Annotated in this window: 31 protein-coding genes and 2 pseudogenes; 17 read left to right on the top strand and 16 right to left on the bottom strand. The window is 73.7% G+C overall.

Going from position 1 to position 45,703, the window contains the following annotated elements; translation table 11 throughout:
- The 4 genes from ACFVVL_RS08320 to ACFVVL_RS08305 form a co-directional block, all read right to left on the bottom strand.
- The coding region (locus ACFVVL_RS08320; protein WP_387672420.1) for a choice-of-anchor A family protein at nt 1–2,026 on the bottom strand (2,026 nt) is incomplete at its 3' end.
- A gap of 123 nt (nt 2,027–2,149) precedes the next feature.
- Nucleotides 2,150–2,401: a hypothetical protein gene (locus ACFVVL_RS08315; RefSeq protein WP_030302164.1), complete on the bottom strand. Its 252-nt coding sequence runs from the start codon at nt 2,399–2,401 to the stop codon at nt 2,150–2,152.
- Nucleotides 2,402–2,518: 117 nt separating this feature from the next.
- Nucleotides 2,519–2,989 (bottom strand): (2Fe-2S) ferredoxin domain-containing protein, encoded by a 471-nt coding sequence (locus tag ACFVVL_RS08310; RefSeq protein WP_387672417.1) that lies wholly within the window; start codon nt 2,987–2,989, stop codon nt 2,519–2,521.
- 6 nt (nt 2,990–2,995) lie between these two features.
- Nucleotides 2,996–4,963 carry a heavy metal translocating P-type ATPase gene (locus ACFVVL_RS08305; RefSeq protein WP_387672414.1) on the bottom strand — a complete coding sequence of 656 codons (1,968 nt, stop codon included), beginning with the start codon at nt 4,961–4,963 and terminating at the stop codon, nt 2,996–2,998.
- Between the two features lie 98 nt (nt 4,964–5,061).
- Here ACFVVL_RS08305 and ACFVVL_RS08300 point away from each other — a divergent pair, with 98 nt between their 5' ends.
- Both ACFVVL_RS08300 and ACFVVL_RS08295 read left to right on the top strand, forming a co-directional pair.
- Nucleotides 5,062–5,442, top strand: coding sequence for an ArsR/SmtB family transcription factor (locus ACFVVL_RS08300; RefSeq protein WP_380291175.1), 381 nt, complete (start codon nt 5,062–5,064; stop codon nt 5,440–5,442).
- A 49-nt stretch (nt 5,443–5,491) separates the two neighbouring features.
- Nucleotides 5,492–5,908 carry a DUF3592 domain-containing protein gene (locus ACFVVL_RS08295; protein WP_380291177.1) on the top strand — a complete coding sequence of 139 codons (417 nt, stop codon included), beginning with the start codon at nt 5,492–5,494 and terminating at the stop codon, nt 5,906–5,908.
- Between the two features lie 23 nt (nt 5,909–5,931).
- Here ACFVVL_RS08295 and ACFVVL_RS08290 read toward each other — a convergent pair whose 3' ends face one another.
- Entirely contained in the window at nt 5,932–7,587 is a 1,656-nt protein-coding gene (locus ACFVVL_RS08290) for an FAD-binding dehydrogenase (protein ID WP_387672411.1), read from the bottom strand.
- 252 nt (nt 7,588–7,839) lie between these two features.
- Here ACFVVL_RS08290 and ACFVVL_RS08285 point away from each other — a divergent pair, with 252 nt between their 5' ends.
- Nucleotides 7,840–8,760 (top strand): SGNH/GDSL hydrolase family protein, encoded by a 921-nt coding sequence (locus tag ACFVVL_RS08285; protein ID WP_387672408.1) that lies wholly within the window; start codon nt 7,840–7,842, stop codon nt 8,758–8,760.
- Nucleotides 8,761–8,832: 72 nt separating this feature from the next.
- Here the strand turns inward: ACFVVL_RS08285 and ACFVVL_RS08280 are convergent, their stop codons facing one another.
- Both ACFVVL_RS08280 and ACFVVL_RS08275 read right to left on the bottom strand, forming a co-directional pair.
- On the bottom strand, nt 8,833–11,262 hold the full coding sequence (locus ACFVVL_RS08280; RefSeq protein WP_387672405.1) for an endonuclease/exonuclease/phosphatase family protein: 2,430 nt from the start codon (nt 11,260–11,262) through the stop codon (nt 8,833–8,835).
- 209 nt (nt 11,263–11,471) lie between these two features.
- A complete protein-coding gene (locus ACFVVL_RS08275) occupies nt 11,472–12,461 on the bottom strand; it encodes a LuxR C-terminal-related transcriptional regulator (RefSeq protein ID WP_380291185.1) in 990 nt (329 codons plus the stop codon).
- A gap of 391 nt (nt 12,462–12,852) precedes the next feature.
- On the opposite strand from ACFVVL_RS08275, the gene ACFVVL_RS08270 reads away from it, so the two are divergent.
- The 3 genes from ACFVVL_RS08270 to ACFVVL_RS08260 all read left to right on the top strand — a co-directional run bounded on the left by ACFVVL_RS08270 (nt 12,853) and on the right by ACFVVL_RS08260 (nt 19,845).
- Complete coding sequence (locus tag ACFVVL_RS08270) at nt 12,853–13,092, top strand: hypothetical protein (protein ID WP_380291187.1); 240 nt, start codon at nt 12,853–12,855, stop codon at nt 13,090–13,092.
- 7 nt (nt 13,093–13,099) lie between these two features.
- The gene (locus ACFVVL_RS08265) at nt 13,100–13,372 is read left to right on the top strand and encodes a hypothetical protein (RefSeq protein ID WP_380291189.1); all 273 of its coding nucleotides are present in this window, start codon (nt 13,100–13,102) and stop codon (nt 13,370–13,372) included.
- A 239-nt stretch (nt 13,373–13,611) separates the two neighbouring features.
- Entirely contained in the window at nt 13,612–19,845 is a 6,234-nt protein-coding gene (locus tag ACFVVL_RS08260) for a DNRLRE domain-containing protein (RefSeq protein WP_387672400.1), read from the top strand.
- Nucleotides 19,846–19,956: 111 nt separating this feature from the next.
- On the opposite strand, the gene ACFVVL_RS08255 is transcribed toward ACFVVL_RS08260, so the two are convergent.
- A complete protein-coding gene (locus ACFVVL_RS08255; protein ID WP_380291193.1) occupies nt 19,957–21,057 on the bottom strand; it encodes a HoxN/HupN/NixA family nickel/cobalt transporter in 1,101 nt (366 codons plus the stop codon).
- Nucleotides 21,058–21,255: 198 nt separating this feature from the next.
- On the opposite strand from ACFVVL_RS08255, the gene ACFVVL_RS08250 reads away from it, so the two are divergent.
- The 3 genes from ACFVVL_RS08250 (at nt 21,256) to ACFVVL_RS08240 (ending at nt 24,814) form a co-directional block, all read left to right on the top strand.
- Nucleotides 21,256–22,197: a hydrolase gene (locus tag ACFVVL_RS08250; protein ID WP_387672396.1), complete on the top strand. Its 942-nt coding sequence runs from the start codon at nt 21,256–21,258 to the stop codon at nt 22,195–22,197.
- A 191-nt stretch (nt 22,198–22,388) separates the two neighbouring features.
- On the top strand, nt 22,389–24,290 hold the full coding sequence (locus tag ACFVVL_RS08245; RefSeq protein ID WP_387672393.1) for a CocE/NonD family hydrolase: 1,902 nt from the start codon (nt 22,389–22,391) through the stop codon (nt 24,288–24,290).
- Nucleotides 24,291–24,340: 50 nt separating this feature from the next.
- Nucleotides 24,341–24,814 carry a hypothetical protein gene (locus ACFVVL_RS08240; RefSeq protein ID WP_387672390.1) on the top strand — a complete coding sequence of 158 codons (474 nt, stop codon included), beginning with the start codon at nt 24,341–24,343 and terminating at the stop codon, nt 24,812–24,814.
- Nucleotides 24,815–24,935: 121 nt separating this feature from the next.
- Here the strand turns inward: ACFVVL_RS08240 and ACFVVL_RS08235 are convergent, their stop codons facing one another.
- The 4 genes and pseudogenes from ACFVVL_RS08235 to ACFVVL_RS08220 all read right to left on the bottom strand — a co-directional run.
- On the bottom strand, nt 24,936–26,171 hold the full coding sequence (locus ACFVVL_RS08235) for a hypothetical protein (RefSeq protein ID WP_387672387.1): 1,236 nt from the start codon (nt 26,169–26,171) through the stop codon (nt 24,936–24,938).
- The gene (locus tag ACFVVL_RS08230) at nt 26,161–26,709 is read right to left on the bottom strand and encodes a SigE family RNA polymerase sigma factor (protein WP_387672384.1); all 549 of its coding nucleotides are present in this window, start codon (nt 26,707–26,709) and stop codon (nt 26,161–26,163) included. The genes ACFVVL_RS08235 and ACFVVL_RS08230 overlap by 11 nt, the downstream gene beginning before the upstream one ends.
- Nucleotides 26,710–26,843: 134 nt before the next feature.
- Nucleotides 26,844–27,566 (bottom strand): annotated as a pseudogene (locus ACFVVL_RS08225) (putative Ig domain-containing protein); the annotation flags it as partial.
- A 210-nt stretch (nt 27,567–27,776) separates the two neighbouring features.
- Nucleotides 27,777–28,397, bottom strand: a pseudogene (locus ACFVVL_RS08220) (serine protease); the annotation flags it as partial.
- Nucleotides 28,398–28,617: 220 nt separating this feature from the next.
- Here ACFVVL_RS08220 and ACFVVL_RS08215 point away from each other — a divergent pair.
- On the top strand, nt 28,618–29,463 hold the full coding sequence (locus ACFVVL_RS08215) for a hypothetical protein (RefSeq protein ID WP_387672381.1): 846 nt from the start codon (nt 28,618–28,620) through the stop codon (nt 29,461–29,463).
- A 56-nt stretch (nt 29,464–29,519) separates the two neighbouring features.
- Here the strand turns inward: ACFVVL_RS08215 and ACFVVL_RS08210 are convergent, their stop codons facing one another.
- On the bottom strand, nt 29,520–30,329 hold the full coding sequence (locus ACFVVL_RS08210) for a hypothetical protein (RefSeq protein ID WP_387672378.1): 810 nt from the start codon (nt 30,327–30,329) through the stop codon (nt 29,520–29,522).
- Between the two features lie 212 nt (nt 30,330–30,541).
- Between ACFVVL_RS08210 and ACFVVL_RS08205 the strand changes: the two genes are divergently transcribed.
- The 4 genes from ACFVVL_RS08205 to ACFVVL_RS08190 are packed head-to-tail and all read left to right on the top strand — an operon-like array spanning nt 30,542 to nt 38,943.
- Nucleotides 30,542–32,011 (top strand): esterase/lipase family protein, encoded by a 1,470-nt coding sequence (locus tag ACFVVL_RS08205; protein WP_387672375.1) that lies wholly within the window; start codon nt 30,542–30,544, stop codon nt 32,009–32,011.
- Nucleotides 32,008–37,173, top strand: a complete 5,166-nt coding sequence (locus tag ACFVVL_RS08200) for a tetratricopeptide repeat protein (RefSeq protein ID WP_387672372.1) — start codon at nt 32,008–32,010, stop codon at nt 37,171–37,173. Before ACFVVL_RS08205 ends, ACFVVL_RS08200 begins: the two co-directional genes overlap by 4 nt.
- A complete protein-coding gene (locus tag ACFVVL_RS08195; RefSeq protein WP_387672369.1) occupies nt 37,170–37,967 on the top strand; it encodes a hypothetical protein in 798 nt (265 codons plus the stop codon). The genes ACFVVL_RS08200 and ACFVVL_RS08195 overlap by 4 nt, the downstream gene beginning before the upstream one ends.
- Before the next feature lie 31 nt (nt 37,968–37,998).
- Nucleotides 37,999–38,943, top strand: a complete 945-nt coding sequence (locus tag ACFVVL_RS08190) for a hypothetical protein (RefSeq protein ID WP_387672366.1) — start codon at nt 37,999–38,001, stop codon at nt 38,941–38,943.
- A gap of 48 nt (nt 38,944–38,991) precedes the next feature.
- On the opposite strand, the gene ACFVVL_RS08185 is transcribed toward ACFVVL_RS08190, so the two are convergent.
- The 3 genes from ACFVVL_RS08185 to ACFVVL_RS08175 all read right to left on the bottom strand — a co-directional run bounded on the left by ACFVVL_RS08185 (nt 38,992) and on the right by ACFVVL_RS08175 (nt 41,551).
- Nucleotides 38,992–39,561 carry a DUF4240 domain-containing protein gene (locus tag ACFVVL_RS08185; RefSeq protein WP_387672764.1) on the bottom strand — a complete coding sequence of 190 codons (570 nt, stop codon included), beginning with the start codon at nt 39,559–39,561 and terminating at the stop codon, nt 38,992–38,994.
- Between the two features lie 52 nt (nt 39,562–39,613).
- A complete protein-coding gene (locus tag ACFVVL_RS08180) occupies nt 39,614–40,678 on the bottom strand; it encodes a DUF4037 domain-containing protein (protein ID WP_387672365.1) in 1,065 nt (354 codons plus the stop codon).
- A gap of 99 nt (nt 40,679–40,777) precedes the next feature.
- On the bottom strand, nt 40,778–41,551 hold the full coding sequence (locus ACFVVL_RS08175) for a hypothetical protein (protein ID WP_387672362.1): 774 nt from the start codon (nt 41,549–41,551) through the stop codon (nt 40,778–40,780).
- A 19-nt stretch (nt 41,552–41,570) separates the two neighbouring features.
- Here ACFVVL_RS08175 and ACFVVL_RS08170 point away from each other — a divergent pair, with 19 nt between their 5' ends.
- The 3 genes from ACFVVL_RS08170 (at nt 41,571) to ACFVVL_RS08160 (ending at nt 45,623) form a co-directional block, all read left to right on the top strand.
- Nucleotides 41,571–41,786: a hypothetical protein gene (locus ACFVVL_RS08170; protein WP_387672359.1), complete on the top strand. Its 216-nt coding sequence runs from the start codon at nt 41,571–41,573 to the stop codon at nt 41,784–41,786.
- A 154-nt stretch (nt 41,787–41,940) separates the two neighbouring features.
- Complete coding sequence (locus ACFVVL_RS08165) at nt 41,941–43,065, top strand: alpha/beta hydrolase (protein WP_380297603.1); 1,125 nt, start codon at nt 41,941–41,943, stop codon at nt 43,063–43,065.
- 140 nt (nt 43,066–43,205) lie between these two features.
- Complete coding sequence (locus ACFVVL_RS08160) at nt 43,206–45,623, top strand: ArnT family glycosyltransferase (protein WP_387672356.1); 2,418 nt, start codon at nt 43,206–43,208, stop codon at nt 45,621–45,623.
- The last annotated feature ends 80 nt before the right edge of the window (nt 45,624–45,703 follow it).

The following is a 45,703-nucleotide window of genomic DNA, read 5'->3' as shown; positions in this document are numbered from 1 at the left end:
CCAACGGACCGAACACCGGATCCACCGGCAGCACGTACCCGGGAGGCGCAGCGAGCTCCTGCCAGTAATAGGTGCCGATCGGAACCGTCCGGATGCACAGGCCGTCCGCACCGGTGGTGCAGGCCGAACCCACCTGGGTGTCAGGGTTCGCGCCGCTGGTCTGGAGACCGGGAATCCCGTTGGTCTCCTCCCACAGCTCGAACACACCACCCGCGAGCGGCAGACCCGTCACCGAGTCCGTCTTCAGCACCCGCACCTCACCCGTCACCGGGGCCTGCGGGGCGTCCGGAGCGGTCACCTGCACGCCCTGGGCCGCGTTCGCCTCCGTCAGCTCCAGCGGACCGAAGACCGGGTCCGCCGGGAGGTCGTAGCCCAGCGGCGCGTCGGTCTCCCGCCAGTAGTACGCACCGACCGGAACCGTCCGGGTGCACAGACCGTCCGCACCGGTGGTGCAGGAGGTACCGACCTGGGTGTCCGGGTTCGCGCCGCTGGTCTGGAGACCGGGAATCCCGTTGGTCTCCTCCCACAGCTCGAACACACCACCGGCCAGCGGAGCACCCGTCACCGAGTCCGTCTTCAGGACGCGCACCTCGCCGGTCGTCGGCGGCTGTGCGACGTCCGGGGCCGTCACCTGCACGCCCTGGGCCGCGTTGGCCGCCGTCAGCACCAACGGACCGAACACCGGATCGGCCGGCAGCAGATAGCCCGGCGGAGCCGCGGTCTCCCGCCAGTAGTAGGTTCCGAGCGGAACCGTCCGGGTGCACAGGCCGTCCGCACCGGTGGTGCAGGTCGTGCCCTGCTGGGTGTCGGGGTCGACGCCGGTGGTCTGGAGACCGGGAATGCCGTTGGTCTCCTCCCACAGCTCGAACACACCGCCCGCCAGCGGCGCGCCCGTCACCGAGTCCGTCTTCAGCACCCGCACCTCGCCCGTCACCACGGCGGCGCACTCGGGCAGGTCGCCGTCGAAGGGGTAGGCGTGGAACTCCTGGCCACCGCCTCCGGTGGCCGAGCTGGTGTGGATGAGGTCGCCGGTGACGAAGACGCGGCCGTTGACGCCGGGCAGGGTGACCGTGGTCTGCGAGGTCCGCTCGCCGACCAGGATGCTGCCCTGGAACTGGCCGGTGCCCACCAGGTTGACCGAGGTGGCGTCGGGGAAGTTCCACAGCAGGCGCTCGCGGTAGGCGTTGAGCGGGTCGGTGTCGGCGATGTCGCCGCTGTAGGTGTTGATGGTCCGGGCGGCACCGGTCAGGTTGACCAGGATGGTGGCGCCCGCCGGGATGTTGGCGAAGGCGATGCCCTGCTGGCCGCCGCCCGGACCGGCGAGGTCGAAGTCGACGTTGAAGACCTGGAGCGGTGACACGCCGTCACCGGTGAACAAGGTCTCGAAGCCCGCGTTCACGGCGACGCCGGTCGGGGTGCGCGGCACCCCGTTGACCCGGGCGTAGCAGTCGGAGGCATCGGAGAGCTGGTCGCGCAGGGCGGCGTAGGGCTGGACGGCGTTGGGGTCGTGGACGAGGGTTCCGGTCACGTTGCCGGTGACGGTGCTGGCGTAGCGGACGACACCGCCCTCGGCCACCAGGGTCTGGCCGGGGGCGACGACGACGTCGTCTCCGGTGGTGAGGAAGTCCGCCCCGTCCGGCGGGGGGACCCGGGAGCCCGCGCCGACGATGCCGATGTTGTAGATGGAGCTGGCGCCGACGTCCTTGGACTGGTCGAAGTCGTGGAGGACGACGACCCGGCCCTCGGCCTCGGCGGCGCGGCCGCGGACCAGGAAGTCGGAGCCGACGAAGATGTTGATCCCGTTGTCCCGCCCGGCGATCGGGCCGTTGCTGATCGGGGGGAAGGGGTCGGGACAGCTGCCGGGGACACAGGGACCCAGGCCACCGGGGAGCGTCGCGGCCTCGGCGGACACGGCGCCCGGACCGAGCGCGAGGACGGGGACGAGGGCCGACACGATCGTGCACGGCAGTGCCAGGGCGGCGGCCTTCCGGCGGACGCGGGCGAACATGCGGTTGAAACGAGCCATAGTCGTAGCGTCCGGCAGCCCGCGCGCGCAGGGTCCGTGACGGGGCGCCGGGGTACGCTGAATGGTGCCCGGGCGCACCCGCTCAGACCAACCGTCAGCTTCCGGGGCCCGGCCGACGAGGGGTCAGGACGCCTCGTCCCAGGGGGAGGCCGCCCGGTTGCCGGTGCCGTCGCAGGTGCGGCAGATCTCGTCGCGGTAGGCGTGCTTGGCGCCGGTGGCGTCGACCCGGTAGCGGACGTAGACGCCGGTGCCGTCGCAGAGGAAACAGTTCCCCCCGCCGCCGCCGACCTCGGTGGTGCCGGTGCCCTGGCAGGTCCGGCAGCTGAGGCCGGCGGTGCGGCCGGTGCCCGCGCAGATGCGGCAGACCGTGGTCATCGTCTTCCTCCCGGGTCGGACATAGGGTCTGTCTCTTGGATCAGGCCGGGTCCGCGACGCCAGGGCGCGCCCCAGGTCATCGTAGGCGCTGTCCGGTCCTTCCCGAGAGGGCTCCGCTCAGCCCGGCAGGCCCGCGCCGACACGGCGGGAGACGGAGATCTGCTGGAGGTCGAGCATCCCCGGCGGGTCGGCGAGGCCGGGGCCGCCGGCGTGCACCCAGGCGGCGATCTCCTCGATCATGTCGTCGGCCAGCACCCAGCCCAGCCAGACCGGCCGGCCGCCGGCCGCGCGGCCCTCGCTGGAGGGGCCGACCACGACCACGTTGGAGTGGGCGCAGGTGTCCAGGCACTGCACGGCGCGGACCCGGCCCGCGTCGCCGACCGCCGTGCGCAGCCGCTCGTACTGGCCGGCGTGGTCGACGCCGGGGTGCTTCTCCCGGGTGCCGCAGCAGCAGCCCCGGCAGACGGTGACGGTCACCGGGGACACCGGGCCGCGCCCGGCGCCCTTGCCGGCGCCCTTGCCGGCGCCCTTCGCGCCGGCCGCGCCCTTGGCGCTCCCGCCCGTCCGTTCGCGCTCGCGACGGCTCATGCTCCCTCAGCCCTCCTCGTTCCCCAGGGCCCGCCGCCACGCCCGTTCGCGCAGCAGCCGCAGGCCGTTGAGGCCGACGATCACGGTGGAGCCCTCGTGCCCGGCGACGCCGAGCGGCAGGGGCAGCGTACCCGCCAGGTCCCAGACGACCAGGAGGGTGATGGCCGTTCCCGCGATCACCAGGTTCTGCACCACCAGCCGGCGGGCCCGCCGGGAGAGGGCGACCACGGCCGGGACGGCGGCGAGGTCGTCGCGGACGAGGACGGCGTCGGCGGTCTCCAGGGCGAGGTCCGAGCCGGCCCGGCCCATCGCCACGCCGGTGTGCGCGGCGGCCAGCGCCGGGGCGTCGTTGACGCCGTCGCCGACCATCAGCACCCGCCGGCCGGCGGCGGCGAGGTCGTGCACGGCGGCGGCCTTCTCGTGCGGCAGCAGCCCGCCGCGGACGTCGGTGAGGCCGACCTCGGCGGCCAGCCGGGCGGCGGCGCGCGGGTTGTCGCCGGTGAGCAGCACCGGCGGGCGGCCGGTGAGCGCGGTCAGGGCCCGGACGGCGCCGGGGGCCTGGGCGCGCGGGCGGTCGGCGAGGCCGAGCACGCCGGCCGGCTCGCCGTCGCGCAGCACCAGGACGGCGGTGCGGCCGGTGGCCTCCACGGCGGTGACGGCGGGGTGGTCGCGATGGGGGCCGGGGGCGCCGACGGCGACCACCGCCGCGCCGACCACGGCCCGCACGCCGACGCCCGGGGTGGCGGTGAAGTCGGTGGCGGGCAGGACCGGCAGGCCGCGCTCACGGGCGGCGGCGACCACGGCGCGGGCCAGCGGGTGCTCGCTGGGGTGCTCGGCGGCGGCCGCGAGCGTCAGCAGGTCGTCGGCGGTGGTGCCGTCGAGCGGGCGGACCTCGGTGACCCGGGGGGTGCCCTCGGTGAGGGTGCCGGTCTTGTCGAGGGCGACGGCGTCGGCCCGGCCGAGGCGCTCCATCACCACGGCCGACTTGACCAGGACGCCGTGCCGACCGGCGTTGGCGATCGCGGAGAGCAGCGGCGGCATGGTCGCGAGCACCACGGCGCAGGGCGAGGCGACGATCATGAAGGTCATGGCGCGCAGCAGGGCGTCGGTCAGGTCGGCGCCGAGGGCGAGCGGGACGGCGAACAGCAGCAGGGTCGCGGCCACCAGGACGGCGGCGTAGCGCTGTTCGATCTTCTCGACGAACAGCTGGGTGGGGGCCTTGGTCTCGGAGGCCTCCTCGACCATGGCGACGATCCGGGCGATCACGGTGTCGGCGGGGTCCCGCTCGACGCGCACGCGCAGCACGCCGGTGCCGTTGAGGGTGCCCGCGTACACCTGGTCGCCGGGGCGCTTGGCGACGGGCAGCGGTTCGCCGGTGATGGTGGCCTGGTCGACGTCGCCGGCGCCGTCCAGGACGCGGCCGTCGGCGCCGATCCGTTCGCCGGGGCGGACCAGCACGGTGTCACCGACGGCGAGCTCGGCGGTGGGGACGGTCTCCTCGGTCTCCCCGGTCTCCCCGGCGCCACCGACGCGCAGCCGGGTGGCGGTGGCGGGGGCGAGGTCGAGCAGGCCGCGGACGGAGTCGGCGGTGCGGGCGGTGGCCAGGGCCTCCAGGGCGCCGCTGGTCGCGAAGATGACGATCAGCAGCGCGCCGTCCAGCGGCTGGCCGATGGCGGCGGCGCCGAGGGCGGCGACGACCATCAGCAGGTCCACGTCGAGGGTCCGCTCGCGCAGGGCGCGCAGTCCGGCGAGGGCGGGTTCCCAGCCGCCGGCGGCGTACGCGGCGGCGTACAGCGTGCCGGACGCCCAGCCGGGGGCGCCGCAGAGCTGGAGGGCGAGCGCGGCCAGGAAGGCGGCCAGGCTGCCGGCCGCCCAGCGGGCCTCGGGCAGCGCGAGCGCCCGGGTGCGGCGGGGGCGCGGCGGCCCGGCGGACGGGGCGGGGGCGGCCGGCCGGGTGAGCGTGGTGGCGGACATGGGCGCCACCTTACAGGAATACATGAACACACCTTCATGTGTTCATATGACCTGTCGGGCCTTCCCTCCCCCGTCCGCGCCCCCCGTAGGATTCCCCCATGGGACACGCAGCCGCCGAGAACGCCGTGCCGCGGATGCGCCTGGACGCGTCCAACGCCGCCAAGGTGGCGAGCACGCTCCAGGCCCTCGCCACCCCCTCCCGGCTGCTGATCCTCGCCCAGCTCCGCGAAGGGCCGCGGGCCGCCACCGAACTCGCCGACGCCGTCGGCATGGAGCAGTCCGCCTGCTCCCACCAGCTGCGGCTGCTGCGCAACCTCGGCCTGGTCGTCGGCGAGCGCCGCGGCCGCTCGGTCGTCTACTCCCTGCACGACGACCACGTCGCCGCCCTCCTCGACCAGGCGGTCTACCACGTCGATCACCTCCGCCTCGGCATCACCGACGACGGAAGGGCGAACTCCGCGCCAAAGAACGGTGGTTGAGCGCCACAAGGCTGGGCGCTCCGGCATCCCGGCGGGTAGCGTGCGGACCGTGACCCTCCTCGCGCTCGCGCTCGCGACGATCCTCGGCGGCGGTTCGTACTACGCCGGGTCGCGCGCCTCGATGACGTACCGGATCCGCCGCCACGGAACGCGCTTCCGCGCCCGGGTGACCGAGGTCCGGAGCACGCCGGTGGGCGAGGGAACCGGGGTCGAGGACCACGTCCGGGTGCGCTTCGAGGTCCCGGACGGCCCCCCGGTGGAGGCGGCCACCTCGCTCTCGCTGCGCGGCCCGACGGGGCTCGAACCGGGCGACGAGGTCGAGGTCGCCCACCTGCGGCGCCACCCCCGGAAGGTGGTCGTCCTCGGGTACCACACCGCCGACGGCGTTCCGCTGCTGGCCTACACGTCCGTCCTGTTCGCGGTGATGACCGTCTTCTTCCTGTTCATCGCCCTCGCCATCCGCTGAGGGCCGCGGGTCGCCGAACCCCCTCAGGCCGTGTCCCGCACCGCCGCGCGGCCGGCGGCCCGGCCGGAGAAGAGGCAGCCGCCGAGGAACGTCCCCTCCAGGGAGCGGTACCCGTGGACGCCGCCGCCCCCGAAGCCGGCGGCCTCGCCCGCGGCGTAGAGACCGTCGAGGACGGAGCCGTCGGGGCGCAGCACCCGGGCCGAGAGGTCGGTGTGCAGGCCGCCGAGCGAGCCGCGGGTGAGGACGGACAGCCGCACCGCGATCAGCGGCGCGGCGGCCGGGTCGAGGATGCGGTGCGGCGCCGCGACGCCGAGCAGCCGGTCGCCGGGGTAGCGGCGGGCGCCGCGGGCGGCGATCACCTGGAGGTCCTTGGCGAAGGGGTTGGCGAGCTGACGGTCCCTGGCCTCGACGACGCGGCGCAGTTCGGCGCCGTCGATCAGCGGGGCCCGCGTCTTGGCGTTCATCGCGCGCGCGAGGTCGTACAGGGTGCCCGCGACCACCACGTCGGGGCCGTGGGCGAGGTGGGTGCGCAGCAGGCCGGGGGCGCCGGGCAGGGCGCGCCGCAGCATTCCGCGCAGCGGGCCGCCGGTGGGGCCGGGGTTCTGTTCGGATCCGACGAGGACGAATTCCCGGTCGGCGATCCTCCGGTTGAGCACGAACCAGCTGTGGTCGTACCCGGTGGCCGCGAGGTGTTCCAGGGTGCCGAGGGTGTCGAAGCCGGGGAAGAGCGGGACGGGCAGCCGGCGGCCGCGGGCGTCGAGCCGGAGCGCCGAGGGGCCGGGCAGGACGCGGACGCCGTGGCGGGCCCAGAGCGGGTCCCAGGTGGCGAACCCCTCGGCGCAGTGGCCCGTCCGGTCGCCGTTGACCAGGGCGGCCCCGGCCCCGGCGGCGATGCCGAGCATCAGTCCGTCGACGTGTGCGGGCACGCCGGAGAGCATCCGCCGGGGCGGGGAGCCGAGCCGGGCGGGCCAGGCCGCGCGGACGAGGTCGTGGTTGCCGCCGATGCCGCCGGAGGCGACGACCACCGCCCGGGCCCGCAGCTCGAAGCCGCCGGTCACCTCGCGGGCACCGGCCCCGCCGCGCGCCGCGCCGCCCGGCACCAGCACCTCGCCGGTGACCGTGTCGACCGCGCCCCCGTTCGCCGCCAGGCCGGTGACCCGGTGCCGGAAGCGCAGGTCGACCAGTCCCCGGGCGGCGGCCGCGCGGACCCCGCGGACGAAGGGTGCGAGCAGGCCCGGGCCGGCGCCCCGGGTGAGGTGGAGGCGCGGCACGGAGTTGCCGGGACCGTCGGCGAGCGACCCGCCGCGCTCGGCCCAGCCGACGACCGGCAGGAACCGCACCCCCAGCGCGCGCAGCCAGGCCCGCTCCTCCCCCGCGGCGAATGCGACGTGGGCCTCGGCCCAGCGGCGCGGCCAGGCGTCCTCGGGCCGGTCGAAACCGGCGCTGCCGAGCCAGTCCTGCCGGGCGAGGGCGGGCGAATCGCGGATCCGCAGCCGGCGCTGCTCGGGCGAACCGACCAGGAAGAGGCCGCCGGGGGACCAGCGCGCCTGGCCGCCGAAGGAGGCCGCGGGTTCCTGGTCGAGCAGGATCACCTTCCGTCCGGCGTCGGCGAGTTCGACGGTCGCGACCAGGCCCGCGAGTCCGGCTCCGATGACGATGACGTCGGCGTCCAGGGCCATTCGGGCAGCTCCTCCAGGCCGGGGGCGGAGGTCGCGCGCATTTCGCTCCGCCCCGTTTCGGAATTGTCGTCGATACACCGTGGAGCGAAATTCGAAATTCCCGTCGGACCGTCCGGTGAAACCTTCGAAGGATTTCCGGAAATGTCCGCGCGTGGCATGGACGCCGAAGAAACCTGCCAGTAACTTACCTGTCGGTAGTAGCTGTGGCCCGGCTGTCCGTCCCCCACCCGTTTCTCTCCCCCAGGAGGAACCGTGCTCCGCCGTGCCCGGAAATCCCTGCTGCTCGCGTCCGTCGCGCTCGGCGCCGCCCTGGCGACGACCGCCACCGGCGCCCAGGCCGCCACCCCCGCCCCGCACCGCTACGTGGCCCTCGGCGACTCCTACGCGTCCGGCGCCGGCGTCCCGAGCCAGTCGGCCGGCCTGTGCCTGCGCTCCGACCGCAACTACGGCCACCTGGTCGCCGCCGCGCTCGGCGCCGCCGCCTACCGCGACGTCACCTGCGCCGCCGCCAAGGTCGCGGCCGTGACCCGGGCCCAGTACGACGCCTTCATCCGGGTCAACGACCCGCAGATCGACGCGGTGACCGCCGACACCGACCTCATCACCCTCGGGATCGGCGGCAACGACCTCGGCGACAGCGACATCGGGATCGGCGACGTGATCGCCACCTGCATCGCGGGCGCGGTGGTCAACCCGCTCGGCACCCCGTGCACCGACGTCTACCGCCACGGCCACTGGGACTGGTCCAGCTGGTCCTGGCAGTACGGCGGGGACGACCTCGCCGACCGGATCGACGCCACCGGGCCGCGGCTCGCGGACACCGTGCGCACGCTGCGCGCCAAGGCCCCGAACGCCCGGATCCTGCTGGTCGGCTACCCCTCGGTGCTGCCCGCCGACGGCGCCTCCTGCGTGCTGCGCCAGCCGCTCGCCCCGGGCGACGTCCCGTACCTGCACGGCGTGCTCGACCGGCTGAACGGCATGCTGCGCTCCACCGCCGCGGCGGTCGGCGCCACCTACGTGGACACCGCCACCCCGACCCGCGGGCACGACGTCTGCGCGGACGAGCGCTGGATCGAGGGGGCGCTGCCCGGCTCCCCGGCCGTCCCCTTCCACCCCAACGCGACCGGCGAGCGGGTCATGGCGGACGCCGTGCTGGCCGCGCTGCGCCCGTAGGGGCGCCGAGCCCCGAGGGGGCGGTGACCGGACCCCGGTCACCGCCCCCTCGGTCGTGCGCGCTCAGCGGCCTCACGGCTTGATGCGGACCACCTGCGGGTCGTGGTCGCTCGCCTGCCGGGCGAACTCGGCGTTGATGTGCACCACGTCGTACTTGGCGTACCCGACCTCCGGGCTGACCAGGATGTGGTCCAGGACCTGCGAGTTGCCCTGGTAGACGTACGAGTACTGCTCCTTCTCCGGCAGCTCGTTCACCAGGTCGCGCAGCACGCCGTCCTTGGTGAGCGCGGCCAGCGCGGGCGAGAACTGGTAGTCGTTGAAGTCGCCGACCGAGACCACCTTGGCCTCCTTGTCGGCGGCCAGCAGCTTGGCGACGAAGGCCTGCTCCACGGTGGCCTGGGCGGTCCGCTGGACCTCGGAGGAGCGGGTCGGGGCCTGGAAGCGGCTGTCGATGCCCTGGTCGCCGCCCTTGCTGTTGAAGTGGTTGGCGATGACGAAGACCTTCTTGCCGCGGAAGGAGAACTGGCCCACCAGCGGCTTGCGGCTGTTGGCCCACGCCGCGTCGGCGGGGGCGATCCGGCCGGGCGAGGCGGTCAGCGAGGCGGCGGCGCCGGTGCCGGCGACGTCCACGGCGGTGGTGGCGGTGCCGCCCGGGATGTCGGTGAAGGAGACCCGCTGCGGGTTGAACAGGAACACCTGGCGGATGTTGCCGCCGGGCTCGCCGCCGTCCTTGCCGTCCTCCGGGTCCACCGAGCGCCAGTCGTACGCCGGGCCGCCGGCCGCCTTGATCGCGGCGATGAACTTGGCGACGGTCTGGCTCGCGTCCACCGTGCCGTCGTTCTTGGCGCCGTTGTTGTCCTGGATCTCCTCCAGGGCGACGATGTCGGGCGAGCGCAGGTGGGTGACGATGCCGGCGGCCAGCTCGGCGAACTTGGCGTCCGGGTTGGTGGCGGCCAGGTTCTCCACGTTGTAGGTGGCGACGGTGAGTTCGCGCTCGCCGGCCTGGGCGGTGACCTCGCGCTGCAGGTGGTTGTCCTGCAGCGCGCCGAGGGTTCCGGCGACCAGGGTGTAACCGCCGAACTGGTTGTAGTCCAGCGGGCCCGAGGTGGTGCCGGTCAGCACGTCGCCCACGTTGGCGACCGGGAAGGGCTGCTCCGAGACCGGGGCCTGCTGCTGGACCATCAGCCGGCCGACGTTCGGCTCGGCGTAGGACTCGTAGAGCAGGCCGCCGCGCTTGCTCTTCTGGTCCTGCTTGTCGGCGGCGACCCACAGCTCGTTGTACTTGTCGGTGGCCTGGACGACCCGCACGTCGCGGACCTCGACCAGCATGCCCTCCAGCGACTCGTAGAAGTCGAGGGTGTACTTCTCCGGGTCCAGGGTGACACCGTTGATGGTGCCGTCGGCGCCGGCCTGCGGGCTGTAGGTGCCCGGGATGTTGCGGGTGTCGACGACCACCGGGGCCGGCAGCGGGTTGCCGGAGGAGAGCACGGTGACGGCCGGGTTGCTCAGCTGGGTGAGCGACTGCGAGCCGCCGTTGAAGTTCGGGTAGTACTCCGTCACCTTGCCGGTGACCAGCACCGAGTCGCCGACCTTGACGGCCGGGTTGGCGGAGCCGGTGTAGACGAAGACGCCCTCGCTGGTGGCCGGGTCGGCGTCCGGGTTCGGGTCCTGGATCCAGAAGCCCTTGGAGCCGTAGGCGCGCACGCCGGTCACGACGCCGGGCACGCCCGCGACGGTCCTGCCGGTGCGCTCCGAGACCCGGGTGGTGCCCTGGATGTCGTGGATCCGGACGGTGCCCGGCTCGGTCGGGCCGGTCGGGGTGGAGCCCTCGGCGACCTCGCCGCGGCTGTTGGTCGGCGTCGGGGCGCCGGCCGCGAGGTCGGCCGCGTTGTCGTCGGTGTCGGGCAGGCCGGCCTTCCGGGCCACCGAGGCGGTGTTGGAGGCGCCGGGCACCGAGGCCGAGCCCTCGTGGACCACGGCGGTGCCGAAGCCGACGAGGTCGCGCACCCGCGCGTCGGCGGCGCAGTCGGCGGCGGTCTTGCAGGTCAGCGGGTCGGTGCCGCGGACCAGCGCGACGGTGCCGCTGGTGCCGGAGAGCGCAAGCGAGCCGGCCGCGTCCGGGGCGGGCAGCTCGACGGTGCCCGCGGCGCCGGCCGACTCGGCGACCAGGTAACGCCCGCCGGGGGCGATCGACCCGGTCAGCGGGGTGACGCCCCACTGGGAGTTGGGGCCGGGGGCCGCGGATATGTACTGGATGCTCCAGCCGTCCAGGCCGAAGGCGGCGCCGCCCTTGTTGGCCAGCTCGACGAAGTCGTTCTTCAGGGTGGCGCCCGAGTTGCCGCCGCCGCCGTAGACCTCGGCGATCAGCGCGTCGGCGGAGGGCGCGGCCACGGCGGCCGGCAGCGGGGCCAGCACCAGGGAGACGGCGAGACCGGCCGGGAGGACCGCGGCGCGCAGCAGGGCGCGGCGGGAACGCGGACGGGGAGCAGTGGGGGTGGTCACCGGAACGGGACTCCTAGCTGTGGGTGAGGGTCGGTCGGCCGGGCGCACCGCGCACCCCGCCCCGCTACCCGCGTAGAAAGCCGTGCGGAAGCCGGGAACCGCCCCCCGCAGCGCCCAAAGATACGCGCGTAGAAAATGACCGGACAAGAGTCCGGAAGTGAACTTCTCCGTGACGTCCGGAGATCGCCGCCCCGAGGCCGTGACGACCGCTACAGCCAGCCCCGCTGAGCCGCCTTCAGGCCCGCCTCGAAGCGGCTCGCCGCCTCCAGACGCTCCATCAGCGCGGCCATCTGCCGCCGCACCGTGCGCACCGAGACGCCCAGCCGCTTGGCCGCCGCGTCGTCGGTCAGCCCGGTGGACAGCAGCCGCAGCAGCTCCCGCTCGCCGGGGCTGAGACCGGTGGCGGTGTCCTCCGGGCGGGGGTCCCCGCCGAGCGGGACGGCCGCCTCCCAGGTCCGCTCGAACAGCGCGACCAGCGAGGCGACGATCCCGGGCTCCTCGGTGCACAGCGCACCGGCCCGGGTGTTCTCCGGGTCGATCGGCACCACCGCGGTGGTGCCGTCGAAGACCAGCATCCGCGGCGGCAGCACCGGGGAGGTCCGCACCCGGCCGCCCAGCGAGGTCATCCACTGCGTGTAGGCGAAGGTCTCCGGGTCGTTGCGGACGCTGTCCTGGTAGATGGTGCGCAGGCTGATGCCGCGCCGCAGGGCGTCCTCGTCGAGCGGGCGGGAGGCGGCCAGGCTGGCCGCGGACTGCGCGCCGCCGGGCATCACGCCCAGGCACTCGGTGGTCAGCCGGGCGGTCAGCACCTCCAGCTTGGACTGGATGGCGTCGAGGCCGACCAGCCGCTCGCCGCCGTCGACCAGGGTGGCCGAGCGGAGCGTGGCGTACTCCGCGACGGCGCGCGCCACGGCGGCCTTGGAGACGGCCAGCTCCTGCTGCCGGCGCGCGAGCTCCTCCTCCTGACGACGCAGCAGCAGTTCCAGGCCGCGCTCCGGGCTGACCGGCCACAGGGCGCCCGGGCGCTCCCGGGAGGCGCGCAGCAGGGTGAGGTCGGCGAGCCGGTCCAGGGCTGCCCGGACGGCGGTTTCGGAGAGTTCGAGCCGTTCGCAGAGTTCGGCCACTCCGCCCTCCGGATCCGCGAGCATCTCGCGGTACACGGCTTCCGCGGTGGTGTCCAGGCCCAGCAGTTCCAGCACGTCAACGACCCCTGATCGTCACAACATCGCCTTCGAGCGAATGAATTTCCGTCCGGTCCGCCGACCCCCGATCCTTCCTCCGGCCGTCCCGCCGCCACAAGACGCGATCCGGTCACCCGGGTAGAACCGGACCATCCGGTCTGTTCTGCGGACACCGCCGGGCGGCCCGCGCCAGCCCCCGGTTGCCGCCACGGGGTTGCAGCATCCTGCCTGGCCGGATGCTGCAACCCGTCCGCCCTCCCGCGGCGGGCCCGGCGCCGGGAGTATTCACTCAGCGCGCAACGCACCACCGGCACCACCGCTCACCACGCCCCGAACCACGCTCCGCCCCACGCCCTGAACCACGCCCTGAACCACGCCCCGAACCACCGTGCACAGAACAGGAACCGCCGTGCCGAAGTCCGTCCGGCTGCTCGCCGTCGCCGCTCTCGCACTCACCCTCGCCACCGCCGCCGCCCCCGCCCTCTCCGCCCCGCAGGCCGCCCCGGCCGCCGTCACCCTCGCCGCGACCGCCCCCGCCGACGGGCCGGGGATCGGCTGGGACGGGCCCGGCATCGGCTGGGACGCCCCGGGCGCCCGGATCATCGGCTGGGACACCCTGGCCGGCGGCCCCGGCATCGGCTGGGACTGACCGTTCGGTGTTCGCCGTCCATCTGACCCTCCTGGACGTCTCGGCCGAGCCGACGGGCGAGGCCGGACCCGCCGACGTCCAGGACACCCTGTGGGCGCGCGCCGTTCCGGGCGACGGCCTGGAACACGTGCGCGCCTGCGCCGTCCCGGGGGGCGTCGGCCTGGTGCTGTACGTCCGCGCGCCCGACCGGGGGGCGGCCGAGCTGAGGGCGTACGCCCTGCTCGACCGGGCGCTGGCGGAGGGCCCCGTGCGCCGCTACGCGGTGGCGGCTCCACCGTAGGCCGCGGCCCCGGCGCCGAACACTTCCTGATCTTCCGTCCGGTTTTCGGACGGTTGCCTTCTCTCGCAAACTTGGCCGATTCATGCCCATGGCTCGGACCGGCCCTTTACTGACATGCGCATGCCCATATGCAGGCCCCGCCGAGCCCGGTCCCCCCGGGCCGACGCGGCATGCCCGCACGGACCCGCGCGCGTCGCCGTCGAAACGAACCACCTCCATCAAGACCGTCGAGGAGCTCCATGTCCCACCCGACCGGCACACCGCCCCGGCCCCGCGCCGGGGACACCGTGCCAGCCGTCCGCGCCCCACGCCGCCGCAACGGCGTGCTGCGCAACACCGCGGTCGCCCTCTCCGTGGTGCTCGCCGCCGAGGCCGCCGTCGTCGCCCTGACCAGCGGCCAGTCCTTCGCCGTCGGCCCCGACCGGACCGCCGCCGCCGGGACCGCCCCCGCACTCGGCGCCGCCGAGGCCGCGGACATCGCCTCCGCCCACCTCAAGGCCCGCCTGGAGAACCGCCGGATCGAGGTGGTCGGCGAGCGCACCGAGTCCACCACCACCTGGATCAACCCGGACGGCACCACCACCCTGGACATGGCCACCGGCCCGGTCCGGTACAAGGACAAGTCCGGCAAGCTCCAGCCGATCGACGTGACCCTGGCCCAGCAGCCCGACGGTTCCGTCAAGGCCAAGGGCCACCCGCTCGGCCTCTCGCTGGCCGGCGCCACCCCGGCCGCCGCCGCGTCCACGTTCAAGGCGGCCGGCGCCCCGGCCGGCGACCAGCAGGCCCCGGCCGTCCCGCTGGTCTCGCTGGACAACGGCGACGGCACCACCATGTCGCTGTCCTGGCGGGGCACCCTGCCGGCCCCCAAGGTGGACGGCACCAAGGCCCGCTACGAGAACGCGCTCACCGCGACCGACCTCGTCATCGAGTCCACCCGGACCGGTTTCGAGCAGTTCCTGGAGCTCAAGAACCGCTCGGCGGTCGGCGCCAACGGCACCGTCACGATGACCCTGGACGCGGCCGGCCTCCAGGCCCGCCACAACGCGGACAACTCGGTCTCCTTCCTCGACCCGAAGACCGGCGAGGAGAAGGGCCAGCTGCCCGCCCCGGTGATGTGGGACGCCCAGGTCGACGAGCGCAGCGGCGACCACACCCGCACCGCCCCGGTCGCCCTGAAGGTCACCCAGAACGGCAACGCCGTCGACCTCACGCTGACCCCGGACGCGGCGTTCCTCAACGACCCGAAGACCCAGTACCCGGTCACCATCGACCCAGCGGTCAACATCGGCGTCGGCTTCGACACCTTCGTCCAGGAGGGCTACGGCACCGACGTCTCCTCCCAGACCGAGCTGAAGCTGGGCAACAACGGCTCCAGCCAGGTGGCCCGCTCCTTCCTGCAGTTCCCGATGGCCGCCATCAGCGGCAAGCAGGTCACCGCCGCCAAGCTCAACCTCTGGGAGTTCCACTCCTGGTCCTGCACGGCCAAGAGCTGGGAGGTCTGGGACACCGGCACGGCGACCACCGCCTCCCGCTGGACGGCCCAGCCCGGCTGGAACCGCAAGTGGGCCACCAGCACCGCGACCAAGGGCTACTCCAGCGCCTGCGCCGCAGGCTGGACCAACACCGACATCACCTCGCTGGTGCAGGCCTGGGCCGGCAACGGCAACGCCAACAACACGCTGGGCATCCGGGCCACCGACGAGGGCGACCCGTACGGCTGGAAGAAGTTCAACTCCGGCAACGCGTCCTCCAACACGCCCTACCTGTCGGTGACCTACAACACCGCGCCGGCCGTCTCCACCCTGATCTCCCCGGCGAACGCCGCGCTCACCGGCGACTCCACGCCGACCCTGTCGGCCAAGGCGACCGACCCCGACGGCGGCAACATCGCGCTGGACTTCGAGATCTGGGCGTCCAACGGCACCGCCGCGCTGCAGTCCGGCCGCACCGCCATGGCCGCCTCCGGCTCCACCTTCACCTGGACCCCGGGCACCGCCCTGCCGGCCGGCGCCTACAAGTGGCGCTCCCGGTCCTGGGACGGCAGCGTCAACAGCGCCTGGTCCGGCTACCGCACCTTCACGGTGGACACCACCGCCCCGGCCACCACCGCCGTCTCCTCCGGTGACTTCCCGGCCGGCCAGTGGGCCGGCACCCCGGACGCCTCCGGCAACTTCACCGGCACCTTCACCTTCACCCCGCCGAGCGGCGACGTGAAGGACATCCAGTACCGGCTGGACGGCGGCGCCTGGGTGACCGTCGCGACCACCGGCACGCCGGTGAGCGCGGCGCTCACCTTCAAGGGCGGCCAGCACACCGTCACCGCGCACACCCGCGACGCGGCCGGCAACGTCTCCGCGGACACCGGCTACGTGTTCAACGCGGGCAAGGGCGCGGCCCTCACCTCGCCCGGCGCCGGCGAGCGCGCGGCCCGCCGCACCACGCTGGCCGCCGAGGGCCAGAGCACCGCGAGCGGCGTGCGCTACCAGTACCGCCGCGGTGAGACGGCCGCCTGGACCGACATCCCGGTCGCCAACGTCACCACCGCCACCGGCGGCGCCGTCACCGCCTGGCCGTTCGCGGTCACCGGCGGCAAGCCCGCGCCGCTGACCTGGAACCTCACCGACACCCTGGCCACCGACGGCCCGGTCGACGTCCGCGCGGTCTTCACCGTGGGCACCGGCACCGACGCCTCGGAGCCGAACACCATCACCGTCGACCGCAACGGCGGCAACGCGCCGGACGCCGAGGTCGGCCCGGGCCGGGTCAACACCCTCACCGGTGACTACACCCTCACCGCGACCGACGCCTCCGCCTTCGGCCTGAGCACCGGCCGCACCTTCTCCTCCCGGCACCCCGAGAACGGCGCCGCGCAGGAGGGCCAGGCGGCCATCTTCGGCCCGCAGTGGAGCGCCGGCACCATGGCCGAGCTGACCTCCTCGGACTGGGCGTACATCCGGCAGACCTCCGCCACCTCGGTGTCGATCGTCGACGCCGGTGGCCGGGAGACCGGCTTCACCGCCACCACCGGCGGCGGCTGGAAGCCCGAGCCCGGCGCGGAGACGCTCACCCTGACCGGCGCGCTCACCGGCTCCTTCACCCTGAAGAACACCAACGGCGCCACCACCACCTTCGCCAAGGTCGACCCGGCCGCCACCACCTGGCAGGTCACCACCTCCTCGACGGCCACCGACAACTCCACCACCACCGTGGTCTCGGAGAAGGTCGTGGTCGCCGGCAGGACCCTGGCCCGCCCGAAGTTCGTCGTCGCGCCGACCACGGCCGTCGCCAACGCCACCTGCGCCTCCAACCCCGCCGCCAACGGCTGCCGGGTCCTGGAGTACGTCTACGCCGACGCCACCACCGCCACCACCGCCGCGCTCGGCGACGTGGCCGGCCAGGTGAAGCAGGTCCGCCTCTGGTCCAACCTGCCGGGTGCCACCGCGGCCACCCCGGTCGCCGTCGCCGAGTACCGCTACGACGACATGACCCGGCTGCGCGAGGAGTGGGACCCGCGGATCAGCCCCGCGCTGAAGACCGCCTACACCTACGACGCGGCCGGCCGGGTCATCACCCTGACCCCGCCCGGCGAGCTCGCCTGGACCTTCACCTACGGCAAGGCCGGCAACGCCGCCACCGCCGGTGAGGGCATGCTGCTGGCGGCCTCCCGGCCGTCCCTCCAGCAGGGCAGCGCCGACGTGGTGAACGGCACCGCCGCCACCAACCTCGTCTACGACGTGCCGCTGAGCGGCGCCAACGCCCCGTACAAGCTGGGCACCGCGGACGTCGCCGCGTGGGGCCAGACCAACGCCCCCACCGACGCCACCGCGATCTTCCCCGCCGACGCCCCGCCGGCCAGCCACGACGGCCGGGTGCTCGGCTCGGGCGACTTCGCCAAGGCGTCGATCACCTACACCAACGCCTCCGGCCGCGAGGTCAACTCCGCCTCCACGGGCGGCGTCACCACCACCGAGTACGACGCCTTCGGCAACGCGACCCGCAAGCTGAGCGCGGAGAACCGGGCACTCGCCCTGTCCACCTCCGCCGAGGGGCTGGCCAAGCTGCGCGCGCTCGGCCTCGACAAGGCGAGCACCGCCGACCGCGCCCAGGCGCTGTCCACCCTGACCGTCTACTCGGCGGACGGCGAGCGGCAGACCGACGAGTTCAGCCCGCTGCACGTGGTCACCCTGGAGCGCGACCTGGCCGCCTCCGGCGCCAGCCCGGCCCGCCCGGCCGGTGACGAGGTCCCGGCCCGGACGCACACCGCCACCACCTACGACGAGGGCCGCCCGGCCGACGCCGCGGTGAGCAACGAGCCCACCACGGCCACCCTCGGCGCGCGCATCGACGGCTACGCCGCCGACGCGGACGTCCGCACCACCACCACCGCCTACGACTGGGCCAAGGGTCTGGCCACCCAGACCACCGAGGACCCGGCGGGCCTGAAGCTCACCAAGACCGTCGCGTACGACACCCAGGGCCGGGCCGTGAAGACCTCCCTGCCCAAGTCGAACGGCACCGACGTCGGCACCACCGTCACCACCTACTGGTCGGCCACCGGCACCGGTGCCTGCGCCGCCCGCCCGGAGTGGGCCGACCTGCCCTGCTCCACCGGCCCGGCCGCCGCGGCGACCGACGCCGGCACCAACCCGGCGGAGATCCCCACCAGCACCACCGAGTACGACCGCTACGGCCGCCCGGCCGTGGTCCGGGAGACCGCCAACGGCGTCACCCGCACCACCACCACGACCACCGACGCGGCCGGCCGCACCACCAAGGTCGCGGTGACCGGCGGCACCGGCACCGCCGTGCCGGACAGCACCACCGGCTACGACGCGGCCACCGGCCGGATCGTCAGCACCACCGACGGCACCGCCACCGTGCGCACCGTGTTCGACAAGCTCGGCCGGGTCGTCGGCTACGACGACGGCGCCGGCAGCGTCACCACCACCGAGTACGACGTGGCCGATCGCCCGGTCAAGCACAGCGACTCGGCGCCGTCCACCACCACCCTGGCCTACGACGGCTACGGCCGGACGCAGTCGCTCACCGACTCGGTGGCGGGCACCATGACCGCCGCGTACGACTCCGAGGGCAAGCTCACCAGGCAGACCCTGCCCGGCGGCTACGTCCTGACCAACAGCTACGACACCCAGGGCACCCTCACCGGCAAGGTGTACACCGCCGCCGACGGCACCGTCGTGCTGGCCGACTACGCCGACTTCACCGTCCACGGCCAGCAGGCCGGGCACGCGCTGACCGCCGGCGCCAGCACCGAGTCGGCCTTCGGCTACGACGCCTCCGGCCGCCTCACCAAGGCCGCCGACAAGGCCCTCGACGGCTGCACCACCCGCGCCTACACGTTCGACAAGAACAGCAACCGCACCGCGCTGACCACAACCAAGGAGGACTGCGACCCGGCCACCGTCGACTCCACCAGCAGCACGGTGGGCTCGCAGTACGACGCGGCCGACCGTCTGAAGGGCGCCGTCCACGACGCCTTCGGCCGCATCACCACCCACCCCAAGGGCGCCCAGTTCGGCTACTACGCCAACGACCTGGTCCGCACCGAGACCTCGGGCACCCAGCGCAACACCTGGGCGCTGGACGCGGCCGGCCGCCTGGCCTCCCGCACCACCGAGACCCAGGCCGGCGACGGCACCTGGAGCACCACGGCCACCAGCCTGAACCACTACGGCTGCTCCTGCGACAGCCCCACCTGGTCCAAGGCCGGCAACGGCGCGGTCGCCCGCAGCGTGACCGACCTCAGCGGCACGCTGGGCGCGATCACCGGCGCCACCGAGGGCACCGTCCTGCAGCTCACCAACCTGCACGGTGACGTGTCCGTCCAGCTCCCGCTGGACCCGGCGCAGGCGCTGAGCGTGCGCGCCTTCGACGAGTACGGCGTCAGCCTCGGCGACCCGGTCACCGGCTACGGCTGGATCGGCGGCGAGCAGCGCGACTCCTCCACCGCCACCGGCGTCGTCCTGATGGGCTCGCGGCTGTACGACCCGAGCCTCGGCCGGTTCCTGCAGGCCGACCCGGTCCCGGGCGGCAACGCCAACGCCTACACCTACCCGGCCGACCCGGTGAACTCCTTCGACCTGGACGGGCGCTGGAGCTGGTCCAAGACCCGCTACTACTCCTGGGGCCGCCTCTGGGCGCACCTGGAGGCGCACCTCGGCTGGCGCGGACTGCGGTACAAGGCGCAGCTCACCTTCTACTTCAACCGCGCGTACACCGGGAAGATCGGCCGCAACGCCCACTACATCTACGGCCCGATCTGGGTCGGCGTGGGACTGCTCGGGCCGATCGGCGCGGGCTTCGCCCTGGCGGCGGGCGCCTACTCCGGCTACGTCCAGCACATGGCCTCGAAGGCGTACTACCACCACCGGTGCCTGGCGATCGCCATCGGCGCGGTCGGCTGGAACGGCCTGTCCGCCCCGGGCGTGCGGTCCTGGACGTACGGCTGCTGATCCGGACACCCGGCCGAAGGACCCCGCTCCGGCCGAAGGACCCCCGTTGAGAAGGAGGCCCGCCCGACCACCAGGTCGGGCGGGCCTCCCGCGTCCGGTTCCCCGGCGGTGCTACTCCGCCTTCTCGGCCGCGGCGGTGAGCCCGGCCGACCACTTCTCCTCGACGTTGCCGAACTTCCAGTAGGCGATCGCCGCCGCCCAGGTCAGCACGAAGAGGCCGACGATGGCGTAGCCGACCAGGTCGAGGTTCAGCTCGCCGATCCAGGCGACCGGCCCGCTGGTGATGTCGAGCTTCTCGCCGAGCAGCCCGATCAGCTCGATCGAGCCGATGACCAGGGCGACCAGCACCGACAGGCCGGTGACGGTCAGGTTGTAGTAGATCTTGCGGACCGGCTTGGAGAACGCCCACTCGTAGGCGAAGTTCATGAACGAGCCGTCGATGGTGTCCAGCAGGCTCATGCCCGCGGCGAACAGGACCGGCAGCACCAGCAGCGCGTACCAGGGCAGCTGGAACGCCGCCGCGCCGCCGGCCAGCACCAGCAGCGAGACCTCGGTGGCGGTGTCGAAGCCCAGGCCGAACAGCAGGCCGACCGGGTACATGTGCCAGGGCTTGGTGACGGCCTTGGTCACCCGGCCGAGGATGCGGTTCATGAAGCCGCGCTTCTCCAGCTGGGCCTCCAGCTCCGCCTCGTCGAACTCGCCGTCGCGCATCCGGCGGAACACCTTGAGGATGCCGTTGAACGCGCCCAGGTTGATCAGGCCGAGGGCGAGCAGGAAGGTCCCGGAGACGGTGACGCCGATCAGGCCGGTGGTCTCGTGCAGGGTGGAGTCGTCGGACTCGATCTGGCCGGCCAGCGAACGGATGCCGAAGGCGAGCAGCGCGCAGAGGCCGAAGACGATCGAGGAGTGGCCCAGCGAGAACCAGAAGCCGACCGACAGCGGCCGCTTGCCCTGGCCCATCAGCTTGCGGGTGGTGTTGTCGATGGCGGCGATGTGGTCGGCGTCGAAGGCGTGCCGCATGCCGAGGGTGTACGCGGTGAGGCCCATGCCGGCGCCGAAGACCTGGCCGCCGACGTCGTAGTGCTCGGGCGCGACGAGCGCGAGCAGGGTGAACCAGCCGATCACGTGCAGGGCGAGGATGAAGCCGCCCATGCCTGCGAGGCGGATCCACTCCTCACGGGTGAGCCGGTCGCGCCAGCGGGGGCCGGTCATCGGGGGTCCTTTCATGAGGCCGTCGGGGCTCCGCGGGTTCCGTTCCGGCCCTCGGAGCTGGGCCATCCTTCCTTCTCGTCGCAATTAGTTGCAAGTCATGCGCAATTACAAACTGGTCACCGGGTGGCGGACGAACGGGAGGATGATGGGAGTACCGGCCTCACCTCCCGCGCGCTCGTCACTCGGGAGGTACCGCTCATGTCCCGCCTGCGCACGGCCGCCGCGCTCCTCGCGACGGCCTTAGTCACCGTCGGTCTCGCGACGACCGGCGGCCCCGGGTTCCCCGGCGCCGCCGCCCCCGCCGCCGCCACCACGACCCACCGGGTGCTGTTCGACAACAGCAAGGCCGAGACGGCCGGCAACGCCGACTGGATCGTCTCCAAGGTCCAGCCCGACCCCCTGGGCGAGAACGCCCACCCCACCACCGACAAGAACTGGACCGGCGCGCTCTCCTCCTGGGGCATCGCCCTCCAGCAGACCGGCCAGTACAGCCTGAAGACCCTGCCGCCGGGCGGCACGTTCACCTTCGGCACCGGCGCCCCGCTGGACCTGGCCAACTTCGACACCGTCGTGATCCCCGAGCCGAACATCAGGTTCACCCCGGACGAGAAGGCCGCCCTGATGCACTTCGTGCAGAACGGCGGCGGGCTGTTCCTGATCTCCGACCACACGATGAGCGACCGCAACAACGACGGCATCGACTCGCCCGCGATCATCAACGACCTGTTCACGGACAACGGCGTCGACAACAGCGACCCCTTCGGGTTCAGCGTCGACCTGACGAAGATCCACGACGAGAACCCGCGCGCCGTCGACGACCCGGCCGACCCGGTGCTGCACGGCCCGTTCGGCACCGTCACCGGCTCGATCATCCGCGACGGGACCACGATGACCCTGCACCCCGCCGACAACCCGGCGGTCAGGGGCATCGTCTACCGGCCCGGCTCCTCCGGGGACACCGGCGCCTTCTTCGTCACCAGCACCTTCGGCAACGGCCGGATCGCCGCCTGGGGCGACAGCTCGCCCCCCGAGGACGGCACCGGGCAGCCGAACAACGCGCTGCACGACGGCTGGAACGACCCGGCCGGCACCGACGCCGCCCTCGCGCTCAACGCCACCGCCTGGCTGAGCAAGGCCTGACGGCCCTCCCGACCCCGCACCGCCTTCCCGCGCGCCCGGCCGGCCCTCACCGGGCGCGCGCCCGCTTCCTCCCCTACTGTCGGAATGATCCCCACCGATCCGCGCGATCCGCGCCGATCGGGCGCTGATCCGCACGATCCGCGCCGATCGACGCTGATCCGCACCGACGACCGGGACCCGATGGAGCGGCCATGCCCTCGTACCCCTACCGCACCACCCGCGAGGACCTGCGCGTCCCCCTCCCCGACGGCACCGAGCTGGGCGCCCGCCTGTGGCGCCCGGTGACCGACGAGCCCGTCCCCGTCGTGCTGGAGTACTCCACCGACCGCCTCACCGACTGGACCGCCACCGACGACGCCCGCCGCCATCCCTGGATCGCCGGCCACGGCCATGCCGCCGTCCGGGTCGACGCCCGCGGCCACGGCAACTCCGGCGGCGTCCCGGCCCTCTCCTCCGGCTCCTCCGCCCCCGGCGGTCCCGGCGCCCCCGGCGGCCTGGCCGCCGACGGTGCCGAGGTCGTCCGGTGGCTCGCCGCCCGGCCCTGGTGCAGCGGCCGGGTCGGCCTGCTCGGCACCGGCGCCGCCGGGGAGACCGCCCTGCACGTGGCCGCCCTCGCGCCGGACGCCGTCCACGCGGCGGTGGTCGTCTGCCCCGACGGCCCGCACCGCCTCGGCGGCGCCGTCCTCGCCGCCGACGGTCACACCCGCGCCACCGACCGGCTCGCCGACGCGGCCCGCCCGCCGGACCCCCGGTACGTCGGCGACGACTGGCGGGCGATGTGGCTGGCCCGGCTCGACGCCCTCGAACCCCCGCTCGCCGACTGGCTCGCCGCCGACCCCGCCCCCGCACCGGCCGCCGCCGTCCCCACCCTGGCCGTCGCCGGCTGGTCGGACCCGTCGGCCGGCACCGTCCTCGCCCTCGCCGCCGCCGGATCCGGCCCCGCCGCCGGGCCCGCCGTCCGCGCCGTCCTCGGCCCCTGGCCGCACGGCCTGCCCGACGAGATCCTCCCCGAGGCGCTGCGCTGGTACGACCACTGGCTGCGCGACATCGACGCCGGCGCCCTCGCCGCCCCCGCCCTGCGCAGCTGGCGCACCGACCACTGGTGCGGCGACGACCCCTGGCCCTCCCCCGCGATCCGCGAGGTCCACTACGGCCTCGACGGCCCGCTGCGCACCGCCGGCACCGCCTCCGAGGACCGCTGGGTGCACGTCCGCTCGCCGCAGCACACCGGTCTCGACGCCGGCGCCCCCGTCCCGCTCGGCCGCCCCGCCGACCAGCCGCCCGACCAGCGCGAGGAGGACGGCCGCTCGGTCTGCTTCGACTCCAGGCCGCTGCCCGAACCCCTGGACCCGCTCGGCACCCCGACGCTGACCCTGCACCTGAACGCGGCCGCCGGTCCGGCCCTGGTCGCCGCCCGCCTCTGCGCCGTCGCCCCCGACGGCACCTCCACCCTGCTCGCCCGCGGCGTCCGCGCCCTGACCGCACCGGGCGGACCCTTCGACGCCACCGTGGAGTTCGCCCCGACCGGCGCCGCCGTCCCGACCGGCCACCGCCTGCGGCTCGCCCTCTCCTCCACCTACTGGCCGTGGATCTGGCCCGGCCCCGAACCGGCCGGCTTCGCCCTCGATCCCTCCCGCTCCACCCTCACCCTCCCCGTCCGCCGCCCCGCCCCCGACACCGGCGACCTCACCTTCCGCTCCCCCACCCTGCCCCTCCCGCCCCCGCTCCAGCTCACCGAACCGCTCACCGCCCACCCCGAGCGCGTCACCGTCCACGACAGCGGCCGCCGCGAATGGCGCACCGAGCTCTCCCCCGCCACCGACGGCACCCGCACCCACCCCGACGGCCTGGTCCGCGCCGAACAGACCGTCACCGCCTACCGCGTCCTCACCGCCACCCCCCTCAGCGCCCGCGCCCGCACCGACCGCACCGTCCGCCTCGAACGCCCCGCCGCCGGCTGGGACACCACCGTCCACACCCGCACCGAGATCCGCTGCGACCCCACCCACCTCCTCGCCCACACCCAGCTACGGGCGGAGGAGGCCGGCAACGTCGTCTTCACCCGCGAGTGGCGCCACCGCATCCCTCGCTGAACCGCCCGGCTCCGCCGTACGGCCCCGACATCCGAGCTACTGTGGATGTCATGACTGCGGCCTACGAGGAGATCCCCTTCAGCGAGCTGCTCCACCGGCCCGCTGCCACCACCAGCAGACTCGACGCCGTGCGTGCGCTGAGACTCCGCCGCCGTGACGCCGGCGATCTCGCGCTGATGCGGGTCGACCAGCTCGAACAGGACAGCACGGTCGTCGACTTCACGTCCCGCCTGCTCAGCGGGCTGGTGCGGACCGGCAACGCCGCCGCCCTCCGCGCCGCACTGCCCGAAGCACTGCCCTGGGTGACGTTCCTCCCCGACGAGGACGTCGACGAGCTCATCGGCGAACTGGTGGACGTCGCCCGTGGCGCGGTCGCCCTCGACAACCTGGCCCCGATCGCCCTGCTCCTCACCCAGTGGCGGCACACCGCCGAAGTCCACGCGGACCCCGCCCTGTACGCCGCGCTGACCCACGAGCCCGAGGGCGACCTCGGGCCCGTACCCCGCCCCGGAACACCCGAGTGAGCCCGAAACGGGGCGATCGCGCGGCACCGCCTCCGGTCGAGGACGAGTACGATCTCCGGTTCGCCAACTCCGAAGCCGCCCAGGGCTGGGACCTTCTCGGCCGCCGGGGCGAGGGGGGTGGTCACTTCCTCCAGTCCGGTGCCAGGACGACGGCCTTGAGCTGGTCCACCGAGAGGGCGGGCTCGCCGGGCCGGAAGTCGTAGCCGTTCTCGCCGTTCCACTCGTAGAGCTTCACGCTCCGGCCGTCCGGGTAGTACACCTGCGCCGTCCAGTGCAGCAGCGGGTCGACGGCGGTCTTGCCGTTGCCGAACCGGTTGGTCACGACGAGCGTGCCGTCGGGCAGCTTCTCCCGCACCTCCAGCGGGGTCGGCAGGCCCTCCTCGGTGCCCTTCCTGTCCTGACGCCCCTTCGCCCCGGCCGGTTCGACCAGGACCGACACCTTGCTGCTCCGCTCCCCGGCCGTGACCGTGAGCGTGGCGTGCTGCTCGTCGGCCCCGGCGGCGGTCGTGCCCGGCGGGAGCAGCCCGGTGAGCGTCGCGAGCAGTTCGGCGGCCGGCGGTGTCGTCGTCGGGGCGGCGGCCGGCGGCGTCCTCGGCACCTTGGGCGCCTTGGGGTTCGCCGGGAGCGCGGCGACCACCCGCGCCCAGGCCGGTGCCGTCACGATCGTTGCCAACTGCTCGGCGTCCAGCGGGGGTTCCGCCCGGTTCGGGGAGGCCGGCCGCCCGTTGTACTCGGTGATCCGGACCACGGTGCCGTCGGGCGCGGCCCACGTCGCCTGCCACTGGCGCTGGTCGGGCACATTGGCGTCCCGCCGCTTGTCGACCACCACGACCGAGCCGTCCGGGCGCTCGGTGCGCTCGCAGGAGTCCTGCGGCGTGGTGAACGGATCCGAGCAGCGCGCCGCCTCGTCGGGGCGCTGCGTACCGCGCTCCACCCCGTAGGTGATCACGCTCGTCCCCTTGCCGTCGTCGAACTCCACCACACCGAAGTGCTGGTGCGCCCCCCGCGACGTGTTCGGGTCGCCGGGCTCCTCCGTGAACGTGGACCGCACCGACCCCGCCGGCAGCAGACCGGTCACCAGCTGCACCACCTCGTCCGCGGTCATCGGCCGCACCGGCTCGGCGGCCGGCCCGGCCGGTCCCGGCCCCGCACCCCCGGCGAGCAGGCCCACCCCTCCGGCCACCAGCACCACCGCCGCCACGGCGCCGGCCACCGCGGCCCGTCGCCGACCGCGCCGGCGCCGGCCGCGCCGCTCGGCGCCGGTGGCCAGGCCGAACAGCGCGTCGTCCGGCGCGAGCGCCGCCGCCCCGCGCAGCGCACGGGCGAACTCCGCCTCGAACTCCTCCTCAACCGGCACGACCCAACCCCGCCTTCCCCATCTCCCCGGCCGACTCCGCCGCCAGAGCGCCCCGCATCCGCGCCAGCGCCCGGCTGCTGCGCGAGCGCACGGCGGTGCTGCTCAGCCGCAGCGCCGCCGCCGTCTCCTCCACACTCCGGTCCTCCCAGAAGCGCAGCACCAGCACCGCGCGGTCCTGCGGCGGCAGCTCCGCGAGCGCCCGCAACAGGGTGAGCCGCAACGCGGGATCGGGGTCGACGACGGCGATGTCCGGCAGGACGTCCGTGACCCGCTCGCTGCTGCTGCGCCGGCGCCGGTACGAGAGGAAGGTGTTCACCAGGACGGTCTGCGCGTAGCCGCTCGGGTTCGCCGTCCGCGAGATCCGCCGCCACTTCACGAAGACCCGGCCGAGTGCCTCCTGGACGAGGTCCTCGGCGAGGTGCGCGTCGCCCCCGGTCAGGAGGAACGCCGTCCGCAGCAACGGACGCCCCCGCGACGCCACGAAGGCCGGAAAGTCGGGCGGTGATTCTCCCGGCCCGGCCGCCACTATCTGCTCCATGCTCTTATAACGCGATCACCCGGCGGTCTTGTGGCACGCCGCGCACGGAGGCGGTCCGGCGTCCTGCGCGCACGCGGACGCCCGTCGGCCGCCCGGCGCGGGGCCGGGCGGCCGACGGGCGATCAGCCGATCCCTCAGCCGGTCGTGATCGAGGTGTCGTCGATGACGAAGCTGGTCTGCAGCGAGGCGTCCTCGGTGCCGGTGAACTTGAGGGTCACCGACTGGCCCGCGTAGGCCGAGAGGTCGAAGGTCCGCAGCTGGTAGCCGGCGGCCGCGTCGGCGTTGGAGTAGGTCTTCAGCGTGGTGCCGTTGACCTGGACCGTCAGCTTGTCGTACGCGGTGGTGCCGGACTCACCGGTGTCGATGTGCAGGTAGAAGCTCAGCGTCGCCTTGCAGCCGGCCGGGACGGAGACCGTCTGGGACAGCGTGTCGGTGTGGGTCGAGCCGTAGCCGTTCAGCCAGGCCTTCCACGAACCGCCGTGCGCCGCCTGCGAGGACGAGTTGTCGACCACACCGCTCGACTGCGTCCACGGCGCCGCCGCGCCCGTCTCGAAGCCCGCGTTGCCGAGCAGCTGCGCCGGGGTGCAGGTGCCGCCACCGCCTCCGGTGACCGTCCAGGTGAAGCTCGTGCTGCCCGTCTTCGCCGCGGCGTCCTTGACCGTGACGGTCACGTTGTACGTGCCCGCCGTGGTCGCGGTGCCGCTGATGGCGCCGGTGGAGGGGTTGATCGACAGCCCGGCCGGCAGGCCGGTCGCCGAGTAGGTGTACGGCGTCGAGCCGCCGCTCGCCTGGATCTGGAGGTTCGCCGAGCCGCCCACCGCCGTCGACTGGCCGCCCGGGTTCACGACCGAGACGGAGCCGCTGCCCGCGGGCTTCGTCAGCAGGCACCCGCTGACGTTGAGGTCGATCACGCGCCCGTTGCCCAGGCAGGTGGTGAACCAGTAGGTCTCCTGGCCGTAGCTCTGCCCCTGGTGCGCGGTGGTGGTGCCGTCGGCCGCCACCTCGCACGGGTTGTTGAGCGTGCACATCTGGCCGTCGTCGTTGCCGGTGTTGTTGATGCCGACGACCTTCTTCGTCGCGGCGTCGACGATCGGCGAGCCCGAGGTGCCGTGGGTGGTGTTGCAGCCGGCGCTGTAGCGGAGGGAGTCGCGCCAGGTCCACGCGTCCTCGCGCAGGGTGCCGACGAAGCCGTTGATGGAGCAGTTCCAGGTCTGCTTCCAGTACGAGGACGGTATGAACATCGCCGAACCGTCGACCGGGTGCGTGTCGCTGATGGTCAGCGCCGTCGCGCCGAACTTGGAGGTGATCGACCCGAAGGTGTCGGTGAGCTGGTAGAGCGCGACGTCCGTGCCGGTCATCGTGGCGTAGAGGATCTTGTCGGCCGTCACGGTGCCGAGGGAGCCGCCCGAAGCGTTGAGCAGGGTGCCGCTGCGGCTGGCGGTCTGGTTCTGGATGACCTGGCCGGCGGACGGCATGGTCGGCAGGCAGTGGCCGTTGGTGAGCATGAGGGCCCGGTCGGCGTCGACCGAGGAGGGGTAACGCACCAGCGAGGCGGAGCAGTTGCTCAGCGCGATGGTGGACGTCAGGTCACCGGCCTGCACCGCCTGCGCGGGCGCGACTGCCACGGAGGTCAGGACCCCGGCAATGACAGCGCTCGCGGCGGACGCGGCGGCAAGTCTCTTGAACATGGCTCTCCTTGTGGGGGATGCGGGGCGTACGACCGGTTGCGGACGCCCGCGCCGCACGAAAGTGCCATGACCACTTCAAATGGTCAACCGTGCAGACAGAAGTCGCCCGGGGGAATTCACCGGGGCCGGACCGGCCGGATCACCGCCGGGACGGACACGCGCGAGTGCCTGGCGGCAGGTCGGGCAGGTCGGGCAGGTCGGGCAGGGCAGAATCGGACGCATGAACGACAGCTTCACGCACCTCGGGACCGTCACCGCGCCCTCCGGGGTCCTGGTGTTCGGCATGGCGACCTGGCTGGACCTCTGGCCGGAGGTCGGGCAGCCGTTGTCCGAGCGGGCGCGGGAGGCGGTGGCGGCGGGGGCCGGCGGCGGGCACCTCGTGGACGACGAGGCGGAGGCGGTGGCCGTCGGCGTCGACGGGACGCGGGCGCTGACGGTGCGGGCCCGGACGGCGCCGTCGCCGTTCGACGAGGAGCCGGCGATCGCCGTGCTGGAGGTGGACCTGGGGGTGCCGTGGCCCGCCGGGCGGGAGGCGCCGGTGCTGCTCGGGGACCTGCCCGTGGACCGGGGCGGGATGGTGCTCGGGGACGCGGTCGGGCTGGACGGCTGGACCGGGCCGGAGGGCGAGCCGGCCGACGGGCTCGCCGATGTCAGCTACTGGGGGCGCGATCTGGAGGAGGCGCACCAGCGATTCGGCGGGGTGCGGATCCCGCAGTACGACGGGGACCCGCAGGGACCCTACGGCTGGCTGGACCTTCCCGTCGGCACGGCGAAGGCCCTCGCCACCGAGGTCGCGGCGTACCGGGGCGGCGTGGTCTCCTCCGTCGACCCGCACACCGACTTCCACCTCCTCCATCGCGCCGGCCGCACCCGCCCGCTGGGCGTCGGCGCGATCGAGGTCGGCGGCTGCCCCGTGCTCGGCTTCAGCTGGTGCCAGGGCGACCACGCCGTCCGGCACCACGGTGAGCGGGACTGGGGCCGGGTGTACCCCGTCACCCTCGATCGTGGTGCGGACGGCGGGACGGTGCTGCGGTGGAGCATCCCGGAGTGGGCCGAGGAGGAATAGCCCCCGGCCCCGCAGGCCCCGGCCCTACGGCCTCGACATCAGCTTCAGCTTCAGCCTCAACGGAGGGCGAGGACGGGGCGGGTGGAGAGGTCGTCGGTGCAGTAGTCGCCGTCCTCGTCGAAGACCATGGCGGCGAGGTCCGGATGCCGGTTGGCCGTGGCGAGCGGCAGCCAGGCGAGGACCGTGCCGTAGCCGCCGCAGACCGACTCGCCGCCGTCGCCGCCGTAGATCACCCCGGGCTCACTGGTGATCTCCGAACGGTAGGTGTCGTGCGCGATGCGCAGGCCGAAGGCGTTCGGCCCGCCCTGCGGGCCGAGGCCTTCACCGTACGGGAGGCGGTCGAGCGGGCACTCGTCGCCCCAGCGGAACAGGGTCCGCGCGCCGGCGCCGCAGCCGTGCTCCCACTCGTCGGGGGTGGGCAGGCGCAGGCCCTCGCGGGCGAGGACGGCCGGCATGTCGGCGGGCTCCTCCTCCAGCGGCTCGTCCTCGACGGCCATCAGCAGCGTCGGCACGGTGACGGTCCGGCGCGGGCTGAGGACGCGGGCGAGGTGGCCCCGCAGGTCCCCGTCGCCGATCCCCTGGCTGACGCTCTCCTCGTGGTAGCTGGCGAGGAGTTCGGCGGAGGGCTGCCAACTCGCCGCGTCGAACCCGACGGTGACCCGCCCGCCCGGTATCAGCGCGAACATCCGCTCGCCGCGCTCGACCAGGACCCGGTGCAGCGGCGCCCCCAGGTGCTCGACCTCCTCGACGCGGTCGAGACGCCCGCCCACGCTGCCCGCGACCTGGGCGGCGAGACGGCTGGCGGCGGCGCGGTCGAGACGGCGCCAGGCGGCGAAGGTGAGGGTGGCGAGCGGTTCAGGAGCCATGCCGGGAGTGTGGCACGGGCCACTGACAATTGCCGGGCAAGAGGCCCGCGACAGTCCGATCGGGCGTCAACCGGCGTCCCGCGGAAGCCCGCAGCGCCGTCGGCGTCCCCCCGCGGGAGGCGATTTGCCCGATGAGCCGGACGCCGGCCCCGCCGTTCTGGTAGGCAGGGCCGGGAATCGACCGAGCGCGGGGGCGAACCAGGGTGGGCGCAATGCGGCAGGAACCGATCGACGACCTGGTGGTCGTCATTCCCGGCATCACCGGAAGCCGGCTGGCGGTGGACGGCAAGGAGGTGTGGGGCCCCTCCCCCGGGGCACTGCGGCGGGGCCTCACCACCTTCCTCGGCTCCGTCCGGGCCCTGCGCCTGCCGACGGACCTCGGTGACGACCACCCCGGCGACGGCGTCGTCCCCACCGGGCTCGTCCCCTCCCTGCACGCCGTCCCGGGCGTGCGCCCGGTGGTCGACGGCTACAGCGACCTGATCGGCTGGCTGGAACGCACCTTCACCCTGCGCCGCGCCCTGCCCGGCAGCCGAAGCGGCCCGCCGGACCGGCCCGGCGCTCCCGAAGTCCCGGTGAACCTCGTCGAGTTCGCCTACGACTGGCGGCTCTCCTGCCGCTACAACGCCCGCCTCCTGGCCGTCCGCGTCGACGAGGCGCTCGGCCGCTGGCGGGCCACCGCCCCGCACCGGGCCGAGGCGAAGGTCCGGCTGATCTGCCACTCGATGGGCGGGCTGGTGGCCCGCTACTGGGTGGAGTGCCTGGGCGGCGCGGAGGTCACCCGGCAACTCATCACCCTCGGCACGCCGCACCGGGGTTCGATCGGCGCGCTGGAGTCGCTGGTCAACGGGCACCGGATCGGCCTGGGCCCGGTGGCCGCCGACCTGACCGCCTTCAGCCGCAGCCTGCCCTCCCTCCACCAGCTCACCCCCGACTACGCCTGCGTCGAGACCCCCGACGGTCTGCGCTACCCCCGTGAACTGGCCACCGCGCTGGAGGGCGTCGACCCCTGCCTGCTCGCGGACGCCGGACGCTTCCACGGCGCCATCCGCGACGCCGCCGTCGGGCGGGTCCGGCGGGGCGGGTCGGACCGGCTCTGCCTGCCCGTGATCGGCGTCCGCCAGCCCACGCCCACCACGGCCGCCGTGACGGGCGACGGGCGGCTGCGGCTGATCGAGACCATCGAGGGCAAGGACGAGGGCGGCGACGGCCGGGTGGCGAGGTTCGCCGCGTACCCCGCCGAGGTCGCCCCCGACGACCCCACGGCCGCCCGCTCCTCCTTCGCCAACCACGGGGCGATCAAGGGCCACGCCGGGGTCCGCGAGAACCTCTACGACTGGCTCGCCCCGGCCCCCGCCGTCTACCGCGGCTCGCTGCCCGCCCACCCGCTGGGCGTGCGCGTCCCCGAGTACGGGCTCGCCGGGCAGCCGCTGCGCGTCGAGGCGGTGGCCGACGGCACCGGCCGGCCGGGGGCGGCCACGCTCGCCGTCCGGGCCACCGTCCGGGCCGAGAACGGGGACGTCGTCGTGGAGCGCCTGCTGAGCAACGTCGGTGGCGGCCGGTACGAGCGCGCCTTCGACGGCCTCGGCCCGGGCGTGTACGCCGTCTCCGTCCACGCCAAGCAGGACAGCGCCGACACGGCGGTGACCGCGCTGACCCTCCTCCTCGAAGGTGACGCATGACCGACGACCCGAGCACCGCCGACCCGAGCACCGCCGACGCGGGTGCCGACGACCCGAGCACCGCCGACCCGAGCACCGCCGACGCGCCGACGCCGAACACGCGCGGCACCTTCCTGGCGGTCGTCTTCGACGAGTACCGCGACCAGGCCTACCGTCCGATCCCGGGCGCGGTCGGGCAGGTCAACGAACTCGCCGCCTGCCTGGCCGAGTTCGGCTTTCGGGCGACCATCGTGCCCAACCCCGCGCAGGGCGCCCTGATCGACGGTCTGGACCTGTGGTCGGACACCTGGTCGGAGGGTGGCGGCGGCGGCTCCGCGGTGATCGCGTGGTCCGGTCACGCCGAGACCGGCAACCGCGGCGACCTCCAGCTCATCACCCACGCCACACCCAGGGGCCTCGGCAACCAGGACCGGTTCTACTCCCCCGAACGCCTCACCAGCCAGGCCCTGACCAGCCACGCCGACCAGATCCTGATCCTGCTCGACACCTGCCACTCCGGCGCCGGCGCCGTCCCCGCCCTCGACCACGCACTCGCGGCATGGGAGGACCGGACCCTGCCCGAACCGCGCACCGCCTGGCTCGGCGTCCTCGCCGCCTGCCAGGCGCAGGAACGGGCCGAGGGGGCGCGCGGGCTGCTCCTGGAGACCGTGCTCGAACTCCTGAGGAACGGGCCACAGGACAGCGTCTACCGCCACGAGTGGAGCGTGCGCAACGCCGGAATCACCGGGGAGACGCTCGCCCTCGCAGTCCTGGCGGAGGACTGGCCGGACGGCGGCCAGCAGCCGGTGCGGGCCTCCGTGGGCCACCCCCAGCCGATGTTCCGGAACCCCCGATGGCAGCGGAAGTCCCGCGAGGCCCTCGTCGAACACCTCGTGCTGGCCGCCCGGGGCAGCAGTCCCGCCAAGGAGGGCTGGTTCTTCACCGGCCGACGCCGGGCCCTGCGGCAGATCACCGACCGGCTCGCCACCGACACCGCCGGGATGCTGCTGGTGACCGGCAGCGCGGGCGTCGGCAAGTCCGCCGTCGTCGGACGCATCGCGGCCCTGTCCGACGCGGAAGAACGCGCCGCGCTCCTGGCACACGCTCCCCTCGGGGAGGACGACCCCGACCCCGGCCGGGGCAGCGTCGACGCCGCCGTCCACCTGCGCGGCATGGACGTCCAGACGCTCGCCGAGGCCCTGGCCAGGCAGCTCGACCTTCCCGTGCCGAAGACCCCGGCCGACCTGATCGCCCAGCTCGAACGCACCGAGAGCGGCCACGGGCGCCGGCACGTGCTGGTCCTGGACGGCCTGGACGAGGCGTCGCCGGGGCAGGCGACGGCGATCGCCGAGCAGCTCCTCGTCCCGCTCAGCCGGCTGTGCGCCGTGCTGCTGGCCTCGCGCGACCGCCCGTTCCAGCCCCACCTGGACCAGGGCGAGACGCTCGATTCGGCCCTCACCCGCATGGTCGGCACGTCCGTGGTGACCCTCGACCTCGACGAGGAGCACGACACCGCGACGGACATCACCGCCTACGTCCACCATCGGCTCCGGTCCGACGGCATCGCCGAGGAGACCGCCGCCGAGATCGCCTCGGCGCTGGCGGCACGGGCCGGGGCCGGGGGCGGCGGGTTCCTCTTCGCCCGCATCGTCGCCTCCCACCTGGCCCGCTTCCTCGCCGGCGATCCCGGACGGCCCTGGCAGGATCAGATCCCCCTCGGCATCACGGGCGCCCTCGACCTCGACCTGGCCGATGTCGTTCCCGGCGACGACCGTCCGGGTACCGCCGGCGACCTGCTGACGGCACTGGCGTGGGCGGCCGGCAACGGCATGCCCGCCCGCGGTGTCTGGCAGGCGGCGGCCCGGGCGGTCGGCGGCCGCGAGACGGACTACGGGCCGGACGACATCGACTGGCTGCTCGAGCACTACGGGCGCTACATCGTCGAGGACAGCGACGGGTTCGACGACGGTGCCGGGCGCCAAGCCGTCTACCGTCTCTACCACCGCGAACTCGTCACCCACCTGCGCTCCTCCGCGCCCCACCCGGGCGCGGCCCCGGCCCCCCTCGCCATCGTGCGGGCCTTCGTCGATCTCACCCTCGACCAGACGGCAGGTGGCACCGATCCTCACCAGGCCAATGTCTACCTGCGGCGGCACCTGACCGAGCACGCCGTCGCGGCCGACGGCCCGGGCATCACCACCCTCCGGCTGCTCGCCGAGGCCAACCCCGACGCCTACCTCCCCGATCTCGCCAGCGCCCTCAACAACCTCGCCATCCAACTGGCGGACGTGGGACGACACCAAGAAGCCCTCGCCCCGGCGCAAGAAGCCACCACCACCTACCGCGCACTCACCCGAACCAACCCCGACGCCCACCTCCCCGACCTCGCCATGGCCCTCAACAACCTCGCCATCCAACTGGCGGAAGTGGGCCGACACCAAGAAGCCCTCGCCCCGGCGCAAGAAGCCACCACCACCTACCGCGCACTCACCCGAACCAACCCCGACGCCTACCTCCCCAACCTCGCCGGCGCCCTCAACACCCTCGCCAACCGACTCTCCGACGTGGGCCGACGCCAAGAAGCCCTTGCCCCGGCGCAAGAAGCCACCACCACCTACCGCGCACTCGCCCGAACCAACCCCGACGCCTACCTCCCCGACCTCGCCATGGCCCTCAACACCCTTGCCAACCGACTCTCCGAGGTGGGCCGACGCCAAGAAGCCGTCGCCCCGGCGCAAGAAGCCGTCCAACTACGCCGCGCACTCGCCCGAACCAACCCCGACGCCTACCTCCCCAAGCTCGCCATTGCCCTCAACAACCTCTCCATCCAGCTGGCGGAAGTGGGCCGATACCAAGAAGCCCTCGCCCCGGTCCAAGAAGCCACCACCACCTACCGCGCACTCGCCCGAACCAACCCCGCCGCCTACCTCCCCAACCTCGCCGGCGCCCTCAACAACCTCGCCAACCGACTCTCCGACATGGGCCGACACCAAGAAGCCCTCGCCCCGGTCCAAGAAGCCACCACCACCTACCGCGCACTCGCCCGAACCAACCCCGCCGCCTACCTGCCCGACCTCGCCATGGCTCTCAACAACCTCGCCATCCAGCTGGCGGAAGTGGGCCGACGCCAAGAAGCCCTCGCCCCGGCCCAGGAAGCCGCCACCACCTACCGCGCACTCGCCCACACCAACCCCGACGCCCACCTCCCCGACCTCGCCATGGCCCTCAGCACCCTCGCCAACCGACTCTCCGAGGTGGGCCGACGCCAAGAAGCCCTCGCCTCAGCCCAGGAAGCCACCACCACCTACCGCACACTCGCCCACACCAACCCCGCCGCCTACCTCCCCAACCTCGCCACGGCCCTCAACAACCTCGCCATCCAACTGGCGGACGCGGGCCGACGCCAAGAAGCCCTCGCCTCAGCCCAGGAAGCCACCACCACCTACCGCGCACTCGCCCACACCAACCCCGACGCCCACCTCCCCGACCTCGCCACGGCCCTCGACAACCTCGGCGTCCGGCTCTCCGAGGTGGGCCGACACCAAGAAGCCCTCGCCCCAGCCCAAGAAGCCACCACCGCCTACCGCGCACTCGCCCGAACCAACCCCGCCGCCTACCTCCCCAACCTCGCCGGCACCCTCAACAACCTCGCCATCCAACTGGCGGACGCGGGCCGACACCAAGAAGCCCTCGCCCCGGCCCAAGAAGCCGCCACCACCTACCGCACACTCACCCGAACCAACCCCGCCGCCTACCTCCCCAACCTCGCCGGCACCCTCAACAACCTCGCCATCCAACTGGCGAACGCGGGCCGACACCAAGAAGCCCTCGCCTCAGCCCAAGAAGCCGCCACCACCTACCGCACACTCACCCGAACCAACCCCGCCGCCTACCTCCCCAACCTCGCCGGCACCCTCAACAACCTCGCCAACCGACTCTCCGAGGTGGGCCTGCACCAAGAAGCCCTCGCCTCAGTCCAAGAAGCCACCACCACCTACCGCACGCTCGCCCACACCGACCCCGACGCCCACCTCCCTGACCTCGCAAGCACCCTCAACAACCTCGCCGGCCTGCTGTCCGAGATGGGCCGACACCAAGAAGCGCTCCAGAGCTACGGGGAAATCATCGCCGCATGGCCCGGTCCGTCGTGGGCGACCGCCGAGATCGCTCTCCACCGAGCGCTGTTCCTTCTGAAGATCGGCGATACGGACAGCGGCATCGGATCGCTTTTCGAGCTACTCGCCCCGGGGACCTCTGCCAACGGTAGGACAACCTTCCAAGTACGCCGGAGCCTTCGGGAAGTTGCCAAGTCCGAGCCGGCCGCCTTCCGCCTTCACCTGAACGATCACACGGACCCCGCAACGCTCACCTGGCTCAGGGTCACGGACACAGATCTCCGGCTGACAGCCGAGTGGATCAACACGAAGAGCTGGGCCGAGTCCCGCGACTTCGTTGCGTCGCACCCCGATCTCCTCAGCGCCCCGGCCCGATGTGCACTCCAGGAGTGGGCGCTACTGGACATCCGCTCTGCCGAACTCCACCGCGCGCTACTGGACCAGCTCCAGGCCGGTGTCGCGTTGGAGACGGTCTACCGTCCCCTCGTACTCCCGGAGATCCTCACCACATGGATCGAGGCGGGAGCCGAGGACGACGGCTGGGCAGCCTCGGCGACGTATCTGGCCGATCATGCGACCGACCTGCTCGCCCCCGACGCGGATGCAGCCCTGACCGACCTCGGCAGCGGCAGCCCCGAAGACGTCCACCCCCTCATCACCATCCACCGGGCGATCCTGGCGATGAGTGTCGCCGACGGCATCGAGCCCGCCTACACCCTCCTGACGGACCGCCACCTTCTCAACACTCGCATCCAACGCGCACTTGGAGCCGCTGACACCACCGCACTCAATTGGCTCGCGCTCATCGAGAAAGTCATGTACGGCGCCGCGTGGAGCGCTACGGTGCACCTGTTGGCGGCCCACGCCGTCAACGACGATGCCACCGGCCCCTCGCCGGCCGAGGCCCTCCGGGCCGCCGCCCCGGACACGGAACCCGACATGGACGACCGCAACCGAGCCATCGCCGAGATCGCGAACCTGATGAGCGTCCACCCCACCCGGGCCGCCGCGCTCGGCGAACTCCTCCAGGCCGTCCTCGCCCCACCGGCGCAGGCTCCTGCGCGGTGACCGATCCGCAACAGACCCGCATCCTGATGCTGTCCGCGGTCGCCGTCCGGCTCGGCGGCCCGGACACCGGGGAGGAGCAACGGCAGGTCGGGCAGACCATCCGGGCGGCCCGCTTCCGGAAGGGGCTGGACCTTCGGACCGAGCAGGCCCTGCAGGGCAAGGACATCCTCGGCCACCTGCTGCACCACAATCCGAACGTGCTCCACCTCTCCGGACACGCGGACGAGTCCGGCCTGCGTGTCCTCACCCCGGCCGGCGGTGACGCGCCCATGGTGACCAAGGGACTCGCCAACCTCCTGGCCGAGGTCGGCAAGGAGGTGCGCCTCGCGTTCCTCAACGCCTGTGCCACCGGGGCCGTCGCCCGGGAGCTGGCCGAGGTCGTCGGCTGCGCCATCGGGCACCCCGCAAAGGTGCGTGACGACATGGCCATCATGTTCGCCGACCACTTCTACCAGTGCATCGGCACCGGCATGACCGTGGGACCGTCCTTCCGCGCCGCGCAGGCAGCGCTGGGGATGTACGTCACCGACGAGGCCGCGCTACCCGTGCTGCACCACCGCGCCGACGTGAACCCGGACGCCCTCCACCTGCTGCACCCGGCCTTCATGCCACCGCCCTCCGCACCCGGCCGCGCCCCCGACGCCACCGCCTTCCTCGCGCGGCGGGCCGGGGCGAAGCAGTTCATCGCCCTGGTGACCGGCTCGGCGGAGTCCGAGGCCGAGCTGCGGGCCGAGTTCATCGAGAAGAACGTCGACATCCTCTGGATCCGCGAGGACGGCACCACGGACGGCTGACCCCTCCCGCACCGGCGCCCCATGCGGCACGATGGCCCCAGGCAACGCCGAGGGGGGCACCATGTGGCAGGCGGAGAACGACCGTTGGGCGTTGGCAGCGGTCTGCCTCGTCTATCTCGCGATCGTCTTCCTCACCAGCCGGGGCTTCATCGCCGCCCCGCGCTACCGCCGGATGCAGGGCCGCATCGGTGAGGCCCGCGCCCGTACCACCGTGCTCGCGGCCGTCTCCCCGGACGACCCCGTGCGGCAGGCCGTGCTCGCGACGGTGACCGCCCGGCTGGACACGCTGGAGCACACCAACATGGTCGTGTGGCGGCTGTCCCCCAGGTCCTCCTGGGTGTTCTCGATCCCGCTGTCCAAGCTGGCCTCCGCCTGGCGGGTGCTGCACAGCTGCGAGCGCGACCTGATGCGGCTGCTGCCGCCGGACGAGGCCGCCTCCCGGCTCGAAGCGCTGCAGCCGAGGCTGGAGGAAGCCGGACAGCCGCCCGCCACCACGCTCGCCGCAGCCGCCGAGCACCTCCACGACCTTGAGGACACCGAGGCCGAGCGCGAGTACGAGCAGCAGCGCGCCGCCCTCTGGCTGGCCACGATCGGGCTCGGCGCCGTCTATCTGATCGGCGTCACGCTGGCGCACCAGCCGACCATGATGCTCGGCGCGCTGGGCGGCTTCCTCTCCCCCGTGATCGGGGTGATGCGCTCCCAACGGCCGTCCTCCTGGGGCGTGCTGGTCCTGGCCCCGGTCGGCGGTGCGCTCGCGGCGATCGGCGGGATGCTGCTGGTGCGGATGCTCGCGGACCCGGAGCTCAACCTGCTCGGGCACGTCTTCCTCGACAACTCCTGGGACGCGCCGGACCGGCCGCTCGCCCTCGCCATCGCGCTGCTCTTCGGCTTCTCCGGCACCCTCTTCTCGCGCCTCGCGCTGACCGCCACCGGGCAGCTCGTCGCCACCGGCTCACCGGCCGGGCGCCAGCCGTAGGCCTCGCCGCTCGCGGGCGGTGGTCGCGGCCACCCCGCGCGCTCCGTGCTAGTCCAGGAAGATCGCGGCGAGGCGTGGCAGGCGGCGGCGCATCTCACCGTCGTCCGCGACGTCCCACCGGGCTCCGGCCGGCTCGGTCACGACGCGGAGCGGGCCGGCTTCCGGGGACGCCTCCAGCGCCTCGTCGAGGCCGTCCGGTTCACCGGTGAGGCGCTGGTGGGCCCGGTGCGCCACGCGGTTGAAGTCCTCGTTCCCGATGAGCACGTCCCCGCCGCCCCGCACCGCCGGATGGTCGGCGAGGGAGTCCGGATCCGCGAGCGCGCGCTCGTACCAGTCCCGGCCGAGCGAGATGAGGCCGTCGCGGAAGTCCATGAACCCGTCGTCGGACCACCAGCCTTCGATGAGGAACGCCGCCGCCCACAGGTCGTACCGGTAGGCGTGGTCGCGCAGCTGCCACTGCCGCAGGGAGAACCGGACGATCTCGGCGGGCGTGCGGCGCACGAGCCGTTCCTCGCAGGCGCGCTCGACCGCCGCGCACCGCTCGTCGAAGTCCGGTTCCAGCGCGTCGACTTCGGCGCACGCCCCGTCCACCAGGGCCCAGAACTCCTCGGCATCCATCACGGCCCGAGTATGCCAGGCGCGGACGTTCCCGCCGCGCCGGTCGGCGTGATCACGATCCACCGCCGGAGCACGGGGGTCGCAGCAGAGCCGGCCGGGTCAGCGCGTCCGTGCTGTCGACCCACTGGTCGACCCCGCCCGTGAGCGGCCGGTCGCGCAGCAACGGGTCCGTCACCGTCGCGGCCAGCGCGCGGACGAAGCGGTCGGCGCGCAGGACGCGGTACGGGCGGGAGTGGTACGGCCGGGTGGCCGGGTCGACGGGCGGGGTGAGGCCGGTGGCGTTGTGCAGGGCGGCCACCGTCTCGTACGCGGCGCACAGGTGGCGTTCGCGTTCGGGGTACGTGTCGGCGGCCAGCGCGCCGCGCAGGGACGGGGTCAGCCGGGGCGCCACCACGAGACGGGCGAACGCCGAGCCGAGCCACTTGCCGTAGGGGGCGTAGCGGCGGTCGAGGAGCAGGCAGAGCCGCATCAGGTCGCGGACCAGGCGGCCGGCGGTGACGGCGGAGCCGAGCTCGTCGCCGACCTCGGCGCAGCGTCCGGTGAACGCCTCCTCCTGGGCGATCCGCTGCCACTGGCAGGCGAGCAGGTGGCGCCAGACCTGGTCGGGGTACCAGGCCAACGCCGCCCGGACGGCGGTGAGTTCGCCGGTGCCGTCGTGGAGGACGGCACCGCCGGTGACCTCGGCGAGCCGTTGCTGGGGGAACGCGAGCCAGTCCGCCGGCCCGAGGTCCCCGAGCGGGCCGCCGAGGCGGTCGGTGAGCCAGCCGGTGAGGTCGTGGACGGCGACGTGCGGGGTGACGGGTCCGTCGGGGTCGTCGCCTGTGCGGTAGCGGGTGGGGCGGCCCCGCAGCGTGCCGGGGAGGCGTTCGGCGAACAGACGGGTGAGGGCGGGGCGCAGGCGCGCGGCGTCCCCGGCCGGGAGGAAGAGGTCGAGGCGCGGGCCCCAGTCGTGGTCGGTGGAGCGCGGGGTGTCGAGGCCGAGCACCTCGGAGCCGGGGCCCACGAGGGCGGCGGCGTACCGCAGGCCGGGGTGGGCGGCGGCGAGGAGCGGGCGGACGGCCTCCTCGTGCAGGAGGCGGGCGAGTTCGAGGCCGGGGACGAAGGGCGCGCTGGTCACCCGGCCAGCTTCGCGGACGGGCCGCGGCGCCGTCCAAGGGTTTGGAGGCACCGCGGGCCCCGCGGCCCGTGGTGCCTCCGTCCGTCCGTGCGCGCACCCTTACGGCTGCGGGAAGTTCTCCTCGTCCACGTCGCTGGTCTTGGCGTTGCCGCCGACCTTCGCGGTCAGCGTGATCGACCAGATCTGGTACGTCGTGCGGTCGGTCACGAAGTCCAGGGATTCGTCGAACTTCGAGTAGCTGCAGTTCTGGGTGAACATCTTCAGCGTCGGGTCCCAGTCGACGCCGTCGGAGAAGAAGACGTCGTAGGTGCCGTCCTCGATGCCCTCGATGGACCCCTTCTTCCCCTTGCCGACGTACAGCGAGTGGACCGCCTTGCCGCTCTGGGAGAGCGAGACGACGGAGTCGCTGCTGCCCTCGGAGTTGTCGATGTTCAACTCCCCCTTGCCGCGCAGCTTGCCCTTGGTGACGAAGGTGTCGTTCTCCTTCGAGCGGGTCTGCTGCGGAGGCGTCTGCGGGACGGTGAAGTTGGTGGCGTACCCGGCGGCGGCCATCTCGGCGAGGGCGGCCGGGATCGCCTTCAGGCCTTCGGAGAGGCCGACCTGGGCGTAGGCGGAGCCGGTGGTGCAGAAGGCCTTGGACTTGATGTCGGTACGGATCTTGCTGAGATCGGTCGCGAGCTGCGACAGGGCCGTCACCAGCTGGCGCTTGGTGGTGCCGACGGTGGCCGGCGTGTCGCTGAGGCCGAGTCCGCTGCTCGCGGAGTTGGCCGCGCTGGCCGCCTCCTGGAGGCCGATCAGGAAGTTGTCCATGTTGGAGGCCGGGTTGATCTTGCCGAGCGCGGTGCCGACCGGGTCGACGTAGCCGGCGAGCACCGGCCCGTACGGCGTCGGCGTGGGCGTCGGTGTCGGCGTCGGCGTGGGTGTCGGCGACGGGGCGGGAAGGGCGCTGAAACCGCCGTCGGACGGTCCGGACGAGGACGAGGACGAATCGCCCGACCCTCCCGAACCGCCGCTCGAACAGGCCGCAAGCAGCAATGCGGTGCCCACCGCAACGCCGGCCTTGGTGAAGGACTTCATGCCGCTCCCCCGGGTGCTCTCTCGGTGCTGATCCATGCACACTCCGTGCTCTCTGCTGTCCCCGCCGCCATGATTCCGATCCGACAAGACACGGTCAACAGGGCTCACTTGCAGCGCACCGAAGCGTAGCGGGGGCGGACGACAGGGCGCACGGAGCGGTCCCCGACGTCAACTACCATCGGGACGTGCTCAGCCTCACGGGTGTCCCCCTCCAGATCGTCGCCTCCGTCATCGCGATCGGCGTCTTCGCCGCCACGATGTGGCTCTGGCCGAGATTCGGCGGCGGCGGCTGGAAGGCCTGGACCGGACGGATCGGCGCGTTCCTCGCCACCCAGATCGCGGTGCTCGTGGCCATGGGCCTGATCGCCAACGGCTACTTCGGCTTCTACAGCTCCTGGAGCGACCTGCTCGGCACCAACGGCAAGCCGGGCACGGTGGTCGACCACCAGCCGAACGCGGCCGCCTCCCTGGCCGTCACCGGCGAGAAGAACATGTACTCGGCGCAGGGCTCGGCCCGCGACCGCTCCGGGCTGATCCAGGAGGTCGCGGTCCGGGGCAGCGCGAGCGGCCTGAGCAGCGACGCCTTCGTCTACCTGCCGCCGCAGTACTTCCAGCCGGAGTACGCGCAGCGCAAGTTCCCGATGGCCCTGGTGCTGGCCGGCTACCCGGGCTCGGCGGAGAAGCTGATCACGCTGATGCAGTACCCGGCGTCCGCGCTCACCGCGATCGAGCAGAACAAGCTGCCGCCGACCGTCCTGGTGCTGATGCGCCCGACCCTGTCCGGCAACCGCGACACCGAGTGCATGGACGTCCCCGGCGGACCGCAGGTGGAGACCTTCTTCACCAGTGACCTGCCGACGGCGCTGGCCGCCAACTACCGGATCGGCACCGATCCGGCCAACCGCGCGGTGATCGGCAACTCGACCGGCGGCTACTGCGCCCTCAAGTTCGCGCTCCGCAAGCCGGACGCCTACCGGTCGGCGGTCTCGCTCTCCGGCTACTACACCGCACCGATCGACGAGACCACCGGCGACCTGTTCGCGGGCAACGCCCAGCTGAAGCAGGAGAACGACCTGGTCTGGCGGCTGAAGAACAAGCCGGCCGAGCCGGTCGCGCTGCTGCTCGCCACCAGCTACGACGAGAACAACTACGAGGGCACCCAGGCCATGGTCAACGCCTTCAGGGCGCCGACCAAGCTCTCCACCATCACCCTCGACACCGGCGGCCACAACTTCCACACCTGGACCAGGGAGATCCCGCCCGCCCTGGAGTGGCTCGGCAAGCACCTGACGATGCCGCAGGCCGCCTAGCACGGAAGGCGAAGGGGCAGGACGGGGCGGGGCGGGGCGGGGCGCAGGACGGCAGGGGCGGGCACCGGGCCGGTCAGATCACAGGCGGCTCACACTCGGGTCTCACGGTTCTCTCAGACGGGCACCCGAACCTGGCGCCCATGACCACGACCAGCCACATCCCGCCGGCCGGCGAGCCCTGGCCGGAGGCCGGGGACCACCCGCCCCCGGTGCTGCCACCCGCCCCCGCGCCGGAGGGGCCGGCCGCGCGGTGGCCGGCCCCGCCGCCGCTGTTCCCGGAGTTCCCGCCGCCGCCCGCCGGCTCCAGAGGGCCGGCGTCCTGGGCGGCGCGGCTGCGCACCCTGCCGGGCCGGACCTGGCGCGGGCGCGCCGACGACCCGCGCTGGGTGCGGCCCGCGCTGCTGGCGCTGCTGGCGGCCACCGCCGTCCTCTACCTCTGGGGGCTGTCCGCCTCCGGCTGGGCCAACTCCTTCTACTCGGCCGCCGCCCAGGCAGGCAGCCAGAGCTGGAAGGCCTTCTTCTACGGCTCCTCGGACGCCGGGAACTTCATCACCGTCGACAAGCCGCCGCTCGCGCTCTGGCCGATGGCGCTGGCGGCGCGCGTCTTCGGGCTCTCCTCGTGGTCGGTGCTGGCCCCGCAGGCGCTGATGGCGGTGGCCACCGTGGCGGTGCTGTACGCGACGGTGCGCCGGCGCTTCTCGCCGCTCGCCGGGCTGCTGACGGGCGCGGTGTTCGCGCTGACGCCGGTGGCGGCGCTGATGTTCCGCTTCAACAACCCGGACGCGCTGCTGGTGCTGCTGCTCACGCTGGCCGCGTACGGGCTGCTGCGGGCGGTCGAGGCGGCGGGCACCCGGTGGCTGGTGTTCACCGGCGTGATGTTCGGGCTGGCCTTCCTCACCAAGACCCTCCAGGCGTTCCTGGTGCTGCCCGCGTTCGCGCTGGTCTACCTGGTGGTGGCGCCGACCGGGCTGTGGCGCCGGGTGCGCCAGCTGCTGGCCGGCGGGCTGGCGACGGTGGTCGCGGGCGGCTGGTGGGTCGCGGTGGTCGAGCTGGTGCCGGCCTCGGCGCGGCCGTACATCGGCGGCTCGCAGGACAACAGCTTCCTCTCGCTCACCTTCGGCTACAACGGCCTGGGCCGGCTCAACGGCAACGAGACCGGCAGCGTCGGCGGTGGGCGCAACCGGATGCCGGCCGGGGCCGAGGCGGTGTTCGGCGGCGCCCCGGGCGGCGCTCCGGCCGGGGGTCCGCCCGGCGGGACGGGCGGCGGCTGGGGCCGCACCGGCCTCACCCGGCTGTTCGACGGCGACATCGGCGGGCAGATCGCCTGGCTGCTGCCCGCCGCGCTGATCCTGCTGGTGTTCGGCCTGTGGGCCACCCGCCGCCACGCCCGGACGGACACCGCGCGCACCGCGTTCCTGGTCTGGGGCGGCTGGCTGCTCTGCACCGCGCTGACCTTCAGCTTCATGTCCGGGATCTTCCACCAGTACTACACGGTGGCGCTGGCCCCGGCGGTCGCGGCGCTGGTCGGCATGGGCGTCGACGGGCTGTGGCGGGCGCGGCACCGGCTGCCGTACGCGGCGGTGCTGGCCGGCACGCTCGCGGTGACGGCGGTGTGGGCGTACGTGCTGCTCGGGCGCAGCGCGGACTTCCTGCCGTGGCTGCGGCCGGCCGTCCTGGCGGGCGGGCTGCTCGCCGCGGTGGCGCTGCTCGCGGCCGGTCCGCTCGCGGCGCGGCTCGCGCGCCGGGCGGACGGCGGTCCGGCCGGGTCCTCGCGGCTCGCCGGGCGGCTGACCGCGGTGGCGGGCCTGGTGGGTGCGGCGGCGGCGCTGGGCGGACCGGCGGCGTACGCGGTGGAGACCGTCGGCACGCCGCACCAGGGCTCGATCGTGCTGGCCGGGCCGGCGGTGGAGGGCGGCTTCGGACCGGGCGGCGGCCGGCGCGGCGCGGGCGGCCCGGGCGGCTTCCCCGGCTTCCCCGGCGCCCAGCAGCAGGACGGCCGGGACGGCGGCCGGGGCAACCGTGTTCCCGACGGTACGGGCGGCTTCCGTGACGGCACGGGCGGCTTCCCCGGCGCCCCGGGCGCCCTGGACGGCGCCCCGGGCGGCACGACCGGCGGCCCCGGCGGCATGGGCGGCATGGGCGGGCTGCTGAACGGCACCAAGGTGAGCACCGAGGCCGCCGACCTGCTGGAGCAGGGCGCCGACGGCTACCGCTGGGCGGCCGCGACCAGCGGTTCGCAGAACGCAGCCAGTTACCAACTCGCCTCCGGCGTCCCGGTGATGGCCCTCGGCGGCTTCAACAGCAGCGACCCCTCGCTCAGCCTGGAGGCCTTCCAGCAGTACGTGGCGGAGGGCAAGGTCCACTGGTTCGTCGCCGGTGGCTCGTTCCGCGCCCTCGACGGCGAGGCGGGCGGCACGAACGCCGCTCCGGGCGCCCCGGGCGGCGGGTCCGGCCAGTCGCAGACCGCCCGGATCGAGGCCTGGGTGACGAGCCACTACACCGCCAGGACGGTCGGCGGCTCGACGTTCTACGATCTCAGCCGACCAGCCGGCTCCTGACCCGGACGGCGGGGCGCGCCACGGTGAACGACCGTGGCGCGCCCCCCCCGAGGGGCGCCGCAGGGCTGGCGGGGGCGCCC

Source organism: Kitasatospora sp. NPDC058115, from assembly GCF_042884635.1.
Lineage (GTDB): Bacteria > Actinomycetota > Actinomycetes > Streptomycetales > Streptomycetaceae > Kitasatospora.
This window is presented reverse-complemented; position numbering and strand designations above follow the sequence as displayed.

Bases quoted from the DNA above. Each gene is read 5' to 3' on its own strand.
- ACFVVL_RS08315 (WP_030302164.1), bottom strand. From the start codon at position 2,401: ATGACCACGGTCTGCCGCATCTGCGCGGGCACCGGCCGCACCGCCGGC.
- ACFVVL_RS08310 (WP_387672417.1), bottom strand. From the start codon at position 2,989: ATGAGCCGTCGCGAGCGCGAACGGACGGGCGGGAGCGCCAAGGGCGCG.
- ACFVVL_RS08305 (WP_387672414.1), bottom strand. From the start codon at position 4,963: ATGTCCGCCACCACGCTCACCCGGCCGGCCGCCCCCGCCCCGTCCGCC.
- ACFVVL_RS08300 (WP_380291175.1), top strand. From the start codon at position 5,062: ATGGGACACGCAGCCGCCGAGAACGCCGTGCCGCGGATGCGCCTGGAC.
- ACFVVL_RS08290 (WP_387672411.1), bottom strand. From the start codon at position 7,587: ATGGCCCTGGACGCCGACGTCATCGTCATCGGAGCCGGACTCGCGGGC.
- ACFVVL_RS08260 (WP_387672400.1), top strand. From the start codon at position 13,612: ATGTCCCACCCGACCGGCACACCGCCCCGGCCCCGCGCCGGGGACACC.
- ACFVVL_RS08255 (WP_380291193.1), bottom strand. From the start codon at position 21,057: ATGACCGGCCCCCGCTGGCGCGACCGGCTCACCCGTGAGGAGTGGATC.
- ACFVVL_RS08250 (WP_387672396.1), top strand. From the start codon at position 21,256: ATGTCCCGCCTGCGCACGGCCGCCGCGCTCCTCGCGACGGCCTTAGTC.
- ACFVVL_RS08245 (WP_387672393.1), top strand. From the start codon at position 22,389: ATGCCCTCGTACCCCTACCGCACCACCCGCGAGGACCTGCGCGTCCCC.
- ACFVVL_RS08240 (WP_387672390.1), top strand. From the start codon at position 24,341: ATGACTGCGGCCTACGAGGAGATCCCCTTCAGCGAGCTGCTCCACCGG.
- ACFVVL_RS08230 (WP_387672384.1), bottom strand. From the start codon at position 26,709: ATGGAGCAGATAGTGGCGGCCGGGCCGGGAGAATCACCGCCCGACTTT.
- ACFVVL_RS08215 (WP_387672381.1), top strand. From the start codon at position 28,618: ATGAACGACAGCTTCACGCACCTCGGGACCGTCACCGCGCCCTCCGGG.
- ACFVVL_RS08210 (WP_387672378.1), bottom strand. From the start codon at position 30,329: ATGGCTCCTGAACCGCTCGCCACCCTCACCTTCGCCGCCTGGCGCCGT.
- ACFVVL_RS08205 (WP_387672375.1), top strand. From the start codon at position 30,542: ATGCGGCAGGAACCGATCGACGACCTGGTGGTCGTCATTCCCGGCATC.
- ACFVVL_RS08200 (WP_387672372.1), top strand. From the start codon at position 32,008: ATGACCGACGACCCGAGCACCGCCGACCCGAGCACCGCCGACGCGGGT.
- ACFVVL_RS08190 (WP_387672366.1), top strand. From the start codon at position 37,999: ATGGCCCCAGGCAACGCCGAGGGGGGCACCATGTGGCAGGCGGAGAAC.
- ACFVVL_RS08185 (WP_387672764.1), bottom strand. From the start codon at position 39,561: ATGGATGCCGAGGAGTTCTGGGCCCTGGTGGACGGGGCGTGCGCCGAA.
- ACFVVL_RS08160 (WP_387672356.1), top strand. From the start codon at position 43,206: ATGACCACGACCAGCCACATCCCGCCGGCCGGCGAGCCCTGGCCGGAG.